This is a genomic window from Mesorhizobium sp. RCAM 05099 (assembly GCF_059683685.1).
In genome coordinates, this window is the sequence record NZ_CM185035.1 from 953,687 (window position 1) to 1,010,831 (window position 57,145).

The window sequence follows — 57,145 nt, forward strand, 5'->3', positions numbered from 1 at the left end:
ATTGTCGGGTCAAGCTTACATCGCGACGCGTGAAGGAATCCAGCGGGATGCAGGTGTCGCTGGGGAAGGCGCGGCTCGCCGAGCAGGCCAATCCTCAGCGCTTCTCGCAGTCTGGTGATCCCTGCCTAGGCTTGTTCTTGTTGTGGTTCGATGACGGCTGCGCTACTGCAAGGCGCCACGCGGAGAGTATCTTGATCGGTTTTCACATCCTCTCCAACCTCCGAAAAATCGCTTCTAGCCCGGTATCCGCCTGATGCAGGCATCCGCGATGAGCGTTCCGGCCGAGGACCCCAAGCGGCGCGTCCTGAAGGATGTGTTCGGCTTCGATGATTTTCGTCCCGGCCAGGCCGACGTGATGGACGCATTGCTGGCCGGGCGTCATGTGCTGGCCGTGATGCCGACGGGTGCGGGCAAATCGCTCTGCTACCAGGTTCCGGCGCTGGTTCTGGGCGGGCTCACCATTGTCGTCTCGCCGCTGGTGGCGCTGATGCAGGATCAGGTTGCCGCGCTGCGCCTAGCCGGGGTGGCGGCCGATACGATCAATTCCTCGATTGAGCGCGATGCCAATATCGCCGCCTGGCGCCGCGTGGCTTCGGGCCAGACGCGCCTGCTCTATCTCGCGCCGGAGCGGCTGATGACCGAGCGGATGCTGGAGGCGCTCGCCAGGCTCGACGTCCGCCTGATCGCCGTCGACGAGGCGCATTGCATCTCGCAATGGGGCCCGGCGTTCCGGCGCGAATATGAAGACCTGTCGCGGCTGCGCGACATTTTTCCTGAGGTGCCGATCATCGCGCTGACGGCGACAGCGGACGAAAGCACGCGCACCGACATCGAGGCACGGCTGTTCGCCGAGCGCGTCGAAACCCTGGTGCTTGGCTTCGACCGGCCGAACATCAAGCTTGCCATCGAAGCCAAGCAGGACGGCAAGCGGCAGTTGCTGAACTTCGTCGGGCGCCATCAAGGCCGCAGCGGCATCGTCTATTGCCTGTCGCGCAAGAAGACGGAGGAGACGGCGGCGTTCCTCGAGAAGAACGGCGTCACCGCGCTCGCCTATCATGCCGGCATGAGCAAGGACGCACGTGACGCGAATCAAAACGCTTTCATGACCTTGTCCGGCGTTGTCATGGTGGCGACCATCGCCTTCGGCATGGGCATCGACAAGCCTGATGTCGCCTTTGTTTTCCACACCGATATGCCGGGCAGCCTCGAAGCCTACTATCAGGAAATCGGCCGTGCCGGTCGCGACGGGCGGGAGGCCGAGGCGCATATGCTGTTCGGTCTTGGCGATATCCGCATGCGGCGGCTGTTCATCGACGACGAGGAGGCGTCGGTAGAGCACAAAAGGCGCTCGCATCGACGGCTCGACACGCTGATCGGCTATTGCGAGACGGCGCAATGCCGCCGCCAGGTGCTGCTTGGCTATTTCGGCGAGGAAGCGCAGCCTTGCGGCAATTGCGACAACTGCCTCGACCAGGCGCCGCGCGCCGATGGCGGACCGGAGGCGCGGATCATCCTGGCGGCGATCGCGCAGAGCGGTGAACGTTTCGGTGCGGGCCATGTCATCGACATCCTGCTCGGCCATGAAACCGAGAAGGTGCTGGCGAGGAGCCACCAGAGGCTGGCCGGCTTCGGAAGCGGTGTGGCGCACAAGAAGGATTTCTGGCTGTCGTTGATCCGGCAACTGGTCGCGGGCGGGTTCCTGGCACCGGACCCGGCCGGCCATGGCGGCCTCGCCATCTCCGACGGCGGCCATGCGCTCGACCGTGGCGAGGTCCCATTCCACTATCGCGTCGAGGTGCGCAGCCGAGCCTTGCGCGGCAAGATGCGTTCCGCCCAGGGTTCCGCCGTGGATACCGAAGGCCTGGATGCTTCGCTGCTGACCACGCTCAAGGCGTTGCGCCTGCGTCTCGCCAAGGAACGCCAGGTGCCGGCCTATGTGGTGTTCTCCGATCGAACCTTGATCGACATGGCCGAGCGCTGTCCGCGCGATCTCGACGCCTTCGCCGAAGTGAATGGTGTCGGCGCCGCCAAGCTCAAGGAGTTCGGCCAGGTTTTCCTGAGTGCAATCGCCGCGCACCAGTCCGACGGATCGGTCTGAAAGGCGACCGCGCAGCGGGGGCGAAAACGCGGTCTCGTCAGCGGCGCCTGTCGGTCAGGAGGCGCCTACACTTATTTTTGCCATGCGTTCATGTAAATTGAGATTCAAAATTAAAAGACTGTTTTGTGCGCCCGGTATGTCATAGTTAATAGACGGCACTTTGTTTAAGTGCAGAAATAGATTTGCCATCAGAAATTTAGCACTCGCTGATGGTTGAGGGCGATTATCATTCTCATGCCCAAAGAGAGCTGTGCAATGACAAATAGCTTGACCTCTATATTTTCTGTGAATCCCACCAAGAGCCATGACGGCATGATTTCGGTCCTGGGGACGCTTCCCCAATTGGCTGGAGCCCTGGCGAACGACGGGCCGTCCGGCGGCCCGACGTTTTTGGCTGCGCTGGCTGCCTCGGTCGAGGGAAGCGTTGGCTGTTACGGCACAGGGGACGCCCGCCGAGCCTTCCTTGTGCCGGCGGTCGACGCGGATTTTCTTCCCGACAGCAACATGAAGAGTTGAGGGCAAAATGCCCCTCACACTGCGCACGACACTCTGTGAGACGAGAGATGCGCTGCACGTGCTGCGCAGGGCCTTGTTCATCAGCGGCCATACCAAATCAATGGAGGGTATAGACTCACTCATTGGCGTCGCCGAAGACAAAGCCGTCCAGGCGATAAGCGCCATTGACCGGGCGGAGATTCGAAGGCCTGTCCTTGTGGCGGTCGCAAATTCGGCGGCGCCGGCAGCTATTGTTCTGCCGATCGCCCAGCCCAAAAAGCTTGGCGAGCTTCGCGACCAGGGGATGGGCCTCAGCGTATATTGCGGCAATCTCCGTTGCGGTCATCTCCGTGCGCTCGAGCTCGATGGTCTGATCGAGATCTACGGCACGCACTACGATTTCATCACCGAAAGGCGACTGGCATCGAAGTTGGTCTGCAAACGGTGCCAAAATGCCGGAGGAAGGCTCGTCGTCGTCTCCGACAAAAGGCCACGCTAATGATCGCCAGGTCGACCCGGCGCTCGAATTGGATCGCCCGGAAACCAACCTTGTCGTCAACCAGCTCGATTTCCACCAGCATTCCGGATTGACCATCGATGGCTGTCAGCCGAGCCATGGTTGCACCGCAGATTCTCCATAATCATTCCCACGCCATGGCAGGCCTCGACTTTCCCCCTCGATCGCCTGACCGCCAGAGCCGGGCTAAAGTCCTGTGCAAGGCAAGACTGAAGCCCAATGTCGCACGCGTTGCATAATCTCTATGATCGCCGCCGTCAGGATGGATCGTGCGATTGGTTGAGGACTTCATACGTCGCTGGAACAGGCTTTCGCTGGCCTTGCAGTTCCTTGTCGCCGGCGGCGTCGGGCTGCTGGCGGTGATGCTGGTGGTCGGACTGTGGGTGACCTCGCAGATACGGCAAGGCGTCATCCGCAACTCCGCCGCCACCACGGCGCTCTATGTCGACAGCGTGATCGCGCCGCTGCTGCCGGACATGCGCAAGAGCCGCGAGCTCAGCGACAGCGTCAAACAGGCGCTTGACGAAACGCTCGACCAGGGCGCGCTCGGCAAGCGGCTGGCCTCGTTCAAGCTGTGGCGGCGCGACGGCACGGTTCTCTACGCCAAGGACAAGACGTTGATCGGCAAGGTTTTCGAGCCGAACGCCAACCTCGATCACGCTTTCAACGGTAATGTCGTGGCTGAGTTCAACAAACTCGACGACGCCGAAAGCAGAAGGGAAAAGGGCATCGGCGTGCCGCTGCTGGAAATCTACAATCCGGTGCGCGAACCCTGGTCTGGCGATGTCGTCGCCGTCTCCGAATTCTACGAAGTGGCCGAGGATTTCCAGTTGACGCTGAACGCCGCCTTGTGGTCGAGCTGGCTGGTGGTGGCTGGCGCCACGGCGGCGGCGCTCGCACTTCTTTCGGGCATCGTCTTTCGCGGCAGCCGCACCATCGAGACGCAGCGAACCGCGCTTGAAGCAAAGGTTGCAGAATTGCAGGCGCTGCTGTCGCAGAACTCGACGCTGCGCCAGCGCGTCCAGCGTGCCTCGCGCCGCGCCACCGCCATCAACGAGCGATATCTCAGGCGCATTGGCGCCGACCTGCATGACGGGCCGGCCCAGTTGGTTGCGCTGGCCGCGCTCCGGATGGACAGCCCGCTGCTACTGGATCCCGACGCCTCGGCCGAACAGCGCCAAGCCGAGGTGGCCGGCATCCACAAGACGCTCGGTGAGGCGATGCGCGAGATCCGCGGCATCTGCAACGGGCTGGTGTTGCCACAGATCGAAACGGCCGCGGTGGCCGACATCCTGCGGCTGGCGGTGGCCGAGCACGAAAGGCGCACGGCGAGTTCTGTCTCGCTGGCGCTGCCCGCACAATTGCCGGAACCTGGCGCTTCCGAGAAGATCAGCATCTATCGTTTCGTCCAGGAAGGTTTGAACAACGCCTGGCGCCATGGGCAAGGCAAGGACCAGGCGGTCAAGGCGGGGACGAAAGCCGGCAAGCTTTTCGTTACAGTGTCGGACGGTGGCCCCGGGTTCGATCCGGCAAGAAGCGAGGGCCTGGGCCTGGCCGGCCTGAGGGAGCGGATAGAGAGCATCGGCGGCCGTTTCGAAACCGCGTCCGGCCCGAAAGGCACGCGCCTGTTGATCACATTGTCCGTCGAGGAGCAGCCGTGACCGGTATCATCCACATTGCCATTGTCGACGATCACCCCCTGTTTCGCGAGGGTGTTGCGCGCAGCCTTGCCGAGATCGGCGGCTTCGAAGTGGTTGGCGAAGGCGCGAACGCCGAGGACGCCGAGCGATTGGTCGAGGCCAAGCACCCCGACATACTGCTGCTGGACATCAGCATGCCGGGCGGCGGACTTGCCGCCGCTGCAAGCATCCTGGCCCGGCATTCCGGCCAGAAAATCGTCATGCTGACGGTATCGGAGACCAATGCTGACGTTGCCCAGGCGCTCAATGCCGGGGTGCGCGGCTATGTGCTGAAAGGCGTCGGTTCCAAGATGCTGGCCGAAATCCTGCGTGACGTGTCTGCCGGCGAAAGCTATGTCTCGCCAACGCTGTCGGCGAGACTGCTGTCGGACCTGCTGCAGCCAGCCACCCGCAGGGTTGATCCGCTGTGCCTGCTCACCGACCGTGAGGCCGAGATTCTACGGCTGGTGGCGGAGGGCTTGAGTAACAAGGAGGTTGCCGGGCGGCTTGCGCTGCAGGAAAAGACCGTCAAGCATCACATGACGCGGGTCCTGTCGAAGCTCAATGTGCGCAACCGCACCGAGGCCGCGCTGCTGATGCACGAGGCGAAGGACCGCACCGGCTGAGGGCGAGGCTGATCCCTGGCCGGTATCCGTATCGACGCAAAAACTCACCCCCGCCCGAAGGCGAGGGTGAGGTGAGAAGCGAGTGTTGCCTTACTAAACTCCCCCGCTCTCTCACAACCGTTGGGCCTCACAACCGTTTCAGGCGGGCCAAATCGGCGGCAGTCGCCGCGCGCTCGACGATTGTGCGGCCAAGCGCATCCTTCATCACGAAGCGGCCGTTTTCGATCTTTTCCCGGAGGCCATCGGGGTGGACAACCTGGATGATGCTGCCGTGAATACTGACCTTGTCGCCTGTCTCGGGATTGACGTGGCTGTTGCTGGGACCTGTACCACCGCCGCTGCCGCTGCTACCACTGTTGCTACCGCTACCCCCGCTGCCGCTGTTGCCGCCGCCGCCGCTACCGCTGTTGCCGCCGCTACCACCACTGCCGCTACCGCTGCCACCTTCACTCTCGCCGCCATCATCCTCGGCGCGGACATCGGCAGGAACGATCCCGGCGGTGCCGTCAAACGTCAAGTGATAGGGTGCGACTGTAAGAACGAGCGCCGTCGAGGCCCGCAGAACGAACCAGCAAATTCGGGTCAACGACGGCACTCTCATGTCTACAGTCCAGCCATGCTAGGGCGTGGTCACCGGCGGTGGGATGTCGTCGTCGCTGGCATCGGTACCATTGTCGTCGCCAGCGTCGTGGCCTGCCCCGTCATCGGCGCCATCATGGCCTTCGCCGTCGTCGCCGCCATCATGGCCTTCGCCGGAGTGGCCACCATCGCCGCCGCCACCACCTCCACCTTCGCCACCACCACCTTCACTCTCGGCGTAGGCGCTGGCGGAGACTACCTTCGCGACACCGGCGCCGTCAAAGGTGAGATGGTAGGGCGCGATGGTCAGCGCGAGCGCCGCGGAAGCCCGCAGGGCGAGCCAGCACAGTCGGGTTAGGGGTAGTTTGCGCATCTTGATCCTCCTTATGCCGGTCTGTAGGAGGTCCTGCTTGAAAAAAACGGACCCGAACCGGCGTTGTTGACAGGCGGAGCATCCGCCGGAACTGAGCCCGACGAAAGCGGCCCAAGACCCATGCATTGCCTGATAGGACTTTTTCGCCACCGGCATCCGACTTAAGTCCGCCGTCCTAGCCGGCTCCGCGGGTGGGCAGGTCAGTTCGGCGTCAGGCAGCCCGCAGTCAATCCGAGTCCAGCCACCAGGCTCGACGCCTTTCATGCAAGCCGCATCGGCCGGCTGGCATCAGTCGGGCTTCTTGGTTGGAGGTCCAGTGAAGATGCCGCGGAGCTTGGGAAAATACAGGACTACAACCGAGGCCGCCAAGATCAGCAGGAGGAAAACCACGAACTGCATGATCGTGTAGCCGATCTGATCGCGCGGCATGAACCAACCGGCCACGACACCAGCGCCAGCCAGGAGAATGCGAATGAGCCAACTCATAGTGATGGAATCCAATGGTTGAACGCTGCCAGCATATCGGGTTCTGCCCGCCGGACCTTGCCTTGGATCAAGCGCCTATGATGGCAGCGGCCCGGTGTAAGGAAAAACGAGCAGTCGCGTGACGAATGACTGGCGGTAATGCTCACGGGCGAAGATCCTACTGTGTCGTCGCAATGGAGCGCCTGAAAAGGAGCAGGCTCGCTCCGAGAAACGTTATCCCCATTATCAGCACGGTCGCGAACTCCTTCCATACAATTGTGAAATCCGCCCCCCGGGAGACGATCGCCTGCATGAAGCTGACGTAGTGTCGGGAAGGCAGAAACCAGGTTACGTACTGAAGCCATTGAGGTTGGCTCGCGACCGGTGACATGCCCCCCGACAACATCATCATCGGCATGACGACCATCATCATCAGCAGCGCGAACTGAGCCATGGTGCGCGCCAGCGTACCGAGAAAGATGCCGATGGCAGCGGCGGCAAATACGTAGATGGTCGTGCCAAGCATCAGCAACCCGCGCGAGCCAGCTATTGGAACGTCGAGCGCTCCCTCCACGACCAGCAGCAATGAGCAGGCGAATGCGACGATGATCACGAGGCCGTTCGCCCAGACCTTGGCCAGCGCGATCTCAAATGCCGTGAGGGGCATCACCAGGAGATGCTCGATGGTGCCGTGCTCCCGCTCGCGCAACAGCGCCGCTCCGGTGAGGATGATGACCAGCATCGATAGCTCATCTCCCAGGCTTACAATCGACTTGAACCAAGATTGGGTTCCGTCAGGATTGAAGGCGCGACGGATAGCGAGATCGGAGGAGCGCCCCGTTGTCGCTTCGAAATCCTTCCGGTAGCGGTCGACCTCATTCGTCACCATGTTCTGGATATAGCCGGCACCGAGCGAAGCCTGTTGCGAGGCTGTGGCGTCCACATTCACCTGGATTTCAGTGTCACGTCCCTTTCTCGTGTCTTTCTCGAATCCCGGGGGGATGACGACGATGAAGGTGTAGAGCCCCTCGTCCATCGCCCTGTCGATGTCGGCGGCACTGATGGTTTTGACGGTCTGGAAGTACGGCGGATAGAACAACCCGGCGATCGAGCGAGAGAGCCGCGATTGGTCCTCGTCGACAATGCCGATGGCGGCGTTGTTGACAGTCTCTCCGGCGCCGGTCGACTGCAAGTAGATGCTGAAGCCAAACGACCAGATGATGAAGAGGATCATCGTCAGGTCCTTTGCAAGCGCCCGGAGCTCCTTGGTGCCGAGCCAGAAGATGTTGGAGAAGCTCGATATCATCACTTCTCCTGTTTTTTCAGCAGCATCACCGACAGCATAAGAAAGGCCGGGGGGAACAGCGCGAGTGCCACGAGGTCCGTCATCATGTCGCCAAGCCCGAGCCCCTTGGTGAAGGCGCCGACGCTCATGTGCGTGTAGTAGGTCGTCGGCCACAGCCGGCCCATCAGGCGCGCGCCGCCTTCGAGCGTCGAGACGGGCTGCATCATCCCCGAGAATTGCATGGTTGGCAGCATCGACAAGACCGCGCCAGCGAAGACCGCTGTCACTTGGCTCCTGGTGAGGGTCGAGATGAAGAGCCCATAGCCAGTGGCGGCCGCGGTGTAGAGCAGAGCGCCAAGGGCCAGAACCATGCCGTTGCCCTTGAGTGGAACCCCAAACAAGAACAGCACGGTCGCCGTCAGGATGACGAAATTGATCATTCCGACGCCGAGATAAGGCACCTGCTTGCCGATCAGGAATTCCAGCCGGGTGGTTGGCGTCGCATAGAAATTGGTGATCGTGCCGATCTCCTTTTCCCGGGCGACGCTCACCGCCATCAGAATCGCCAGGAACATCATCATCAGCATGGCCGGAAGCGATGGCCCGATGGAATAGATGCTCTCGGCTGTCGGATTGTAGCGGTAGCGGACCTGGAGGGTCGTGGTGGGATCGGATGTGGATGGGGTGCTCGCCTCACGGCTTCTCTGCTCGGAAAAGAGATCGTGCGCCTGCTGCACATATCCCTCGATGGTCGCCGCCCTCGTGGTGTTCGCGCCATCGATCCAAGCCGAGACCTGCCAGTCGGAGCCGCGTTTCACCATGCGGCCGAAGTTCGGCGGGATCTCGATAGCGAGCTCGATCTCGTTGGACTTCAGGCGGTCTTCCATCGCCTGCACGTTCTGGATCGGCGACCGCTCCGTAAAGTAGTTGGAGCTTGAGAAACCGCCGAGATAGGCCCGGCTTTCGGGTGTGTTGTCATGGTCGAAAGCCGCGTAGGTCAGATTGGTCACGTCGTTCGACAAGCCGAAGCCGAAGATCAGCATGATGATGAAGGAGCCGAGGAAGGCGAAGGCGAGCCGGACGGGATCGCGCATGAGCGACAGCATCTCGCACTGCGTGTAGGCGAACAGGCGCCGCAGCGGCAGGAAGCGCGGGCGAGCAGGCGAAGTGGCCCGCGCTTCCTGCCGGACCAGCGACGGAGCTTCCTGCGCGGCCGGCGCGGATCGAGACCCCTCGGCCTCCTCGATATAGGCGATGAAGGCCTCTTCGAGATCGGCGCCGTTCTTGGAGGCGATCACGTTCTCCGGCGCGTCGCACACGAGCACGCGACCCGCATGCATCAACGAGATGCGGTCGCAACGCATCGCTTCATTCATGAAATGCGTGGAGACGAAGATGGTCACGTTTCGGCTTCGCGACAGGTCGACCAGCAGCCGCCAGAATTCGTCTCGCGCCTGCGGATCGACGCCGGAGGTCGGCTCACCAAGTATGAGGAGCTCGGGATCGTGCACGATCGCGACCGCGAGCGAGAGGCGCTGGCGCACACCAAGCGGAAGGGAATTGGCGTCGGCATCCGCGTAGTCGGTCAGCCCAATCCCCTTAATGAGCTTTTCGCTGCGGTCGGCAGCATCGGCTTTGCTCAGATGGAACAGGCGGGCGTGCAGAAGAAGATTCTGGCGGACCGTCAGCTCGCCGTAGAGAGAAAAGGACTGCGTCATGAAGCCCACGCGCCGACGTATCGACAGATCCTTCGCGTCGACCGGGCTGCCGCACACCTCCGCCTGGCCCTCACTCGGTGCAAGCAGCCCGGTCAGCATCTTCATCGTCGTGGTCTTGCCGCAACCGTTGGAGCCAAGGAAGCCGAAGATCTCGCCTTTCTCGATGGTGAAGGAGACACGATCGACCGCGGTGAACTTGCCGAAGCGGCAAGTCAGGCCCTTCGCCACGATCACCGGTTCTTCGGCGCTCGGCTTGCGCGGCGGAATGACAAAGCGCTCCTGTTTGCTCTTTTGCCCTGGCTGCAAGGCGACAAAGACCGATTCAAGATCTTGTTCGCCGGTGGCTTCCCGGAGCTCGTCGGCGGTGCCGAAGGCGAGTATTTTCCCGTGATCCATTGCGACCAGCCAATCGCAATGGCTGGCTTCGTCCATGTAGGCGGTCGAGACAACGACACTCATCGCCGGCCGCTCGCGGCGCAGGTCGGCGATGAGCGTCCAGAATTGTCGCCGCGAGAGTGGATCAACCCCCGTCGTCGGCTCATCGAGAATAAGGAGGTCGGGATCATGGATGAGCGCGCAGCACAGTCCCAGCTTCTGCTTCATGCCGCCCGAGAGCTTCCCCACGGGGCGGTCGAGAAAGGGCAGCAGTCCCGTTGCGCCCGCGAGCTGGCGAATGCGCATCTCCCGCTCAGCCGCGGCAAGACCAAACAGCGTGCCAAAGAAAGCAAGGTTCTCCGCAACGCTTATCTCCTGGTAGAGGTTCTTGCCGAGCCCCTGCGGCATGTAGGCGATGCGCGTGCAAACCGCCCGGCGATGTCTGGCATTGGCCATGCTGCCGTCCAGAACCTGGACCGTCCCGATCTGCAGCTTCCGCGCGCCGGCAATCAAACCAAGCAGGGTCGACTTGCCAGCGCCATCGGGGCCAATGAGGCCCGTCATCCGGCCACTCGGCAGGTCGAACGACACGTTGTCCAGCGCCAGGACCTTGCCGTAGGCATGGGTCACGCCGGAGATCCGGGCAATCTGGCCAGCCGGTGCCGCCATCGTCATTCTCCGGCGTCGACGGGATCGCCGGGGAAACGTTTCTGCAGGGACTCCGGCCAGTCGGGCGGGTTCGGGTCGAGTCGTACATAGCCGGTGCCCCTCGCCCCGGTCTTTACCTGCTCGATGTGATCGTCAACGAGGCTCGGCGGAATGCGCAGCTTGACCCGGAACATCAACTTGTCCCGCTCGCTGCGCGTCTCGATCTGCTTCGGGGTGAACTGGGCTTCGGGCGAGACGAAGCTCACCTTGGCGGGCACGGCGAAGTCGGCGCCGTCGAACTGGATGCGAGCTTGCGAGCCAACGGGAACCCGCATGGCCTGCTCGGAGGTCAGATAGATCTCCATGTATATCTCCGAGAGATTGACGATCGTCAGAACCTTGCCGCCGGCGCTGACGACTTCGCCGGGATTTGCAAGGCGATAGAGGACGCGGCCCTTGACTGGTGTTGCGAGGGTCGCGTCGGCGATCTGGGCATCGGTCTGGTCCACCAAAGCTTTCGCCGCATCGATCGAGCGCTCCCTGGCGGTCACATTCTTTTCCGCGGCCTCAACGATGGCGCGCGCGGAATCGCGTTCGCTCTGGTACTGATCGCGTGTTTGCTGGCTGAGAGCGCCTGTATCGACGAGTGTGAGGGCCCGGCGGAGGTTGGCCTCCTTGAGCATTAATTCGGCCTGCCGCTGAGCCACCGTCGCCTTCGCCTCGAGCATCGAAGCTTCCTCGGAGGTCTGATCGGCGACATACTTGGCACGCTCGGCCAGAAGTTCCGTGGTATCGATCCGGGCGAGGATCTGCCCGGCGGAAACGAGGTCGCCCTCTTCGACGAGCACGTCCCGTACGCGACCGGCGGATTTCGCCGAGATGTCGACCTCATCGGACTCGATCCGACCGTTGCCCGATACCAGCCCATCCGGCAGCTTTCCTTGCTGGCTCTGCCACCAGTACCAGGCGCCACCAGCGCCGGCCGCCAAGATCAGGACAAAGATCAGAACACTCGTCGTCGATGGGCGGCGGATCTTCACTCGTGCTGCTCCTACAAGGCGGAAATCGGAGTGAGCTCTTGATCCAGCTCAAATCCTGATTTTTCCGGAACCGAATCGAAAACGACTTTCTGAGAAAGACCGCCGCCATGGCGGTTCTCCAAGGTCACGGTCCCGCCGTACCGTTCGATAATTTCCTTCGCGATGGCCAGACCAAGGCCGGCACCTGGAATTGATTGCCAGCGGCCTGGGTCGACGCGAAAGAACGGCTCGAACGCCTTGTTCAGCAGCTCGTGCGGGATGCCCGGTCCGCGATCGGCAATGCTGAGGACGACGCGACCGTCCGCGGCGGCAAGCGAAACGCAGCAACCCTTGCCATGGGTGGCCGCGTTGACGATGAGATTGCGCAGGGCTCGGCGCAGGCCAAGCGCGCCTGCCCTCACCGAGACCTTGTCCAAATTGCCGGTCGTCACCGCGTGACCAAGCGAAACCATCTCGGTCTCGATGTCACGCACCAGCCTTTCAAGATCGACAGATTCGACGGCATCCCCCGCAACCTCCTCGCGCACCAGCCGGATGGCGCTGTCGGCGATACGGTCAAGTTCCTCGAGATCGTGCAGCCATTTCTCGCGTTCCTCCTCCGCCAGGAATTCGACACGCAACCGCATGCGCGTCATCGGCGTTCGCAGATCGTGGCCCGCGGCTGCGACCAGCCGCATGCGGCTTTCCATAGCCGCCTTGAGCCTGGTCGAAAGCTGGTTCAGTGCGCGTGCGGTGGCTCGCACCTCGCCGGAGCCTTCCTCCGGCAGCGGCGCAAGAACTCCATCCAGTCCGATGCGCGCGGTGGCGGCTTCCAGCATGACCAGTGGCTTCGTCAAAACCGTCGCGAAGTATAGCGACACCGCTGTGGCACCAAGCACAATCAAGGTGATCCAGCCAGCCAGCACCAACCAGCGGTCGGCCGGCGGCGAGAAATCCGGGATATCGACGGCCATCCAGCGGCCGTCCGGCAGTTGCACCGAGGCGACCATGCCTTGCTTACCTGCGACGCGGACCACGACGGCTGGAAAATCCGCACCGCTGTGTTGAAGTGCTCGGGCAAGAAAATATGTTGCGCGTTCGTCTTCCTGCCCGCTTGCCGGCCGAGTCCCAAGCTCGATCCGCAGATCGTCGGCGCTGGCGACATGGCTCGGGAGCGACTGCGCCAGAAGCCTGATCTGTCGTGCAACCGGCTCGATGGTCGATTCCGGCGTTGGAGGCCCAACCACACTGACGACCGCAAACGTCGCCAACGCGACCACCCCGACGATCGCCGCCACCAGAAGCAGCGCAATCCGCGCTCTGAGAGAACTCATGCCCGCTCGTCCAAGGTCTCGACGCGCACGGTCATCTGGTAGCCGCCATTGCGCACAGTCTTGAAAAGGGGCGCCGCCGCATCTTCGCCAAGCTTGCGCCTAAGCCGGCTCATCAGCACATCGACGGAGCGATCAAGAGGTTCCCGCTCGCGGCCTTGCGTGAGATCCAGAAGCTGGTCGCGCGACAGAACCCGACCCGGCCGGTCGACAAAAACCTGAAGCAGATCAAACTCCGCACCGGTCAGGTCGATTGTCTCGTCTCTCACATTGGCGACACGGCGGATGCCTGGCTCCATCGTATAACTGGCGAAGCGGTAGACCCGGGTAATGGCAGGAGCCTGGTCGTGCGACGAGCGCCGCAGCACCGCGCGGATGCGTGCCGTCAACTCGCGCGGGTTGAATGGCTTGCCGAGATAATCATCGGCGCCGAGCTCAAGTCCGACGATGCGGTCCACATCCTCCTTCAGTGCCGTCAGCAGTATGACAGGGACATGCGGTTTGCTGTCACGCAGGGCGCGGCATATATCGAGGCCCGAGCCATCGGGCAGCATGACATCGAGCACGATCAGATCGAACTGCCCTGTGATCAGCTGTTGCTCGCATTCGCGCCGGTCCGCCGCGACTGAGACACGGAAACCCTGGCCGTCGAGATAGCGACCGAGAAGCGTCCTGATCTCGCGATCGTCGTCGACGACGAGAATCTGTGGTTGTGGCTGCATTGCCTAGTCTGCCCGATGCCGTTTTGCCTGTTCTTTGCCGGGTTATAGGGCGAGCTGTGGGAGTGCGGGACGGAAAATTGCAACGGAATGTTTCCAGACAGGGCACAGAAACATTCTGTAACAAATCTCCCTTTTTCAGCAACCTTCGGAAATAGACCGAAGCAAATGGGAAAAAAACGCTCCCTATCCTGCTGCTACGTTGCATGTTGGAAAGGAATACATCATGCGGAGCAGGTTTTTCGCGCTTGATCTCTTTTCCGTGGCGGGGATTCATCCCGCGCTGGCGCGGCAGTTTGAACTCGCGGCCGCATCCGGCGACGGTCCGCCGGCCGTCGGGGCCGAACAGATTGACGCGTGGCGCGACCATACCGGCGCGCTGAAGGCGGTGCTGGCGCTGCCGCGGCCTGACCATGGTCCTGGGGGCTCCGGGGAGCGCGAGCCCGACGCTGGCGCGGCCGGCGCTGAAAGCAACGCCGATGCCCGCGATCCTTTCGCCTTTCAGGAAAGGCTGGTCGACGATCTCACCAGACGTGCTGCTTCCGCGGGCAGGCTGAAGGACGCAATCGCCGCGCTGCGCACCAAGCTGACGCCCGAACAGCTCGAAATCCTTGCTTCGGCGGAACGACCCCAGGGACCACCTCCCGGCGGCCCCTTGGACAATCCGCCGGGCGATGCAGCCGGCCCCAGAGGCCTGCCCAGTCCTGGCAGGCAGCTCCCACCCCCCCAACCCCGGATAGGTGAGCAACTCTGAGCGGCTGCGCCGGCCGGATCTGCTGCGTATCGCTAAATGATCCGGCCGGTTCCTTTCCCGAAACGGCGGCCCATCCGAACGGATGGGCCGTTCGAAACCAGGAAAATCGAAAGCACAAGAATGTGGGAAGCCCTGATGATGGTGCGGTTGATCGCATCCATCGCTCCGACTTTTTCGAACGGCAGCGGAGCCAGCGTAGCGCCGGTGACCCTGCCGGCGGAGACGCTCAAAGGCATGATCCGGCTGAGCTTTGCCGCGTACCGCCTGTCACTGCCGCTTTCCGACCACCGAAACGAAACCAGAAATCATGATCAGAAAATTGCGTAAGGGATACCTTGTCCTGGCGGGCGTGTTGATTGCAGTCGCGGCGCTCAAGGCCTATGGCCGCGGTGCGGCCGACCCCGCGGCACAAACGGTTGCGCCCGCGCAGGCCGCCGCGTTGACAGTCTCGGTCGAGAACGTGCGTCCCGAGCTCATCGCTTCCTCGATCAATGCCACGGGCACGGTTGCGGCCTGGCAGGAAGGGGCGATCGGCGCGCAAGCCAGTGGTTTGCAATTGACCGCGGTGCTGGTTTCCGAAGGCGATCAGGTGAAATCAGGCGAAGTCGTCGCGCGGCTGGACGCCTCGCTGTTGAAAGCGGAACTGGCCGAGCAGAAGGCTGCGGTCACGCAGGCCCAGGCGACATTGGACGCGGCCATATCGGCGGCCGCCCGTGCCGACAAGCTGCTGGCGAGCAAAGCGGTCAGCGCCGAGACGGCAGAGGATAAGGCGACGGCGGTCAAGACCGACCGGGCGCAACTGGAGCAGGCTGAAGCCGTCGCACAGAAATTGCAGGCGGAACTCGATCAAACGACGATTCGCGCGCCCTTCGACGGCATCGTCTCCAGCAAGCCGGCGGTCGCCGGCTCGATCGTTCAAACCGGCACCGAGCTCATGAAGATCATGCGTGACGGCAGGCTGGAGGTCGGTGTTCTCATTCCGGAAAAGGACCTGCCGGCAATTGCGGTTGGCCAGTCGGCCACCATCGTCGACGCGGCGGGGCGCACGACAAAAGGGGCGGTTTCTTCCATCGCCGAGACGGTCGACTCGACGACGCGGCTTGCCACCGTCCGTGTCTCCCTGGGCGAAGGCTCGGGCCTGAAACCGGGCATGTTCGCGCGTGTATCGATCGCAACCGCGGCTTCGCCGCAACTGAGCGTCGCCGAGGCCGCCCTGGTCTGGCATGACGGCAAACCTGCCGTCTTCGTCGTGGGCGACGGTGGGAAGGTCAGTGCGCGCGCTGTCTCGACCGGCATGCGCCAGAGCGGCCGGGTGGTGGTCGAAGCCGGCCTGTCGGAAGGCGACAGCATCGTGGTTGCCGGCGCCGGTTTCCTCAACGACGGCAATCTGGTGCGCATCGCCACCAGGAGGCGGATGCCGGCGATGCCGCGACCGCCAGGAATGTTCCCCGATGAACGCCATTTCCTCCTGGTCGATCCGCAACCCGGTTCCGACCATCGTGCTGTTCCTGTCGCTGACGATCGCCGGCCTGTACGGCTTCATGCAGCTGCGCACCAACAACATGCCCGACATCGACCAGCCCACGGTCACCGTCACGGTGACGCAGTCGGGCGCCGCTCCAAGCGAGATGGAGGTTCAAGTCGCGCAGGTGATCGAGAATGCCGTGGCGAGCCTCGAAGGCGTCGACGACGTCTCGACTTCGATCAGCGAAGGCTCTTCGGTCACCACCGTCGAGTTCACACTCGACACAAACTCCGAGACGGCCGCCAACGACGTCCGCAATGCCGTTTCGGGCGTACAATCCAGCCTGCCGGCCGCCGCCCAGACACCGGTCGTGGCCAAGGTCAACGCGACAGGCAATTCGGTGCTGACCTATGTGGTCGAGGCGCCGACCATGTCTCCCGACCGACTGAGCTGGTACATCGACAACGACGTAGCCAAGGCCATGCTCGGCGTCGACGGCGTCTCCAAGATCACCCGTTCGGGCGGCGTCGACCGGGTCATCCGGGTCGAGCTCGATCCCGATCGGCTTGCCGCGCTCGGCATCAGCGCCGGCGATGTCAGCCAGACGCTCGCATCCAACAATGTCAACCGGCCGGGCGGCCGCACTGCCATAGGCGGCCAGGAGCAGTCGGTGCGTACGCTCTCCAGCGCCGCGACCGTCGAGGCGCTGGCCAATACACGCATCGCGCTGACCGGAGCAGGCGACGTCAAACTCTCCGATCTCGGCACGGTGGTCGACAGCTGGGAAAAGCCGCGCCAGGCGGCCTATCTCGACGGCAGAGAGGTCGTCGCTTTCAACATCTACAGGTCCGTCGGGTCGAGCGAGATCGACGTGGTCAAGGCCGCGCGCGCCGCGATCACCGGAATCGGCTCCAGGACCACCGATGCAAAATTCACCGAGGTCACGTCCTCGTCAGGTTTCGTCCAGGAAAGCTACGATGCCGCGTTTGAAGCGCTCTGGCTCGGCGCGCTGCTCGCCATCGGCGTGGTCTGGCTGTTCCTGCGCGACATCAGGGCGACGCTGGTATCGGCGGTCGCCATGCCATTGTCGCTGATCCCGACCTTCGCGGTGATGGCGGCCTTCAACATCTCGCTCAACAACATCACTCTGCTCGCTCTGTCGCTGGTGGTCGGCATTCTGGTCGACGACGCCATCGTCGAGATCGAGAACATCGTGCGCCATATGCGCCAGACCGGCAGCAGCGCCTATCAGGCGGCGATCGAGGCTGCCGACGAAATCGGCCTTGCGGTGGTTGCGACCACCGCGACCATCGTCGCCGTGTTCCTTCCGGTGGCTTTCATGCCCGGCATTCCCGGAAAATTCTTCTTCTCCTTTGCCGTCGCCGTCTGCGTGTCGGTGCTGTTCTCGCTGCTGGTCGCGCGCATGCTGACGCCGCTGATGGGCGCCTATCTGGTGCGCGCCGGCGCTCACAGCGAGGACGACATGCCGGCCTGGGTGCCGACTTATCTCTGGCTGCTGCGCGGCGCGCTCAAACACCGCTGGATCACACTTGTCGCCGGCATCGCCTTCTTCGCTGGCTCAATGATGCTGGCGACGAAACTGCCGACCGAATTCATGGCCGCCGCCGATCGCGGCCGTTCGGTGATCTCGGTCGAGCTGCAGCCGGGATCGACCATCGAGCAGACGGCGGCTGTCGTGCAAGGCATCACCAGCCGTCTCGAGAAAGAGCCGGCGGTCGACAGCGTCTTCGCGACCATCGGCACAGCGGCCACATCGGGCGGCGGACCGAACCGGGGATCGACATCGGCCGAGGTGCGCACCGCCACCGTAACCGTCAATCTGAAGCCGCGCGCCGAACGCACCGCCAGCCAGCAGGCGTTCGAGGCCGAAGCCTCGCCGAAGCTCAACGACATCCCCGGGGCCCGCATCCAGTTCGGCGCCGATGGCTTTTCGGGAGCCAAGGTGTCGGTCACGCTGGTCGGCGATGATGGCGAGGCGCTGCAGAAGACGAGTGACGCGTTGATGGACGAGATGAAATCGATCCCGGGTCTCAGCAATCCAACCTCGACGGCGGCGACCACCAAGCCGGAGCTGATCGTGCGCCCGGACAGCGCAAAGGCTGCTCAGCTCGGCATCACGCCGACCGAGATCGCCGATACGGTGAAGATCGCCACCCTTGGCGATACCGACACCAGCCTGCCGAAATTCAATCTCGGCGATCGCCAGGTGTCGATTGTCGTGACACTGCCTGATGGAGCTATCGACGATCCGTCGAAACTGGCTGTCCTGCCGCTGACCGGTACGAAGGGCGTAGCGCCGCTCGGCGCGGTCGCCGACATCAGCTTCAGCGCCGGGCCCAACAGCATCGCACGGGTGGATCGCAGCCGCAGCGCCACCATCGAAGCGAATCTTTCCGGCATCACGCTCGGCGAAGCGACCACGGCAATCCGCGCTCTGCCGGTCATGCAGAACTTGCCGGACGGCGTGCACGAACTGGCGCGTGGCGACGCCGCTCGCATGCAGGAATTGTTTGCCGGCTTTGCCACCGCGATCGCCGCCGGCATCCTCCTGATGTACCTGACGCTGGTCCTGCTGTTTCGCAGTTTCGTGCAGCCGGTGACCATTCTGGTCGCGCTGCCGCTGTCGGTGGGCGGCGCGCTCGGCCTGCTTTTGATCACCGGCAAGGCGCTTGGCCTGACACCCCTGATCGGCCTGCTGATGCTGATGGGTATCGCGGCGAAGAACTCGATCCTGCTCGTCGAATATGCGCTGGTGGCACAGAAGGAACGTGGCCTGGGCCGCTTCGAGGCGCTGATCGACGCTGCCCGGAAGCGTGCCAGGCCCATCGTCATGACATCCATCGCCATGGGCGCCGGGATGCTGCCGATCGCGCTTGGCATCGGCGCCGATGCCGAGACGCGGGCGCCAATGGCGATCGCCGTGATCGGCGGGCTGCTGTCCTCGACCATGCTCAGCCTGGTCTACGTGCCGGTGGTCTACACTTTCATGGACGACATCCAGCGCTTCCTCGCCCGCCACCTGGGCAAGCTGCTGGTGGAACCACCCGATGCCGGCAGCCAGGCGGCGAGCGCAACTCAAGGAAAAGATCGACCAGACAATGCCTATCCAGCCTGACCGGTCCCCGCAGTCGGGCCCGGGGCGTCGCTGTGCGCCCCGGGCCGCAATGCTCGCCTCGCCCTTCTGGCGGCTTGCATCGGCGTCATGGGCGGCATGATCGCGGCGACGGTGATCGGCGTGTTCCTGGTGCCGCTGCTGTTCGTGACGGTGCGCCGCATCTTCAGGGGCGGGGCGGCCAGGCAGGATGCCGCGACCGACACCGGGCCCGAGGCGACGATCCATGACAATTGAGGGTAAGGGTATGACGGGTGATGATATCGCCAGCAGGGGGGCCTCGGCGCAGATCAGCAGCGCACCGGCAAGACGCGCTGTCGGGGCGCGGCTGATCGTCGTGACGCTGACGGCAACGGCGCTCGCCGGCTGCGTCGTCGGCCCGGACTACCAGAAGCCCTTGCTGGCGATGCCGGCAAGCTGGAGCGGTCACAGCAAGGCAACGCCGGCCAAGCCGGCGCAATTGTCGAAATGGTGGCAGCGGCTGCGCGATCCCGAGCTGAACACGCTCGTCGACGAGGCGGTTGCCGGGAATCTCGACGTCGCCACGGCGAAGGCCAAGATCCGCGAGGCGCGCGCCAGCTATCGCCAGAGCAGCGCGGCGCTGTTCCCGTCACTCGACGGCTCCGGCTCGGCCACCCGCAACAAGTCGGCCGCGACCACGTCGGGCTCGAGCGCCGTCTACAGCGAATATCAGGCCGGCTTCGACGCCAGCTGGGAACTCGACCTGTTCGGCGCCAACCACAGGAGCGTCGAGGCCGCCCGCTATGGGCTGGACGCGTCCGAGGAGGAGCTCCGCTCGACCCTTTTGACCCTGGTGGGCGATGTCGCCTCGTATTATGCCCAGGCGCGCGGCTATCAGGCCCGCGTCGCGCTTGCCCGGCGCTCGGCCGCATCGCAAAGGCAGACCGCCGAACTCACCCGCACCATGGCGCAGGCCGGCACCGCGACGGCGGCCGATGTGGCGAAAGCCATGGGCCAGGCAAGCAGCACCGAAGCCGATATCCCGACGCTGGAGGCAAGCTATGCCGAGGCCGTGCATCGTCTTTCCGTGCTCACCGGCCGTCCGCCGGCGGCGCTGAGCGAGCGGCTGAAGCGCGGCGCCCCGATCCCGGCGCCGCGGCTGCCGATGCCGACCGGCATTCCCGCCGACATCCTGTTGTCGCGCCCCGACGTGCGCATGGCGGAACGGCAATACGCGCAATACACCGCCAAGATCGGCCAGGCGGAGGCGGCGCGCTATCCCTCGGTCAGCCTGACGGGGGACATCAGCACTTCCGCCTACAAGCTTGGCGACCTCGGCAAGAATTCGTCGATCGGCTGGTCGTTCGGGCCGACGCTCAGCGTGCCGGTGTTCAATGCCGGGCAGTTGAAGGCCGCCGTCGAGGTCGCCGAGGCCCAGCGCGATCAGTATTTCATCGCCTACCGGTCATCGGTGCTGAGCGCGCTCGAGGATGTCGAGAATGCGCTCGTGCTTCTGTCGCAGGAGCGTATCCGGATCGGCAAGCTTGCCTCGTCGGCGAAATCCTACGGCGAGGCGGCACGCATCGAAGGCACGCTGTTCAAGGCCGGCGAGACGAGCCTTCTCGACGTGCTCGACGCCCAGCGCTCGCTCTACTCGGCCGAGGACACGCTGCTGCAAAGCCGCGTCCTGCTGGCGACCAACTACATCGCCCTCAACAAGGCGCTCGGCGGCGGCTGGGACGGCGTCGTCGACACCACGACGCCCGAGATCATCGACGTCAAGACCGGGCCACGGCTGGCGTCGAAAGCCGTGGCGCAGTGAACAAAATGAACCGTCAATCAGAGGAGAGAGAAATGGCCGACAACGGCTCGAAAGACGCAATTATGAAACTCACGGCTGACGTGGTTTCCGCATATGTTTCGAACAACCTTGTTCCTGCAAGCGAACTTCCATCCTTGATCAACCAGATCTACCAGTCCTTCGATCTGCTGCGATCCGATCATTCAACCCAGGCTGAAATCGAGCCGTTGAAGCCAGCGGTTCCAATCCGGAAATCCATCACGCCGGATTTCATCATCTCGCTGGAGAGCGGCAAGAAGTTCAAATCCCTGAAGCGCCACCTGCGCGTGAGCTACGGCCTGTCGCCGGACGAGTATCGCGCAAGATGGGGCCTGCCCTCCGACTATCCGATGGTCGCTCCAAACTACGCTGCATCGCGCTCACTCCTGGCAAAGAAATTCGGCTTGGGACTAAAGCCGCAGGAAGCGAAAAGACCCGCGGCCAGGAAAACGAGAGAGCGCAAAACGAGCGTGGCGGAGAGGTTGTGACGATCAGGAAGGGAAATTCCGTCCTCTGTCAGTCGCCGCTTTGAACCGACGATCCGAGGGGGGCATGATGTTCCGGTGGGCGCGGTCTCGACAGATCCCAGATAACGGTGCGCGCAAACGCGTGGATCGATCGGGACGACGGTCTGGTCACAACAACGAACCAACTGCTGGCGAACGCGACGCAAGTCCGCACGACATGGCCAGTGAGACGATTGTACCCAAACCCGTTGGGCGTTCGTCGCACAACCGGCGTCGGATCATCGGCATTCAGATCGTTCTACAGGTTTTGTTATCCGTTGTGTTGATTGGCTGCGTGTCGAGTCAACGCATCCCCTACCAGGCCGAAGACGCAGGAACTGCCGAAATCAACGGCTTTCACCAGATACGCACGAACCTGGACGCGCAATCCGACACGCTGGCCGAGCCGCCCCCGCGAAAATCTTCTTCGTTGAAGATCGAGATGAACTATCTCGTCATTTCCGGTGGTGGATCAGGCGGAGCGTTCAGCGCTGGCGTGCTGAAAGCCTGGTCCAATACCGGCAGGCGACCGCAATTCGACATCGTAAGCGGCGTCAGCACCGGGGCTCTCATCGCACCCTATGCCTTTCTTGGATCTTCCTACGATGATGTTCTTGTCGATCTCTACACCAGCGGTGTCGCCAAGGACCTTGTCGATGCGAAGTGGCTGCCAAGGGGGCTCCTGGGAACGAGTCTTCTGAAACAGCAGCCGCTTCGCCGGCTGATTGAAACCCATGTAACCGGGGATATCCTGAAGGCTGTCGCCGCCGAGCACCGAAAGGGCCGCCGGCTGCTCGTGTTGACCTCCAATCTGGATTCCCAACGTGCGGTCGTCTGGGATATGGGCGCGATCGCGGACAGCGGCGAGCCCAATTCGCTGAGGCTGTTCCAGGATGTCCTGATGGCTTCGGCCAGCATTCCGGGGGTCTACCCCGCCGTTCTGATAAAAGCCCATTCCGGCAAGCGCAGCTTTGAGGAAATGCACTCCGACGGTGGCTCAGGATCCCAGATCCTGACTGTCCCGGAAAGCCTCATGACGTCGGCAAAGCTGACGAAAGCGCGACCAGGAATTCGGCTCAACATGTATGTGCTCGTCAACAATGCCTTGATGCCGGAGTTTTCCACCGTGACAAACAGCACGCTCTCGGTCATGGCGCGCGCCTATGCGATTCAAATCAAATCGCAAACGCGAAGCGCGCTGCTGGCAAGCTACATGTATGCACAGCGCACCGGCATCCATTTCCATGTGGCCTCGATCGACAGACAACTCAGCTACTCAGTGCTTGACCCTTTCAACACCGAGTACATGCGCGCGGTCTTCAACATCGGGTATTCGGAAATGATTGCGGGCACCTTGTGGAAGGACAAACCGGTGTTCTCGCCCGCCGATTAGAAAATGCCACGGCCGTCGCGGCATCCAACGCGCGCCCTCCATTGCTGGGGCATTGCCGCGTCCCGGTTGCCGCGCGGTTCCTGATCGTGGGCGGATCTGTGGCTGGCCTCCGCACAAGCATCCTTGGACAGAACCGGAAACACATCGTCACAAAAAACGGGTCGGCAGCAACATTCGGATACGTATGGAAATAGCCGGGAAAATTTCATAAGCGAATCTAGGCATGGAATCACTTCGTCGCCTGTTCAGAAAGTTCTGAATATCACGAAGCGGGGGCTCATGCGCTATCCGGACAGCAAAGCCAGAACTGCGAAAGACATTTTTCCTTTTCGGTCGGCACGCATGGCGCTTTCGTTAATGGCTCCACTTGGCCTCGGATATCTGTTTTCGGTGCTTGGCCTGCCAAATGCTGAAGCAGCGGACCGTAAACCTCTGGAAAAGCAGGCACCGAGCGGCGCTGAACGCATAAAGCTTGGTCTCAACAAGGCTCTGGTCCTAGACATTCCGACGGACGCCAGCGACATTCTGGTCGGCAATCCTTCCGTTGCGGATGCTGTCATGCGTACACCGCGGCGTGTGTACCTCTTTGGCAAGCAGGTTGGTGACACGAACATCTTCGTGTTCGACGCCAATCAGCAACAAGTCGCCAATATCAATCTGGTCGTCGAACGGGATGTGACAGGGCTGGAGGCCTATTTAAAGCGCTTCATTCCCAGCTCGAAGATCACCGTCGAACTTCTGAACGACAATGTTGTTCTGAGCGGAACTGTCGAGACACCCTTGGACGCCTCCCGTGCGGTCAGTCTCGCAACGATATTTGTCAGCGGCGGCGAAGCGACGACCGGGCAATACTCACAGACCGCGGTCGGCGGGTCCGCGGACGGTGGAGCGACCATCAACAATCCGGACAGCGAACGGCGGGAAAGCAAGATCGTGAACCTGCTCTCTATATCCGGCGAGGATCAAGTTACCCTGAAGGTGACGGTGGCGGAAGTCAGCCGCGCGGTGGTGAAGCAACTCGGCGTAAATCTGAGCGCTTCAGGCACAAGCAACGGTATCAGCTGGGGTGCAATTAGCGATAACCCCTATGGTCTTGGAAAGTCACTGTCCAGCTCGGGCCTCAGCATCAGCACCTCGGCATTGGACGCCTCGGTCAACGCGATGGAACAGGCTGGCGTCATGAAGACGCTCGCTGAACCCACATTGACCGCGGTTTCAGGTGAGAAGGCGACCTTTCGGGTCGGCGGGGAGTACAACATTGTCAGCAATGCATCAACCAGCGATGGGAAGACTGACTACACTGTTGAAAAGGTCGAGTATGGCATTGGACTCGAATTTCAGCCTGTCGTGCTTTCCGCCGGCCGCATCAGCCTCAAGATCCGAACGCAGGTGTCCGAGCCGACGCTCGAGGGATCTGTTTCGACCTCCGGCAGCAGTACCGTGGATGATAGCGGCAACAAAACCTACACCCCAGGCTCAAACATTCTGTCCATTCGCAAACGCCTGGCCGACACGACGGTCGAACTGCCGTCCGGTGGGGCCATGATGATTGCAGGCCTGGTGCGCGATGACGTTCGCCAGGCGGTGAGCGGATACCCCGGACTTTCAAAGATTCCGGTGCTTGGAACGCTGTTTCGCAGCCGGGACTTTGTGCGCAATGAAACAGAACTCGTGATTATCGTGACGCCGTACCTGGTGCGTCCAGTGCCTGCCAAAGACCTGTCCAAGCCAGACGACAATTTCAGCGCCGCAGGTGACACCGCTGCGATGTTCATGGGCGAGGTGAACAGGCTATATGGTGGGGGCGATGCCAAGGTTCCTGATCAAAAATACCATGGAACGATCGGGTTCATCTACAAATGAAGGCCGGAACGGCGTTAGTTGCCAAGACACCGCGCGCGTGGCCTTGGACGCGTTTGTGGACTGGCATCGTCCCTGGGCGTCACATGCTGCGCTCATGGTCGGGCCGAACCAAGGGTCAGAAACACCGGGGGCACCAGCAGATAAGGCTCCACAATAGTGTCAGACCAGCAGTGTCAGCTTGTCCAGGCCCGGCCCCGGCCAATCGTGGCCTCCCAGCAGGATTGCCAAAGTGATGTCGTGCCTTTGGCTGCCAAGATGCTTCTTGGCCTGTTGCGTGCTGCTTGCTGCTTCATGCCTGACCGTCTCCGCGCGGCAAAGCCGCACTGATGACGGCGAGATACGCGACGGGGGTTGGTTTCTCGCTCAGGCGCCCAACAACCAACGCGAGCCAGCAGTCCGTCAGGACGTACCGGCACCGCCGCAGGGCACGCCGGTACTCCCAAATGGAGCCACTTCCATTTCCGAGGTCTATGGCGCCTGGACTGTTCAGTGCAGGATTATCAGGAACGAAAAGATTTGCACATTCAACCAGGTCCTGACGAACCAGGCTACTGAACAGGTTGGATTTGCAATAGACCTGCTCCCGTCGGAGGGCGGGGTGTTGGGCCATGTTCTGTTGCCCCTGGGGATACGGCTCGCGGATGGGCTCGTGTTGCAGGTGGACACGCATGATCCTGCCTCGAAGCTTCAGTTCACCCATTGCGTCGCCACAGGATGCATTGCCGCCGTGCAATTCAACGACGCCAACATCAAGGCGCTGGAAGCAGGAACAAGGCTCGCCGCGCGGGTTACGGTCGAAACCAGCGGCCAGCCGCTCACCTTTCAAATTTCACTTGCCGGCTTTGGGGCGGCATTGGCGCGTACGTCGCAATTGCAGCAATAGGTATCCCTTCGACATTTCCTCGGCATGGCAGCCCCGCTGCTGCTTCATGCATCATGAAGCTCGCCGGAGGCTGCCCCGCTCCGCACAGTCGGCAATCGCGGGAAAGTCACGGGAGGTTCCTCGCTTCCCGGCAGATCGGCAAGGTTATCCGCAGTCGATCAGAACCAGGAAAGCGAAGCTTACTCTTACAATGTTGGAACGGAGTGTGGATTTTACAGCGAAAAGCACTATTTGTGATCGGCGGCATGGGGAAATCAAACTCGTTAGAACCGTCCGATACAATAAGAGGAAAACTGTATGAGCACTGCTCCCGAACAACTCAGCCAATCGGATACCGTGTCGATAGCTGCCGATATCGTCGCCGCCTACGTGTCGAACAATCCCCTGCCGGTCGGCGAATTGCCGAAACTGATCGGCGATATCCATGCCGCCCTGCAAGGGCTCGGCACGCCGGTGACGGAACCTGCGGCCAAGCAGGAACCGGCGGTACCGGTCAGGAAGTCGGTGACGCCAGACTTCATCATCTGCCTGGAGGATGGAAAGAAGTTCAAATCCCTGAAGCGCCATCTCGGAGTTCACTACAATCTGAGCCCCGAGGAATACCGCCAGAAATGGAACCTGCCCGCAGATTATCCGATGGTCGCGCCGAACTACGCGGCTACTCGCTCCGCCTTGGCGAAATCAATAGGGCTCGGTCGCAAGGCGGCGCCGCCCGCAGCAGCAGAAAAGCCAAAACGGGTTGCTCGCGCGGCAGCAGCGACGACAAGCGCGGCGTCGATCAAGTCGCCGGCGAACAAAGCGCGCAAGGCACCCGCCAAAGCGTAGCGCGCCGCATCCGGCAGAGATGCCAGGCAGTGCCGAATCTGAACATGGCGAAGCCCCGGCTTTTGCGGCGGGGCTTCGTGTCAGACCGGATTGTTCGGGGGCGTGATGGGATCGCGCAAGGCGAAGACGGTCACGGTCCTGTGGGCATGGCTTGAACGAACCGACGGGAACGGCCACGGGGTGACCATGCCCGCCACGTCAGCCGCCCAAAAGACGCTTCGCTGCTCGACCGAAGACTGTCGGTCCGCACCTCGACCATGAGGGCGCTGGCAAACCGAGCGCTTGCCAAGGACGGCGGCCACCAGGCTGGCAAACACCCTGGCGATTTCCTGTCAAAAATGGATTGATAGATGTGTTGAGACCGAAGGAGAGGGCGCCCCGTCCCCCCTCGTCCTCCTCCGTATTTTGCCTGGTGATCCCGCGGCGGTAACGCTTCACGTATGGTGAGCCACTGCCACGACTGGCCGTCCCCATAGGCTACTGGTGCCCGGGCCAAGACGGCAAGGAAACCCTTCGTTACAAAATTGGTTTCCGCAGAAACATTCAGAAAAACGCCGAAATACGCTGGAAACTTATCGCCGATATCCTGCGTTATTAATAGTTCAGCTTTTCTATGGTATACGAAAATGACAATAATATATAAGCGTATTGTTTCGAAAATAAAACATATCGCCTATTGGGTATGCCACCCGTTGCTATGGATGGCGTTGCAGATTCCGAGTAATTCAATTCGTTCTGACCTGGTCATTTCGCGCGGCGCGCCATGACTACCGCAACAGACGGCTCGATGCTCATGGCCTTTCCGGACAGCTTCGGACGCGTCGGCAAATCAAATCAATAGCGGTGCGGTTTCGTGCAGGACTGCAAACTGATCGTGCTCAATAATGTTGAGACCGGACGCGAAGACGAATGCAACGACTGGTGCTCCGACGAGCGTCTCGACGACGCGCTGCAGGTTCCGGGAATTGTCAGCGCTCAACGTCTGCGTTGCACCGAGCTCCAAGGAGATTTGGGTTCGCATCGCCGGGCCTACATGGTGGTCTATGAGTGCGAGGCCGAAGACATCAGGCAGGTTATCGACAGGTTGAAGGCGCGATCGGGCGCCGAGGGCAACAGCGCCGCGCGCGAAGCCCTCCACATCAGTTACTTCGAGCCCTCGACAGACTTGAAGCGGAAGACTGCGCTTCATCAAGGTTCTGCAGTCAGGGGAGCCCAGCTTTCCGCGGAGAAGAATCCGCCTTTGACGCCGGCGAATGCAGCCCGGAACTCCGAAGCTGATCCGACGCAACAGCGAAGGGTCGACCTTGGGTCGATGCGGGTAGAAGACTGGGCGGGTCCGGTTGCCGGGCCAACCTACCTCGAGGCAAACCTGCAGATTCCAAGATCGACGTTGCATCGCTGGCAGCGACGCAACCAGGTCATTGCATTGCGCAAGGGTCTTGGCAGGCATGTATTCCCGCTGGCCCAGTTCGTTGATGGCAGGCCGGTCTCAGGAATATCTGACGTGCTTGCGCTGGCAAAGCATCCAAGGCTCGCGTGGTCGTGGCTCATACGCCCGTCGCCTCATCTCGACGGTCGCATCCCCGTCGAATTGCTCAGAGAAGACATGGTCGCGGAAGTCCTGCAAGCCGCCCGCCTTTCTTGCTAGGCGAGGCCGTGCGCGTAGCCGAGCACGCGGCCTTCACGGGCGCGAAATCCCTCTCAAGAGATGGCTCGATGATCCGCGCCGGCGGGGACAGGACCAGCAACTCCTCCTGACGGTCCAACGGACGCGCGATTCCAAGACGAGGTCGAGACAGGCGGCCTTGCCCGTGCGCTTCAGCGCCGTCGGCGAACCGACGTTCCATCCAGGGCCGGTGCATACTGATGCCATCCCCTTATTGGCGGCGAGGCGGCGCGAAGCCGACAACGACGAGCAGTCTGGCCATCGGCGGGGTGATCCGCGCCACTCCTCGCGCATGAGGTCACGTCGGATGGCGGTTATTTCTTCCCAGTGGTGGGGCCATTCGCCCACAGTTCTGCTTTCTCGGCGCCCGCACCTTGAAGCATGCCAGCCTCTCATAAGATCCCGGCCCAGCCAGGTCTCAACATCACCCCCGCCAGCCCTCGGAAAATTGTCTGAGAAGGAAGCTGGATTTCCTGGCGACATCCATGAAAACCCGACGGCAATTCATTTGAAAGATCGTATCTTCTGTGCCGTGTGTCTCGCATGTGCCATTCGTACAAGTAGTTTCATACGTATTGAATGTATCACGTGTCGCAAATTGTTGTATAATCGGTGACATTTAGGCAACATGTACGCGTTAGATTTGTAAGTCACGCTCCATTGTCGAAAAGTATACATTGAAGAATCGTCCCCCATGCGCAATTCCTTGTGAAGAGGCGGTGCGTCGCGCCGCTTCTAGGAGTGGGGATTGAGGCGGAAGATTTTTGCCGGCCCCTTAAACTTTTGACTGGAGATCAAAAATGAACATCAAGAGCCTTCTTCTCGGCTCCGCTGCGGCCCTGATCGCAGTTTCCGGTGCGCGCGCCGCCGACGCTGTCGTCGTCGCCGAGCCGGAACCCGCTCAATACGTCAAGATCTGTGACGTCTACGGCGCTGGCTACTTCTACATCCCCGGCACCGAAACCTGCCTGCGCATCGGCGGCTATATCCGCTACGACATCGGCGTGGGCGATCGCGAAGGCGTGCAGAACGTCACCGATCACCAGGACGGCAGCAGCAACGACACCTACTGGAAGCAGGCTCGGTTCACGCTGAAGACCTGGACCGGCCAGGAAACCGAACTCGGCACCTTGAAGACCTACACCGAGACCCGCTTCAATTTCGGCAACAGCAGCGGCGACTATTCCGACCAGACCTCGGACAACGCCGATCACTGGCAGGCTCGGAATTCAAGCGTTACCCTGAACTTCGCCTGGATTCAGCTCGGTGGTCTGCGCGTCGGCAAGGACGAATCGGCCTTTGATACCTTCATCGGCTACGCTGGCAACGTCATCGACGACACGATCGTCGGCTATGGCTCGTTCGACACCAATGCCATCCAGTACTATTTCGACGCGGGAAATGGCCTGTCATTCGTGGCCTCGCTGGAAGAAGGCTCGGGTGATTATACGATCGACAGCTATGTCCCTCATGTCGTCGGCGGTGTGAAGTATACGCAGGGCTGGGGCGCCATCACCGGCGTGCTTGCCTATGACAGCAACTACGAGGAAGTGGCCGGCAAGGTTCGCTTGGATGTGAACGCCACCAATGAACTGGCGCTGTTCGTTATGGGCGGTTATGGCACCGACAAGAACAACGACACCAACTTCTACAAGCTGTGGGACGGCAACTGGGCGATCTGGGGTGGCGGCACCTACAAGATCAACGAGAAAACCTCGTTCAACGTTCAGGCTTCGTATGATGAAGGCAAGACCTTGGGTCTGGTTGCCAACGTCGCCTACGACATCGTTCCGGGCCTCACAGTTACGGCCGAAGTCGACTACTACAACAAGGCAGACAGCATCTACCACGCCAGCGACGATGGCCTCGGCGGTATCCTTCGCTTCCAGCGTTCCTTCTAGGTTCAATCACTTTGTTCGGCACGGTCCGCAGCGCAAGCTGCGGACCATTTTCCTGTGACTTACTCAGCGGTGACATTGAGCGGCCTCGCCCTCCACGGCCACAACGCTGCCGCCGGCGAGCGCATGGTTCGCCATGGCCGATTCAAGGGGACGTTGGTTCGTCAACGTCCGCCGATCCGGCATCGGCGCCTTCCCGCGCGGCGAAGGCGACCGTCGTCGGACCCGCCGCGTCCGCCAGATGTTATGGCCGACATCGCGGCGAAGCTATCCTGCGGAACTTCGTGAAGCCAGAATCTGATGCGCTCAGATGTCGGCCGGGTTCTATTTCATCGCGATTGGCGAAGGCCACAGGCTGGTGCAGGGTCCCCAGGGACACGGGGAATGGCGGAGAGGGAGGGATTCGAACCCCCGATGGGCTTGCACCCATGCCGCATTTCGAGTGCGGTGCATTCGACCACTCTGCCACCTCTCCGCGGTCATGGTCGGCCGTTGCCGGCGCGGCGCACTAGATAACGGCTGAACGGGCAGGTTACAAGGCCAAATCGGCCAGTTATTTGGCTTGCCTGACAGGCAGCGGATTCACGCCGGTGTTTGCCGGTCACGGGCACCGCACAGGCGGCCCTGGCGGTCATCGCCGCACGCTTTTCTCCAGGGCGCCACGGGCCTTGCCGTTGTTCTCGCCGGAAAGATCGCCCCCGAGGGCAACACTTTGTGGGGGGCGTGCTGACACGGCCGGCCCGTGCCGCCAATGACAGTCTCGGCAACGGCGCGGCCGTTTGCCTTGACTCGCACTCAACCTTCGGTTAGGGACAGCGCGCAATCGGCGTGGAGGGTTCTTCCGCGCCGCTTGTTTTTTGAACCCGCAGACTGACAAAAAGACGGCCGAACCGCCAGAGGCGGTTCATTGAGGCCGACCGAACAGCGAAAGGCAAAAAATGTTCGCAGTCATTAAAACGGGTGGCAAGCAGTATCGCGTTGCCGCCAACGATCTCCTGAAGATCGAAAAAGTCGAAGCCAAGGTCGGCGATATCGTCGAGATCGGCCACGTGCTCGCGCATGGCGAGGGTGAAAATGTCACGTTCGGCGCGCCGTTCGTCGATGGCGCTCTCGTCACCGCCGAAGTCGTCGAGCAGGGCAAGAACCGCACGGTCATCGCTTTCAAGAAGCGCCGCCGTCAGAATTCGCGCCGCAAGATCGGCCATCGCCAGCTTCTGACCACCGTGCGGATCGCCGAGATCCTGCTGGGTGGCGCGAAGCCCGCGAAGAAGGCCGCCGTGAAGGCGGAAGCCAAGGCTGAGGTTGCTCCCGAGGCGAAGGCCGAAGCCGCGCCGAAGGAAGCCAAGTCCAAGAAGGACGCTTCTCCGAAGGACGAAGCGAAGGCCGAGACCACCGCGACGCCGCTGTTCAAGGCGCCGAAGGGCGAGCCGGACGACCTGACCGTGATCAAGGGCATCGGCCCGGTCGCCGCCAAGGATCTCGCCGAGCAGGGCATCATCACCTTCGCCCAGCTTGCCAAGCTGACTGAGAAGGATGTCGCCAAGATCGACGAGCACATGCCGTTCAGCGCCGACCAGATCAAGGACTGGCGCGAACAGGCCAAGGAACTGGCGAAGAAGTAGTTTTTCCGGCGAAACATCAGCCGGATCGGACTTGAAACGGAACGCGAACGCGTTCATAAGGCCTTTTAGGCGCCTTGCGGCGCAACGGAGTTAGTTAGATGGCACACAAGAAAGCTGGCGGCTCGTCGCGCAACGGTCGCGACTCGCATTCCAAGCGTCTGGGCGTGAAGAAGTTCGGCGGCGAAGCCGTCATCCCGGGCAACATCATCATTCGTCAACGCGGCACCACGTGGCATCCCGGCGTCAATGTCGGCATCGGCACGGACCATACCCTTTTTGCGCTCGAAGCTGGCGCCGTGATGTTCAACAAGAAAGCCAACGGCCGAACCTACGTATCGGTCAACCCGATTACCAAAGCCGCGGAGTAGCCGGTTCCGCACCAGAACACCGGCGCCCATCTCGGGAACCGGTGTCTGGCAAAGCCAGGAAAAGGATCAGGGGAGATGGGTTTCCATCTCCCCTTTTTCTTGTGCCTGGAGGACTTTCAAATGGTTGCCGAAGCGGAAGACTCAGAAGACGAAAGTTACGCGATAGACTGCCCGGTCCTGGTTACCGAGCGGCTGGTAATGCGGGCGCCGCACGAAGGCGATATCGCGCAACTGGTCGAACTTGCCGACAATCGTCATGTCGCCGAAATGCTGGCCCGGATGCCGCACCCCTATGGCGAGGCCGAGGCGCGCGCCTTCCTCGCCATGACCAAGTCGCGCCGGGCCGGCATTGCCTATGCGTTGACGCTGGCCGGCACCGACACCTTCGTCGGCTGCGCCGGTCTCAACACCACCGATCGCGGGCTGGAACTCGGTTACTGGATCGGCGAGCCCCACTGGAAGCGCGGCTATGCGACGGAAGCGGCGCACGCGCTGGTCGACCTCGCCTTCCAGAGAACCTCGATCCAGGTGCTGCACGCCTCGACGCGGGTCATCAATCCGGCCTCGCGCCGGGTGATCCACAAATGCGGCTTCCAGTATGCCGGCCAGGGCATGTTGAACTCGATCGTCGCCGGCCAGGTGCCGGTCGAGCGCTACCGGCTCGACAGGAAGACCTGGACCAGCCTGCGCAACTGGGTCCACTTTTGATGTGTGCCGATATTCAGGTGAGGCCGACCTGACCTGAAACACATCGGGGTGCGGCTCGAACAAGTGATAAGTCAGTTGCGGGCCAAACTGGGTTCAATCCATTTCGACCCACACCGGCAGGTGGTCCGAACCGACCGCCTCGCGGTCGACCCACAGGCGCTTCAGCGATTTGGCAAGCGAAGCGCTGGTGAAGACGTAGTCGATGCGCTTGTGGCGGCTGGCATTGGCGGGTTGTTTGGGATCGACCCAGGAGACGAGATCGTCGCCAGCGACGTTGAGGCGCAAGGCGGCATCGACGGCAAAGTCGGCGGTCAGCGGCATGCCGAATTCGTGATCCGGCCGGCCGGCGAGTTCGACATATTCGGGCGATCCGGCCAGCATGTTGAAATCGCCCATGCCGACAAAGGCTTCGGGATGGGGCAATTCCGGCAGGCCGATCTCGGCGACGCCGGACAAGGCGCCGCCTTCAAGCGCATAGTTCAGCAGGCGCTGGCGCAGGAACTGGATCTGGCTGGCGCGTTCGACCGGGCTGCGGTGATCGAGATGGATGGAATAGAAGCGGATGAAACCAAGCGGTGTCTCGATCAGTGCCTCCAGCGCGCCACGCTGGAAATTCATGACCTCGAAGCTGCGGCTGCGCGGCAAAAGCAGATTGCGCGACAGATGAATGGGCGTCTTCGACAGCACCATGTTGCCGAGCTGGAAAGTGCTGGTGACGGCGCGGCCGTTCTCGATACGCGAGCCGATATTGGCCTCGAAATTGCTGCCATAGACGGCGAAATAGTCGGGCAGCGCTTCGCCGATCTCGGCGACCATATCGCGCCCGCCATTCCTGGGATTGTTGCGGGTCACCTCCTGCAGCGCGATCACGTCGGCGCCGCGCACGGCGTCGGTGACGCGCCCGACATCATAGCGGCCGTCGAGGCCGATGCCGTACTGGATGTTGTAGGTTACAAGCTTCATTCCGACATCACTCCGGCCGATCTCGCGCGGCCCCTGTCGCAAAACGTCCTCGCCCTTGGCCGCGCCTTGGTTTAGAGCAAGGCCCAAGGTTTAGAGCAATGCCGCAAGGCCAATAAAGAAACTGCAATCCGATGAAATTTCTCGATCAAGCCAAGGTCTATGTCCGCTCCGGTGACGGGGGCGCCGGTTCGGTGTCGTTCCGGCGCGAGAAGTTCATCGAATTCGGCGGGCCCGATGGTGGCGACGGCGGCCGCGGCGGCGATGTCTGGCTGGAGGCGGTCGACGGGCTGAACACGCTGATCGACTATCGCTACCAGCAGCATTTCAAGGCCAAGACCGGCGTCCATGGCATGGGCCGCAACATGACTGGCGCCAAGGGCGCCGACGTCACGCTGAAAGTGCCGGCTGGAACCCAGGTCTTCGAGGAAGACAACGAGACGCTGATCTGCGATCTGACCGTGGTCGGCCAGCGCTTTCTGCTCGCCAAGGGCGGCAATGGCGGCTTCGGCAACCAGCATTTCAAGACCTCGACCAACCAGGCGCCGCGCCGCGCCAATCCCGGCCTGCCGGGGGTAGAGCTCAACATCTGGCTGCGGCTGAAGCTGATCGCCGATGCCGGGCTAGTCGGGCTGCCCAATGCCGGCAAGTCGACTTTCCTGGCCGCCGTCACCGCGGCCAAGCCGAAGATCGCCGACTATCCGTTCACGACGCTGCATCCCGGTCTTGGCGTCGCCCGCATCGACGGGCGCGAATTCGTCATCGCCGACATTCCGGGCCTCATCGAAGGCGCGCATCAGGGCGTCGGCATCGGCGACCGCTTCCTCGGCCATGTCGAGCGCACGCGCGTGCTGCTGCATCTGGTTTCGGCGCAGGAGGAAAACCTGGGCAAGGCCTACAAGACCGTGCGCGCCGAGCTCGATGCCTATGGCAATGGCCTGACCGACAAGGTCGAGATCGTGGCGCTCAGCCAGGTCGACACGCTCGACGCCGATGCGCGCAAGAAGAAGGTCGCCTCGCTGAAGCGCGCCGCGGGCCGGGCGCCGATGCTGTTGTCCGCCGTCACCGGCGAAGGTGTCGAAGCCGTGTTGCGGGCGCTGATGGCGGTGATTGCCGAGGCGCGCGCGGAAGCTGCTCCCGTGGTCGAGACGCGCTGGGAAAAGTAGGCCATGCAGTCACTGAAGAAATACCGGCGCATCACCGTCAAGATCGGCTCGGCGCTGCTCGTCGATCGCATGACGGGCCTGAAGCGTGACTGGCTGGCCTCGCTCGCCGACGATATTGCGGTGCTCGCCCAGGGCGGCGCCGAGATCCTCGTCGTGTCGTCCGGCGCCATCGCGCTCGGCCGCACCATTCTCGGCCTTGGCAAGCGCGCCCTGAAACTCGAGGAGAGCCAGGCAGCAGCCGCCGTCGGGCAGATCGCGCTGGCCGGCGCCTGGTCGGAGGCGCTCGGCAAGGGCAGCCTGAAATCGGGCCAGATCCTGCTGACCCTTGGCGACACCGAGGAACGCCGCCGCTACCTCAACGCGCGGGCGACGATCTCGACGCTGCTCAAGATGAAGGCGGTGCCGGTCATCAACGAGAACGACACCGTGGCGACCTCTGAAATCCGCTATGGCGACAATGACCGACTGGCCGCGCGCGTGGCGACGATGATGGGCGCCGACCTGTTGGTGCTGCTTTCCGACATTGACGGGCTCTACACCGCGCCGCCGGCGCGCGACCCGCAGGCCAAATTCATTCCCGTCGTCGATCGCATCACGCCGGACATCGAGGCGATGGCGGGAGCTGCCGCTTCCGAGCTGTCGCGCGGCGGCATGCGGACCAAACTCGATGCGGGCAAGATCGCCACCGCCGCCGGCACGGCGATGATCATCACGTCGGGCACAAGGCTGTCGCCGCTGATGGCGATCGAGCGCGGCGAACGCGCCACCTTCTTCCGGCCGAGCGCCAATCCGGTCAAGGGCTACAAGACCTGGATCGCCGGCCAGCTCGAACCGGCCGGCCGGCTCACGGTCGATGCCGGCGCCATCGGCGCGCTGCTGTCGGGCAAGTCGCTGCTGCCGGCCGGCGTCAAACTGGTCAGTGGCAATTTCTCGCGTGGCGACACGGTAGCGATCCTGTCGCCCGAAGGCCGTGAGATCGCGCGCGGGCTGGTTGCCTATGATGCCGCCGATGCCGTAAGGATCGCTGGTCTGAAAACGGCCGAGATCGAAACCGTGCTCGGTTACGAAGCGCGTTCGGCGATGATCCACCGCGACGACCTCGTGGTGAGCCATGCCGCTGACCAAGCACGGGCTGCCGACCAGGTACGGATCGGTGACCAAGTATCGAGCGGAGGGTGAGCCATGCTGAAGCTGCATGAAAAATCCCGGGACGACACCGTGGCGCTGATGGCCGATATCGGCCGCCGGGCCCGCGCCGCCGCCCGACCGCTGGCCATCGCCACGACCTCCGCAAAGAACGCCGCGCTCGCCGCCATGGCCGAGACGATCCTGCGTCGTGAACGAGACATCCTCGACGCCAACGCCATCGATGTCTCGAATGGCGAGGAATCAGGGCTTTCCGCTTCGTTCATGGACCGGCTGAAGCTCAACCCGGCGCGCATCCGCGCCATGGCTGAAGGTATCCGTGAGATTGCGGCATTGCGCGACCCGGTCGGCGACATCATCGCTGAATGGGACCGGCCGAATGGCCTCCATATCGAGCGCGTGCGCACGCCGCTCGGCGTCGTCGGTGTCATCTATGAGAGCCGGCCGAACGTGACGGCGGATGCCGGCGCGCTCTGCCTCAAAGCCGGCAATCCGGTGATCCTGCGCGGTGGTTCGGATTCGCTCAACTCGTCAGCCGCCATCCATGCCTGCCTGGTCGAGGGGCTGAGGGCCGCCGGACTGCCGGAAGACGCCATCCAGCTGGTGCCGACCACCGACCGCGCCGCTGTCGGCGAGATGCTGAAGGGCCTCGGCGGCGCGCTCGACGTCATTATTCCGCGCGGCGGAAAAAGCCTTGTAGGGCGGGTGCAGAACGAGGCGCGCGTGCCGGTCTTCGCCCATCTCGAAGGCATCTGCCATCTCTACATCGACCGTTCCGCCAGGCTCGACATGGCAGTTGAGATCGCCGTCAACGCCAAGATGCGGCGCACCGGCGTGTGCGGTGCCGCCGAGACGCTGCTGGTCGACCGTGCTGTCGCGTCCACCCATCTGGTGCCGATCCTCGACGCTTTGCGCGCGGCCGGCTGCGAAATCCATGCCGATGCCGAAGTGCTGAAGCTGTTCTTCGATGCCAAGCCGGCGACCGACGCCGACTGGGTGACCGAATATCTCGACGCCGTCATCGCGGTGAAGCTGGTCGACGGTATCGGTGGTGCGATCGAGCACATCGAGAATTTCTCCTCGCATCACACCGAGGCTATCGTCGCCGAGGACGCGCAGGCGGTGGAGCGGTTTTTCAACGAGATCGATTCGGCGATCCTGCTGCACAATGCCTCGACGCAGTTCGCCGATGGCGGCGAGTTCGGCATGGGCGCCGAGATCGGCATCGCCACCGGCAAGATGCATGCGCGCGGGCCGGTCGGCGTCGAGCAGTTGACCTCCTTCAAATATCGCGTGCGCGGGTCGGGACAGGTGAGGCCTTGACGTCTTTCGCCCAAGGGGCCTGAAGTTTGCGCCCAGGCATCCCCCTCTGTCCTGCCGTGGGCGGCCCTTCGCTGTTGCTCCGGGCGTTCGTCGTTCGGAAAGCCAAGCCATTGGCTTTCCGTCCGCTGTGCGGACCACGCCTCACCCCCGTCAAGGGGGCAGATTGGCTGGCATTTCTGGTTTCGCCAATCCTCAACGCGGCAGGATTTACGCCTTCGCGGAAACTGCTGATCTCCCCCCTTGCGGGGGAGATGTCCGGCAGGACAAAGGGGGGTGCCTAGCGCCATGCTATCCCCTTCTCCATCGGCCACCTCCTCTGCCTATCTGAAAATGCCGCACGCCGAAAAAGGCCTGGCCGTCGGCCTGTTCGGCGGTTCGTTCAATCCGCCGCATGCCGGCCATGCGCTGGTCGCCGAAATCGCGCTGCGGCGGCTGGCGCTCGACCAGTTGTGGTGGATGGTGACGCCCGGCAATCCGCTGAAGAGCACGCGGGAACTGGCGCCACTGGCCGAGCGGCTGCAATTGTCCGAGCGGATCGCCAAGAACCCCAAGGTCAAGGTCACCGCCTTCGAGGCGGCCCATCATGTCCGCTACACCGCCGATGCGCTGGCGCTGGTCAAGGCGCGTAATCCCGGCGTCGATTTCGTCTGGATCATGGGCGCCGACAGCTTGCGCGACTTCCATCGCTGGCAGCGCTGGCGCGAGATCGTCATGACCTTCCCGATCGCGGTCATCGACCGCCCGGGCGCGACGCTGTCGTTCCTGTCCTCGGTGGTCGCCAAGACCTTCGACTATGCCCGCATCGACGAGGGGGACGCGCCTCGCCTCGCCCGCATGAAGGCGCCGGCCTGGACCTTCATCCATGGGCCGCGCTCGTCGCTGTCGTCGAGCGCGATCCGCAAGCTGGCGAAAGGCTGAGTATCCTGGCCCGTCGGAAACGGCGAAAGGGAGATTTCCACCCGTCCGGCCATGTCGCTTTTATCGCTCCCTTTGCCTGTTGCATGGGCAATCCTGAGCAGACATGCCGATTCTCGAAAAAAACCGCACCGACGCCGCGCAGGGCGAAGAGCCGCCGCTGATCGCGATCGCCAGCGTCATCGTGTCGATGGCGCTGATCGCTGTCGGCAATGGGCTGATGTTTGCCTATATCCCGGTCCGCCTCGGCGTCGAAGGCTTCGATCCGACATGGGCCGGGCTGATCATCACCGGCCTTTCAGCCGGTGGTCTCGCCGGCTGTATCCTGACCGGACCGCTGGTGCGAAGGGTTGGCCATGCGCGCGCGTTCATGGTGCTGTCGGCGCTGATCGCACTGGCCAATGCCGCCGTCGGCGCCGGTCCACACCCGATCGTGTGGATTGCCGCCCGCGCGCTTTACGGCTTTGCCATCTGCGGCCTGTTCATCGTTGCCCAAAGCTGGCTGAACGATGCCGTTGCCAACGCCATACGCGGCAGGGTGATGGCTTTCTTCTACGTTGCCTATGTCGCCGGGCTTGGCGTCGGGTACGCGACGCTGGCGCTGGTCGATATCAGGACGGCGGATGCGCCCTTGATCGGCATCGTGTTCACCGCTTTGTCGATCCTCCCCGTCGGGATGACGCGGCTGGCCCAGCCGCCGGCGCCGCAAGCGGCCTCGGTGGCGCTCGGCCGGGCCTGGCGGATTTCGCCGGTCGGCGTTGCCGGCATGCTGGCGGTCGGTGGCCTGTCGATGTCGATTGCCGGCTTTGCGCCGATCCACGCCACGGCCAAGGGCTACAGCCAGGCCGATGTGGCGCTGCTGCTTTCGGCAATGCCGGTCGGCACGCTGATCCTGCAGATACCGCTTGGCTGGATTTCCGACCGTACCGACCGCCGCTATGTGCTGGTCGCGGCATCCGCGCTTGCCGCCGCGGCGGGCATGTTCGCGCTCGGTTTCGACGGTGGCGCGCTGGCGGCGCTGGTGGTGATCTACATCATCTGGGACGGCGCGTCGGAATCGATCTATTCGCTGGCCAGCGCGCATGCCGCCGACCGCGCCGGCAAGGACGACATGGTGGCGCTGTCCAGCTCGCTGTTGTTTGCATGGTCGCTTTCAGGCTTCATCGTGCCGGGCATCGTGACGGCGCTGTCGGCGGTCTTCGGCACGCAGGCTTTCATCTATGTGGCGATCGTCATCGCCTGCGCCTTCTGCCTGTTCGTGCTGTTGCGCGTGTTCACGACGCTGCCGGTTCCCGCCACGGAGACCGGCAGCTTCGCGCCGATGACGGCGCAGGCGCCGCTGCCGGTGGAACTCGCCTTTGCGCCGGACGAACAGGACCGCCACAGAAGTAGCTGATTATTGCCGGCGGGCTTCCGGCGCCGGTGCCTCCGGTGGCGGCAGGGGGATCGAAATGCCTTCGCTGTCGAATTCCTGCTTGGCGCGCTTGGTGAGATCGGTCTGGGTGGCGAAGAAATCCGCCGACGGCGTCCAGTAGCGCAGCGTAATCGACACCGTGCTTTCGCCAAGGGTCGCCACGAAGGCGATCGGCGCCGGATCGCGCTTGACCCGGCGCTCGGCAGCGGCAATGGCGAGCAGTGTCTTCTGGGCGCGGTCGATGTCGTTCCAGGAGCCGATGCTGAGCGTGATGTCGCTGCGGCGCACGCCGTTGCGGGTGAAATTGCGTACCGGCTGGTTCCACAGGGTCGAATTGGGCGCGAGAACATAGATGCCGTCGGCGGTCCGCAGCTTCGTCGCGAACAGCCCGATCTCCTCGATCGTGCCGGCAATCGACCCGACCTCGACCGATTCGCCGATGCGGAATGGCCGCAGCGCCAGAAGCATGATGCCGGCGGCGATGTTCTGCAGCGTGCCCTGCAACGCCAGGCCGATGGCGAGGCCAATGGCGCCGATCGCGGCGATGATCGACGCGGTCTGCACCCCGAACTGGCCGAGCACCATGATCGTGACGAGGATCAGGATGGCATAGCGGACGATCTTGGAGAAGAAATGCCGCAGCGTCGCGTCGAAGCCGTGGATATGGCCGAGGCCAGCGAATATGGAACGCTCGGCAAGGCCAGCGATGATGTAGCCGACAATCAGCAGGATGACGGCGCCGATGGCCGAGAAGGAATAGGAAACGATCAGCGTGCTTAGCTGGGCGAGGCCGGCCTGGACGGTGAGGAAGGCATTTTGCGGGTCGATTGGCATGGCGGGATTCCGGTTTGTCGGTCAGCCGATAACCCTTGCAGGACGCCTGGGTTCCGATCTTTTGCGTGTCGCGTGGAACAATCGGGCCCGCAATGAGTTCGCCCGCAATTAGGGCTCCGTCTTGAAACTGCAACGGAACTCTGCCTATCTAAGCGGTGTCACCTGCTTTAGGGGTGATTTGGTTGTTCTTGCTGCGAAAGGAAATACACTGAGAACAGCACTGCGGAAGAAGGCCTATATCGTGCCTTCGCCGGCCGGGATCAGCGTAAACGACGCCGTGTCCCGCGCCATCAAGACAGTCCTTGCCAGTCTGGAAGACTCCAAGGCCGAAAACATCGTCTCAATCGACATCCAGGGGAAATCGAGCCTCGGCGACTACATGGTCGTCGCCTCGGGCCGATCGCACCGTCATGTCTCGGCTGTCGCCGATCACCTGCTCAAGGCGCTCAAGGATGCCGGTCTCGGCACGGCGCGCGTCGAGGGGTTGGCCGGCGCCGACTGGGTCCTGATCGATTCGGGCGACATCATCGTCCATGTCTTCCGCCCCGAAGTCCGCGAATTCTACAATCTCGAAAAGATGTGGCAGGCGCCGGATCTCGAGGAAGAAACCCTCCACTAAGCCGCCTTTGTTTTGATGCATGCCATTGCCCCAAAACCGGTTTCCACCCTTGGGTGACATGCATTAGCGGCTTGTAGGGGCGAGGATGAAGATATCAGTTCATGCCGTGGGCCGAATGAAAGCCGGCCCCGAGAAGCAGCTCGCCGACCGCTATTTCGAGCGCTTCGCCAAAAGCGGCCCGGCGGTGGGGCTCGAATTTGCCGGCGTGGCCGAGATCGCCGAGGGGCGCGCGCAAACCGCCAATGAGCGGCGGCGCGAGGAAGGCCAGAGGCTGCAGACGCAGTTGCAGCCTGGCATGGCGCTGATCCTGCTCGACGAACGCGGCAAGAGCTTTTCCTCCGAAGAATTCGCCGGACGCATCGGACTGCTGCGCGATGGCGGCCGCAAGGCGCTGGTCATCGCCATTGGCGGCGCCGATGGCCACGATCAGTCACTGCGCGACCAGGCCGATCTGGTGGTCTCGTTCGGCGCACTGACCTGGCCACACCAGCTGGTGCGCGTGATGCTCGGCGAGCAGCTCTACAGGGTCGCCACGATCCTGTCCGGCCATCCCTATCACCGTTCATAAATCGGGGAATTGGCGCGACCTGCCCGGATTTCCGCCCCATTGCCGCGCAAGATTGCGCCAACAAGCGAGCCCTCCAAACATGGTTGATGGTTCGTTAACGAAGCCGCAGATAGAGTCGACACCGAATGTCTGAAGGCTGGAAATCGAGAACGGGCTCATGGCGCGCGCGCTGCGGCATCGCGGCGGCGGCGCTTGTCCTGTCGTTCCATGCTGCGCGGGCCGAGAACACGCTCGACATGGCTCCCGATCCGGACCAGAGCCGGGCCGAATACGAACGGGTTTCGAAAGAGATCACGCTGTCGTCGGAGCGGCTGGCCAAGCTCTCCGCCGACATCGCGACGATCAAGAAGGACCACGCCTCGATCACCGCCGCGCTGATCCAGTCGGCAATGACCGAGCAGAAGCTTGGCCAGGACATCGAGGATATCGGCGCCAGGCTGGAAGGACTGAAGAGCCAGGAACAGAAGATCCGCGCCTCGCTGGTGGCGCGACGCGACGTCCTGGCCGAGGTGCTGGGCGCGCTGCAGCGCATGGGGCTCAACCCGCCGCCGGCGATCCTGGTCAAGCCGGAGGACGCGCTGTCGTCGGTGCGCAGCGCCATCCTGCTCGGCGCCGTGGTGCCGGAGCTGCGCCAGCAGACGGATATCCTGCTGGCCGATCTCAAGGAGCAGTCGCGGGTAACGGCCTCGATCGAGGCCGAACGAGCGCGGCTGACGGCGGCGGTCGGCGACCAGGCGGCGGAAAAGAAGCGGCTGGGCATGCTGCTGGAAGCCAAGCAGAAGCTCGAAGCCGACACGCAAACGGAAATGGCGGCTGAAAAGCAGCGATCCGAGGCGCTCGCCGCCGGGGCCGGCAGCCTGAAGGAGCTGATCGCCTCGCTCGAAGCGCAGGCCGACAAGACCCGCAAGGCGGCGGATGCGGCCAAGGCGGCCGAGCAGAAGACCGCGGACGCCGACAAGACATCGGCGCCGGCGGAGCTGGCATCTCTGCCTGTTCCGGAAAGCAATCAACTTGCCGCGGCGGCACCCTTTTCAGCACTTCAGGGACAGATCGCGCTGCCAGTGACCGGCCGCATCAAACGGCGATTCGGCAGCGATGACGGTAACGGCGCAGTGATGCTTGGCGACATGGTTGCGACACAATCGGGAGCCATCGTCACCGCACCGGCGGATGGAAATGTGCTTTATGCGGGGCCGTTTCGCTCTTATGGTCAACTCTTGATCCTGAACGCCGGCGACGGCTATCATGTCGTTTTGGCGGGGATGAGCAGAATCAGCGTCGCGACTGGCCAATCAGTGCTCGCAGGAGAGCCGGTCGGTGCGATGGGAGAAGCCCGGGTGGCGAGCACCTCGGTTTCGAAGAATGGAAATGCCACGCCGGAACTCTATGTCGAGTTCCGCAAGGATGGAAAACCCGTCGATCCGGCCCCATGGTGGGCGGACCGTTTTTCTGGAAGGACGTGAATAATGCGGAAATTGTCGCTTCTGTTTGCCGGTGCGCTGATGGGCGCGTCCGCCATGAGCCTTGTTTATGGCACGCCCGGCTCGGCGGCGAACGCTGCAGGGTCGGAGACCTACAAGCAACTGGCGATCTTCGGCGACATCTTCGAGCGCGTGCGGGCACAGTATGTGACACCGCCCGACGACAAGTCGCTGGTAGAGAACGCCATCAACGGCATGCTTGCCTCGCTTGACCCGCACTCCTCCTACATGAACGCCGAACAGGCGCAGGACATGCGCGTCCAGACCAAGGGCGAGTTTGGCGGCCTCGGCATCGAAGTCACCATGGAGAACGACCTGGTCAAGGTGATCACGCCGATCGACGATACGCCGGCCGCCAAGGCAGGCGTGCTCGCCGGCGACTATATCGCCAAGATCGATGGCGAAGAGGTTCGCGGCCTGACCCTCAATGACGCGGTCGAGAAGATGCGGGGCCTGGTCAACACGCCGATCAAGCTCACCATCCTGCGCCAGGGCGCCGACAAGCCGATCGAACTGACGGTCGTGCGCGACATCATCAAGGTCAAGGCGGTCAAGTTCCGGGTCGAGAACGATATCGGCTACATGAAGATCACCTCGTTCACCGAAAAGACCTATGACGACCTCGAGAACGCCATCGACACCATCAAGAAGCAGGTGCCGAACGACAAGCTCAAGGGCTATGTGCTCGACCTGCGCCTCAATCCGGGTGGTCTGCTCGACCAGGCGGTGAGCGTGTCCGATGCCTTCCTCAATCGTGGCGAGATCGTCTCGACGCGCGGCCGCGATCCGAAGGACGTCACCCGCTTCGACGCCAAGCCAAAGCAGGTTGACGACATCAACGGCAAGCCGATGATCGTTCTCGTCAATGGCGGCTCGGCCAGTGCGTCGGAAATCGTCGCCGGCGCGTTGCAGGATCTGCGCCGCGTCACGGTGGTCGGCACGCAGTCCTTTGGCAAGGGTTCGGTGCAGACCATCATCCCGCTCGGCGAGAATGGTGCGCTGCGGCTGACGACGGCGCTCTATTACACGCCGTCCGGCAAATCGATCCAGGGCAAGGGCATCACGCCCGACATCAAGGTCGACCAGCCGCTGCCGCCGGAACTGCAGGGCAGGGACCTGACGCGCGGCGAATCCGACCTCAAGGGCCATATCAAGGGCGCCGACGAGAGCTCGACCGGCTCGGGCTCGGCGGCCTATGTGCCGCCGGATCCGAAGGACGACCTGCAGCTCATCTATGCCGAGCAGCTGCTGCGCGGCCAGAAGACCGACCCGGCCTTCCCGCCCAATCCGGAAAAGGCCGTGCTCAACCAGTAACGGTCCAGAGCGGCGCACGCGCCGCTCTATCTTTTTGTTTGAGCATCGGATTTTCCCAAAACCTTTTGGATCCGAGGCTCCCGGGCCGGGGCAATCAGCTCTGGCCGCATGAACGAAGCGATGCGATGCTGCCGGGACCGGAAGGTCCCGGCAGTTTGATTCGGGGAACAGGGCGCCTGGTGGTACGGCGCCAGGGCGTGCCGACATTGATGAATGCGCACATGTCTTTTTCGAAAGGTTCCCTTTTCGGGATCATGCGCCCGGGGATATGGCTTGGCTGACATAGGCAAGGACATCGAACGCCCGCTCGGACAGACCGTCCGGTCGCCGCGCGCCGCCGGCAAGGTGAGCTCAGGCGCGGTCATGGCGTCCGTCGTCGTGCTCGCGGTGGTCGGCGTGTCCGGTGCGATCGCGCTCCGGGAAAAGCCGTTTCGAAAGCCGCAAGAGGTTGCCGTTTCGACACCGAAAGTGACCGCGGCCGCCGAACCCGCCGCAGCGCCGGCCGCGTTGGCCCCGGTCGCCGCGCCAAAGGCGGAGACGCCGACAAAGACGGGCGGGCCGCAGATCATTCATGTGCAGACGGAAGAGGGCGATGGCCCGCCCAAGGCGTCCATCGTCATCCACGATCCGTCGACCATCGGCCAGAATCTGAAGATCGCACATATTCCAGACAAGGCGCTGATCGAAGCCAGCGACAGCGGGCCGTTGCCCGTGCGCGCCGCCGATGGCCGGCGGCCGTTCGACGTCTATGCGCGGCCCTGGTCCGGCGCGCGCGGCGCACGCGTGGCGATCGTCATCGGCGGGCTCGCGGTTTCGCAGACCGGCACCCAGGCGGCCATCGCCAGGCTGCCGGCGGAGGTGACGCTGGCCTTCGCGCCGCAAGGCAACAGCATCGGCCGCTGGATGCAGGCGGCGCGGCAGAGCGGCCACGAGATCGTCATGCAGGTGCCGCTCGAACCGTTCGATTATCCGAACGTCAACCCGGGCCGCAACACGCTGACGGTGGCGGCAAGCGCGGACGAGAATCTGAAGAACCTGCACTGGGCGCTGTCGCGAACGACAAACTATACCGGCGTCATGAACTACATGGGCGCGCGCTTTTCCGCCGACCCGGCGGCGATGGAGCCGTTCATGGCCGAGCTCGGCAAACGCGGGCTCGCCTATATCGATGATGGTTCGTCGGCGCGCAGCCTCGCACCGGACCTGGCGCTGAAGGACGGCGTGCCCTTCGTCTCCGGCGACACGGCGATCGATGCCGTCCAGGATCGTGGCGCCATCCTGAAGAAACTCGACGGGCTGGAAGCCACCGCGCGTGCCAAAGGCTTTGCCGTCGGCATCGGCTCGGCCTTCGACCTGACGGTCGACACGGTGTCGTCCTGGGTGGTCGAAGCCAAGAAACGCGGCATCGAGATCGTGCCGATTTCGGCGGTGGCGATCGATCCGCAAAAAGGCTAGCCACGGCCCGGTCGCAAGACGGTTGGAAAGACTGACTGATGCCAAAGAAGAAAAAGATTGATCGCGAAACGTTGCCCTACCGTCCCTGTGTCGGGCTGATGATCCTCAATGCCGATGGCTTGGTCTGGGTCGGGCATCGCATTGCCGAACCGGACAGCGAGTTTGCCGGCACGACGCAGCTCTGGCAGATGCCGCAGGGCGGCATCGACAAGGGCGAGGAGCCGTTGCAGGCGGCGGAGCGCGAGCTCTATGAAGAGACCGGCATGCGCAGCGTCTCCCTGCTGGCCGAGGCGCCGGGCTGGATCAACTACGATTTGCCGGATGAGCTCGTCGGCGTTGCCTACAAGGGGCGGTATCGCGGCCAGACGCAGAAATGGTTCGCCTTCCGCTTCCACGGCGATGTCCGCGAGATCCAGATCAATCCACCGCCGGGCAACCACACCGCCGAATTCGACAAATGGTCATGGCGGCCGATGCGCGATCTTCCCGACCTGATCGTGCCGTTCAAGCGTCATGTCTATGAAGAGGTGGTGGCGGCGTTCCGGCATCTGGTGCGATAGCCGGACGATCGGCGGTTGAAACGGCCGCAGTTGCCGCGCTGACCCGACGGTCCTATTGATGTCTATCCGCCGCTAAAGCGCGCCACGCCGATACGGATTCACACGTCGCGCTTTAATCTCTGTTTGCATGCATGTCGTTGTCCCAAAACCAAAGCCACTTTTGGGCGACATGCATTAGAAGGGTCGCCATGAACGACGCCCCCAACAAGTCGCCGTCCGAGGACGTCACCGCCACAAGCAAAGCGGCGGCTGGGGCCGTCCTCACCATCGACCTTGGCGCGATCCGTGAAAACTACCGGCGGCTGAAAGCGCTGCTGGGCGGCGTGCGCTGCGCCGGCGTGGTCAAGGCCGACGGGTACGGGCTTGGGGCGAGCCAGGTGGCGGCGGCGCTGCTGCGCGAAGGTTGCGAGATCTTCTTCGTCGCGCTTCTGGGCGAGGGTATCGCCTTGCGCCGTTCGCTAGGGCCGGGTCCTGCCATTTTCGTGTTGAACGGCGTTCCGCCCGGTGCCGAGCCGGATGCCGCGGCGGCCGACCTTTCCGCCGTCGTCAACAGTCTCGCGCAACTGGCCGCCTGGCGCGAGACCGCCAGCCGTGCCGGCCGGAAGCTGCCGGCGGCAATCCAGGTCGACAGCGGCATGTCGCGGCTTGGCATGCCGCCACGGGATGTCGAGCGCATCGCTCTCGATCCGCGCGCCTTTGACGGCATCGACATCCGCTTCGTGATGAGCCATCTGGCCTGCGCCGACGAGCCGGAGCATCCGGCCAATGAGCGGCAGCGACTGGCGTTCGAGCGGCTGCGCACGATGCTGCCGTCGGCGCCGGCCTCGCTCACCAATTCGTCCGGCATCTTTCTTGGGCAGCGCTTTCACTACGATCTCGCCCGGCCTGGCGCGGCGCTCTACGGCATCAATCCGACGCCGGCCAGGCCGAACCCGATGCTGCCGGTGGTGCGGCTGGAGGCCAAGGTCGTCCAGACACGGATGCTGGAGGCCGGCGTTGGTGTCGGCTATGGCCACACGTACAAGACAACGGCGCCTCTCGCCGCTGCGACAATCTCGCTTGGCTATGCCGATGGCTGGCATCGACGCGCGGCGTCCGCGGCCTGGTTCGAAGGCGTGCGGTTGCCCTTCCTCGGGCGGGTGTCGATGGATTCGATCATTCTCGACATATCCGCCTTGCCGTCCGGCAAGCTGCGCGATGGCGACCTCGTCGAGCTGCTCGGCTCCTCGCAAAGCGTCGATGACGCGGCCGGCCATGCCGGTACCATCGGCTATGAAATCCTGACCAGCCTCGGCCCGCGCTTTCATCGGGACTATGTCGGCGGTTGAGCGCTTTGGCCGCGCTTGACAAGCGGACGCCTGTCGGCAAGGTTCGGGGCATGAGCAACCTCGCCCATATCAGAACCTTGTTCAGGGTCTGCCCGATCGCGGGATCGTAGCCCCGGCACGGTCGCCTTTTGGCGTCCGTCCGAACCGGGGCATCTCTACCTGACATCACCATCCTCAAGCCAGACGGCCTCGCGGCTGTCGGCTTTTTATCAAGCCGCCATCGGAAGGGCGGCAAGCGCGCATCTGTTCGATGCGCCAATTCACGAGGTTTGCCATGCAACATGCAACAGGACTACCCGCACAGAGCCAGCTGCTGGTCAGCGATGCCGACCACGACAGGCTGACGGGCCCGGCGAGGGCGTATCTCGATCGCGCGCCCGAGACGGCCGAAGATCTGCTTTCGGAAATGGATCGGGCCGTCGTCACGGACGCCGCGGCCATGCCGGCCGACGTCGTGCGAATGGGCTCCACGGTGACAATCAGCGGCGAAGGCGGAAACACGCAGCGCATCACGCTGGTCTATCCGGGTGAGGCCGACATTGCCGAAAGCAGGATCTCGGTGCTGACGCCGATGGGGACGGCGCTCATCGGTGCGACCGTCGGACAGGTGGTGTGCTGGAGCAGCCGTGGCGGCCGGGAACTGTCGGTGACCGTCGAATCTGTCGACGTGCCCGCCTCCGGCCAGCAGCGGTCATGAGCGTGGAGGGGGCTATGACAAGCACGAATTGCCGTCTGACGAGGAAGGACTTCGCCGTCCTCGAAGTCATGCTGGAGCGCCGGCGGGCATTCGCGGATCCGATTGTGCACATGCTCGAGCAGAAACTTTCAACCGCCGATGTCGTCCCTACCGATTCAGTCGGATCCGATATCGTTACGCTGAACAGCAGAGTGGTGTTTTGTATAGATGCCGGACCTGCCGAGACGCGAACCCTGGTGCAAAATGAGGTTCGCGGACCGGTCGGCTCCAGCCTGTCGGTCGCAACGCGGCGCGGGCTCTGCATGCTCGGCATGGCTGTGGGCCAGATTATATCGATCGGACATCCCGACGGCAGGCGGGAGTCGATCCTTATCAAGGCCGTGCTTTACCAGCCGGAGGCCGCGCGGCGGGCAGTCCAGGAGAAATCCCGCGCCGAGATGAGGCGACCGCATGGGCTCAGCCTCGTCTATAGCGCCGCGGCCGACAGGCGGCCTCTTGGCGAGAGAGCCGGAATGCGGCAGACAGAGGACGACGACCCCGGTCCCTCGGCGGCGTGAATGGGCAACGGCGCATGGTCTCGAAAATCGGCATCGATTTTCGCAAGGGATCATGCGCAAATCGAAAATGCGGCCGCGTCCATTGGCGTCCTGAAGGACGTGGCGCGGCAAGGAGTGAATGATGAAAATCATGGTGCTGGGCAGTGGCGTGATCGGGGTGACCACGGCGTATTATCTCGCCGAGGCCGGCCACGAGGTGACGGTGATCGACCGCCAGAAAGGCCCGGCGCTGGAAACCAGCTTCGCCAATGCCGGCGAGATTTCGCCCGGCTATGCCTCGCCCTGGGCCGGGCCGGGCATTCCGCTGAAGGCGATCAAATGGCTGCTGATGAAGCATGGCCCGCTGGTGGTGCGGCCGGCATTCGACCCGCATATGTGGACTTGGCTGATCAAGATGCTGCGCAACTGCACGGCCGAGCGCTATGCGATCAACAAGTCGCGCATGGTGCCGCTGGCCGAGTACAGCCGCGACACTCTGAAGGCGCTGCGCGAAGCGACCGGCATCGCCTATGACGAGCGCACCCAGGGCACGCTGCAGCTGTTCCGCACGCAAAAGCAGCTCGATGGCACCGCCGGCGATGTCGAGGTGCTGAAGAAATATGGCGTGCCCTACGAGATCCTCGACCAGGACGGCTGCATCGGGGCGGAGCCGGCGCTGGCCGGGGTGCGCGAGAAAATCGTCGGCGGTCTCAGGCTGCCGGGCGACGAGACCGGCGACTGCAAGATGTTCACCGACAGGCTGACCGAGCTTTGCGTGGCGCGTGGCGTCAAGTTCGAATACGACGTGACCATCTGGCGCGTCATCCGCAGCCGTAACCGCATCGCCAATCTCTCTACCAGCAAGGGCTGGAAAGCCGCAGACGCCTATGTGATGGCGTTGGGCAGTTACTCGGCGGCGTTCATGCGCCGGGTGAAGCGGCCGATCCCGGTCTATCCGGTAAAAGGCTATTCGATCACCGTGCCGATCCAGGACGCCGCCGCGGCACCGGTGTCGACGGTGATGGACGAGACCTACAAGGTGGCGATCACCCGGCTCGGCGACCGCATCCGCGTCGGCGGCACGGCAGAGATTTCCGGCTTCGACCTCAGGCTGCACGAATCGCGGCGGCGCACGCTGGAATACTCGGTCGGCGATCTCTTTCCGGGCGCCGGCGCCATGCGGGAGGCGACGTTCTGGTGCGGGCTGCGGCCAATGACGCCCGACGGCCCGCCGCTGATCGGCCGCACCGAGCTTTCCAACCTCTATCTCAACACTGGCCATGGCACGCTCGGCTGGACCATGGCCTGCGGCTCAGGCAAGGTTTTGGCCGACATCATCTCCAGCCGGGTACCGGACATCGATGTCCGCGCCCTGGCGCAGGAGCGTTATCTGCGCTAGCGGGCGCGAGAGGTCAGAACGCCTGCTTGACCCAGTCCTCGTCGAACAGCAGGCGATAGGCCCACGGTATCGTCACCTTGGTGGCGACCGGGTTTGAGTGGGCGAGATAGTCGTCATAGATCGGCTTCATCCTGGCGTAGAAGGCCGGGTCCAGGACCATCATGCCGTTCTCCGAGTCGTGGAAGAAGCTGCGGTTGTTGAGATTGACCGACGAGATGGCGACCAGCCGTTCGTCGATCATCATGATCTTGGAATGCAGCACGACATCGGGCGCCTTGAACTCGCGGATGTTGATGCGGTCGCCATATTCCTCGACGAACAGCTTGTTGAGCGCGGTGAGGAATTTGCCGCCGATATCGCCCTTGAGATCGATGCGGCCGATAATGTCGATCCTGACGCCACGGGCCAGGGCCCGGTCGAAGGCGAGGCCAAGTTTCGGCGTCAGGTTGAGGTAGGGATTGACGATCTGGATATGATGCTGAGCGGCGTCGACCAGTTCGACGAAGTAATCCTCCAGCGCATGGCCATCCTCGTAGGGCACGGAAATGAAGTGCCGCGCCGTGCCCGGCGGGCGGCGGCCATCGGAACGGACCGGAATGGAGAAGGGGCGCGCGATGTTGGTGTCGGCGTCGCGCAACCACAATGTCGAGAGATGCGCCGCGAGCGTCTCGACCGTGGCCGGGTCGGCGAACTCGATGTCGAAGTCGCTCCAGTTCGAATAGTAGTTCAGCGAAAACCCGTCGGTCTTGCCGTAGTGCTGCAGGTCCGGATAGCGCGACAGATCGACCGGCTGGTGGAACAGGAAGCCGTCATGGATGTTGCGGCCGCCGATGATGACGCGCGAGCGGCCAGGGTCCCGCGCCAGCGTGGCCAGCATCTTGACATGGTGGGTCTTGTGCAATTGCGACAGCTGCTCGTCGATCGGCGCGCCCTGGTCCGCCCGCCAGCGATATTCCTGCAACTCGACATTGGGGAATTCGGCCGCCAGCCGGTGCAACAGGGCATCGTCCTTGTCGCGCTCCAGCACGTCGGTGACCATGATGCGCACCTTGGTGCCAAGGGCGGCATGGTGGCGGATCAGCCGTTCCATGATGCGGCCGGAAAAGTCCGCCTTGAACTCCAGCGACGACAGATAGATCAGCTTGAGCCTTGGTGCCTTCGAGAAGTCGAGAGGCAGGCCCGGATCGCCCTTGTCGATGGCGCTGTCGGACAGCGGGGCGCCCATCAGGGCCTCGACCTTGGCATTGAAGCCGTCACGCGACTTGCGCAGCAGGCGCGGCTTGCCGATCGGCAAGGCGCAGGTCTGCGACAGCCAGCGGCTGGCATAGAAGGCACGGCCAAGAGGGTCGAGACCTGCGGCGTCGGGCGTCGGGCAGCGTTGGTAGCGACTGTCGAAGCCGGCGAGCACCGGGTCGGCGACCTCTTCGCGCAGGATGGTGAGCGGGGCGCTGGTCGGGCCTAGGTTGGAGCGGACGCCGAGGCTGCAGCGGTTCAGGGTCTCGCTCGGGAACAGGCTGACCGTGTCGTCCTCGCCTGACAAGCGAAAGCGGAATGCCGTGCCCATGGCGATGGTATGTGAACCGCCGCCGGCGCGGATTGCCAACGCGCCGTCGCATGTGCCTTCGATGTCGGCCGGCTGTGTGCCAGCCTGGCGCAGCACGATCTCGACGCTGCGCGCCTGCAGCCCTGAAAACTCGAAAATCTTTGGCGCCGAAGGCCGCGCCGCTGCGTCGATGTAGAGGGTCTGCCGCGACACCCGCCAGCGCCCGTCGAAATGGCCCCCGCCGCTGTCGCTGCCGGCCGGCGGCAGATGCATTTCGGCAACCGGTCCGGCCAGTTGCCGCAGCGTCCGGTAGGTCGCCTGGAAGTTGCCGTCGCGGATGTCATGATAATCGTGACCGAAAGGACCGGTGCCATTGGCGCGATCCATGGCACCAATCTGGTTGTGGGCGAGCAGCGCCAGGAACCGCTTCTCGTAGTCGCTGGCGCCGGCGACCCCGAAGAATTGCGCGGCGGCGACCCGCGGCCCGGATGTGCCAGCCGACAGCGAAGGACGCGCGCAGGCTTGTTGGCCTTGCAGGACGTCGCAGGCATCGCGGCCAGCGCTGGTGCAGCCGGCAAGCACCGTGAGCGCCAGGCCAGACAGGACGAGGGCGATGGATGCTCGGCCGTTCACCCAGTCGCTCCGGCCTTCAGGGCGTTCAATTGCGCCGGGTCGCGCGGCGGCATGAAGCCTTGCGGGAAGACCTTGCAGACGGGAATGGCAAAGGTGGCGATCAGGAGATCCGCCTCGCCGCGCATTTTGCGCGGCGCCGTCTTGTCGTCGCGGATCGCTTTCGCCGAGGCGACAAGGGTGCCGTCGCAGTCGCAATGGTTGTGACGGGCGATGTAGCAGGCGTCATGGGTCCGGCAAGCCGCATCAAGGCGGTCGACCGGCCGGGCCGACAGATCGCCGGTGCGGGTGCCGGGGCCGCAATAATTACCGATGACGAGAGGCGAGGGCCGGGCCATCGCAGCACGGATCGGCTTGGGCAGTTCGGCTTCCGGCACCTTCGTCCACGGATTGGCGCAAGCCGAGAAGAAGAGCAGCGGCAGGATGGCAAGATCGGCTCGCATGTCTATCCGGCAGCTTTCTGAATGTCCCCACCCCATGGCGCGAAATTCCACCGGGCGACCGGCAGAATTGCGCGCCCGGTGTCACAGTCATCGATTTTGTGGCGAGGAAAAGGCGGTATGTCTAAACGAACAAGTTTCGCTCGCGCTCGACCGCCTTGGTAATGAAGCTGGCGACGATCTGGACGCGGCGCAGCGGCCTGACCGATTCGTGGTAGACCAGCCAGTAGGCACGGCGGATGGGCGCCACGACGTCGACGGACAGCAGTTCCGGCATCGAGCGGGCGATGAAGGTGTGCAGGATGCCGATGCCGGCGCCTGAGCGCACCGCTTCGGCCTGGCCGAGCGCCGAGGAGATGGCAAAGCTGGTGCGCCAGGCGGCGCTGAACTCGGCGGCATAGTCGAGCGAGGGGCTGACGATGAGGTCCGGCACATAGCCGATGAGGGTATGCTGGCCAAGCTCGGCGGCTGTCTTGGGCAAGCCGTGCACTTGCGCATAGGCGCGCGAGGCAAACAGTCCGAGCGAGTAGTCGACCAGCTTTCCCGCCACCAGCCGGCCCTCGGTCGGCCGCTCGACCGTGATGGCGATGTCGGCCTCGCGGCGCGACAAGGAGAAGGAGCGCGGCACCGGCACGAGTTGGATCGTCAGTTCGCGGTGCAGCGCGGTCAGCGCGCCGAGACGCTTGGCCAGGAAGGCGACGCCAAACCCGTCCGGGGCACCGATGCGCACCGTGCCGGAGACATCGTCGCCTTCGCCCGCGATGGTTGAGCGTGCGGCGATCATGTCGCCTTCCATGCGCTCGGCAATGTCGAGGAAGCGCTCGCCGGCGGGCGTCAGTTCACTGCCGGTGGTCAGCCGGCGAAACAGCTTGGTCCTCAGCGCATCCTCGAGCGCGGCGATGCGGCGCGAGACGGTGGCGTGGTTGAGCTCCAGCCGCCTGGCGGCGCCAAGGATCTGGCCGGCGCGCGCCACCGCGAGGAAAATGCGGACGTCATCCCAGTTCATGGGGGTAGTCCCGGGGGAGTGAAGGAACTCAATCTCTCAATCCGTGCTGCAGAATTTACACCCCATCATTTGCGAGAATTGATGCTCCTCCGTCAACTGCTATCTATTTTCCGCACAACGGTTGCGTTCTGGCTCGCGTTGCCATTGGCCCCGCAAAGGCGGACAATGCGCCATCACAAACAAGGGAGAGAAATCATGATCGAATACGGTCATTTCATCGGCGGCAAGCATGTCGCCGGCACCAGCGGCCGCAAGCAGGATGTCATGCAGCCGATGGACGGCTCGGTGCGTGGCACGGTGGCGCTGGCTTCGCAAGCGGAACTGCGCGCGGCGGTCGAGAACGCCAAGGCGGCACAGCCCAAATGGGCGGCCACCAACCCGCAGCGCCGCGTGCGCGTGCTGATGAAGTTCCTCGAACTGGTCGCCCGCGACTATGACGAACTGGCCGATATACTGGCCCGCGAGCACGGCAAGACCATCGCCGACGCCAAGGGCGACATCCAGCGCGGCCTCGAAGTGGTCGAGGTCTGCATTGGCGCCCCGCACATGATGAAGGGTGAATTCACCGACGGCGCCGGCCCCGGCATCGACGTCTATTCGATGCGCCAGCCGCTCGGCGTTGTCGCCGGCATCACGCCGTTCAACTTCCCGGCGATGATCCCGTTGTGGAAGATCGCGCCGGCCATCGCCTGCGGCAATGCCTTCATCCTGAAGCCGTCGGAGCGTGACCCGGGCGTGCCGATGCGCATCGCCGAACTGTTCCTCGAGGCCGGCCTGCCTGCCGGCATCCTCAACGTCGTCAACGGCGACAAGGACGTCGTCGACGCGATCCTCGACGATCCCGACATCAAGGCCATCGGCTTCGTCGGCTCGACGCCGATCGCGCATTACATCTATTCGCGCGGCACCGCCGCCGGCAAGCGCGTGCAGTGCTTCGGCGGCGCCAAGAACCACATGATCATCATGCCCGACGCCGACATGGACCAGACCGTCGACGCGCTGATCGGCGCTGGCTACGGCTCGGCCGGCGAGCGCTGCATGGCGATCTCGGTGGCCGTCCCGGTCGGCAACGACACCGCCAACCGGCTGATGGAAAAGCTGATCCCGCGCGTCGAGAGCCTGAAGGTCGGCCCGTCGACCGATTCGTCCGCCGATTTCGGCCCGCTGGTGACGGCGCAGGCGCTTGAACGGGTCAAGGGCTATGTCGACACCGGCGTCAAGGAAGGCGCCAAGCTAGTCGTCGACGGCCGCGGCTTCTCCATGCAGGGCTACGAGGACGGCTACTACATGGGCGGCTGCCTGTTCGACAACGTGACATCAGACATGCGCATCTACAAGGAAGAGATCTTCGGACCAGTGCTCTCGGTGGTGCGGGCGCCGACCTATGAGAGCGCGATCAAGCTCGCCAACGACCACGAGATGGGCAATGGCGTCGCCATCTTCACCCGCGACGGTGACGCCGCGCGCGACTTCGCCTCACGGGTCCAGGTCGGCATGGTCGGCGTCAACGTGCCGATCCCGGTGCCGATCGCCTACTACACCTTCGGCGGCTGGAAGGCATCGTCCTTCGGCGACCTCAACCAGCACGGCCCGGACGCGTTCCGCTTCTACACCAAGACCAAGACGGTGACGTCGCGCTGGCCGTCCGGCATCAAGGATGGTGCCGAGTTCGTCATCCCGACGATGAACTGAGGTCTGAGATCTACTTTCACCGAATCGAGGGCGCGGCTTTGTCGCGCCCTTTCCTTTGCATGGCACTACACGGTCGGAATCGTGCCACCGTCGATGACGTATTCGGCGCCGTGGATCGATGCCGCCCGGTTCGAGACAAGGAAAGCCACCAGTTCGGCGACCTCGTGCGGCCATGCCGGCCGGCCGATCGGGATGCCGCCCAGCGCATCCATGATGCCCTGGCGGGCGGTTTCCTCGTCCGAACCGGAATGGGCAGCCAGCCGCTTCACCATCGCCTCCGACGCGGTGGTGTGGATCCAGCCCGGCGCCACTGAGTTGACCCGAATGCCTCTCGGACCGAGTTCCTTGGACAGCGCCTTGCTGTAGGTTGAAAGGGCTGCCTTCGCCGCCGCGTAGGCGATGGTGGATTCATGCAGCGGCAGGCGGCGCTGGATCGACGATATGTGGACGATCGCGCCTGAGCCTTGCTCGATCATATGCGGCACAAGCATGCGGTCGAGCCGCACCGCGGCGAGCAGGTTGAGGCTGATCTCGTCCTGCCAGGTCTGTTCCGTCAGTCCGGCAAACCCTCCACCGGGGCTCTTCGAACCGCCGACGCTGTGCACGATGATGTCGATGCCGCCAAGCTGGTTCATGACACTGGCGGCCACTGTCTCGGTGCCTGCCAAGGTACTTACGTCGGCCCGCACGAACAGCGTCCTCGATGATGCTTCGGTCGCGGAGCGAGCGGTGGTGACAACCATCGCACCCGCCGCCGAAAGCCTGTGCACGATGGCTTCGCCGGCGCCCTTGGTGCCACCAGTGACCAGAACGCGCTTGCCGGCAAATTCCTGATCGTCGACCGTGAATTTCTGCAGGAGGGTCATGCGCCGATCTCCAAATGCTTGATCCGATCATCGGCCAGCGTGAAGTTGTAGTGGAGCGTCGCCGGGCTGCCGGGGAAATTGCCCGAGACGATGCCGGCGATCCGCCATGCATCGCCATTGGGGGTCGCGTCGGCGACCTCGACCGTCACACGGTATTTGCGTGTCGTTGCCTCCATCCAGTCGCGGATGGCGCCTGACCCCTGATGGGTTTCGCCTTCGTCCCGGACCGTGGCGTCCGGCGAGAAGGGGATGAGCATGGCGTCGATGTCGTGCCTGTTTTTGGCTGCGAAATAGTCCGCCAGCGGCTGCGGAAGTTTTACGGTCATGGTCCATTCTCCTGTTCGCATTCCGGCCGGTAACGCGAGGTCCGCGGCCCTTGTTCGACCCCTAAAATGCGGTATGCTGAAAAAATGACAAGAACCGACGAAAAAGTAAGGTACT

51 protein-coding genes, 1 tRNA gene and 1 pseudogene are annotated in these 57,145 nt (G+C 63.2%); 37 read left to right on the plus strand and 16 right to left on the minus strand.

Going from position 1 to position 57,145, the window contains the following annotated elements; genetic code table 11:
- Positions 1–253: 253 nt before the first annotated feature.
- The 5 genes from recQ to AC56QQ_RS04675 all read left to right on the plus strand — a co-directional run bounded on the left by recQ (position 254) and on the right by AC56QQ_RS04675 (position 5,415).
- Entirely contained in the window at positions 254–2,098 is a 1,845-nt protein-coding gene (gene recQ, locus AC56QQ_RS04655; RefSeq protein ID WP_497125747.1) for a DNA helicase RecQ, read from the plus strand.
- Between the two features lie 312 nt (positions 2,099–2,410).
- A complete protein-coding gene (locus tag AC56QQ_RS04660) occupies positions 2,411–2,614 on the plus strand; it encodes a hypothetical protein (protein WP_497125748.1) in 204 nt (67 codons plus the stop codon).
- A gap of 7 nt (positions 2,615–2,621) precedes the next feature.
- A complete protein-coding gene (locus AC56QQ_RS04665; protein WP_497125749.1) occupies positions 2,622–3,092 on the plus strand; it encodes a hypothetical protein in 471 nt (156 codons plus the stop codon).
- A gap of 287 nt (positions 3,093–3,379) precedes the next feature.
- Entirely contained in the window at positions 3,380–4,771 is a 1,392-nt protein-coding gene (locus AC56QQ_RS04670) for a sensor histidine kinase (RefSeq protein WP_489858327.1), read from the plus strand.
- The gene (locus tag AC56QQ_RS04675; RefSeq protein WP_497125750.1) at positions 4,768–5,415 is read left to right on the plus strand and encodes a response regulator; all 648 of its coding nucleotides are present in this window, start codon (positions 4,768–4,770) and stop codon (positions 5,413–5,415) included. The genes AC56QQ_RS04670 and AC56QQ_RS04675 overlap by 4 nt, the downstream gene beginning before the upstream one ends.
- 127 nt (positions 5,416–5,542) lie before the next feature.
- On the opposite strand, the gene AC56QQ_RS04680 is transcribed toward AC56QQ_RS04675, so the two are convergent.
- From AC56QQ_RS04680 to AC56QQ_RS04715, 8 genes are all read right to left on the minus strand, one after another.
- Positions 5,543–6,016, minus strand: a complete 474-nt coding sequence (locus tag AC56QQ_RS04680) for a hypothetical protein (RefSeq protein WP_497125751.1) — start codon at positions 6,014–6,016, stop codon at positions 5,543–5,545.
- An 18-nt stretch (positions 6,017–6,034) separates the two neighbouring features.
- Entirely contained in the window at positions 6,035–6,367 is a 333-nt protein-coding gene (locus AC56QQ_RS04685; RefSeq protein WP_497125752.1) for a hypothetical protein, read from the minus strand.
- A 288-nt stretch (positions 6,368–6,655) separates the two neighbouring features.
- Positions 6,656–6,853: a hypothetical protein gene (locus tag AC56QQ_RS04690; RefSeq protein WP_497125753.1), complete on the minus strand. Its 198-nt coding sequence runs from the start codon at positions 6,851–6,853 to the stop codon at positions 6,656–6,658.
- 157 nt (positions 6,854–7,010) lie between these two features.
- Complete coding sequence (locus AC56QQ_RS04695) at positions 7,011–8,138, minus strand: ABC transporter permease (RefSeq protein ID WP_497125754.1); 1,128 nt, start codon at positions 8,136–8,138, stop codon at positions 7,011–7,013.
- Positions 8,138–10,885: a ribosome-associated ATPase/putative transporter RbbA gene (rbbA, locus tag AC56QQ_RS04700; RefSeq protein WP_497125755.1), complete on the minus strand. Its 2,748-nt coding sequence runs from the start codon at positions 10,883–10,885 to the stop codon at positions 8,138–8,140. Before rbbA ends, AC56QQ_RS04695 begins: the two co-directional genes overlap by 1 nt.
- Positions 10,882–11,847, minus strand: a complete 966-nt coding sequence (locus AC56QQ_RS04705; RefSeq protein ID WP_497125756.1) for an HlyD family secretion protein — start codon at positions 11,845–11,847, stop codon at positions 10,882–10,884. Before AC56QQ_RS04705 ends, rbbA begins: the two co-directional genes overlap by 4 nt.
- A 62-nt stretch (positions 11,848–11,909) precedes the next feature.
- On the minus strand, positions 11,910–13,211 hold the full coding sequence (locus AC56QQ_RS04710; protein ID WP_497125757.1) for an ATP-binding protein: 1,302 nt from the start codon (positions 13,209–13,211) through the stop codon (positions 11,910–11,912).
- Positions 13,208–13,930, minus strand: a complete 723-nt coding sequence (locus tag AC56QQ_RS04715; RefSeq protein WP_497125758.1) for a response regulator — start codon at positions 13,928–13,930, stop codon at positions 13,208–13,210. Before AC56QQ_RS04715 ends, AC56QQ_RS04710 begins: the two co-directional genes overlap by 4 nt.
- Positions 13,931–14,153: 223 nt before the next feature.
- On the opposite strand from AC56QQ_RS04715, the gene AC56QQ_RS04720 reads away from it, so the two are divergent.
- From AC56QQ_RS04720 to AC56QQ_RS04780, 13 genes and pseudogenes are all read left to right on the plus strand, one after another.
- Complete coding sequence (locus AC56QQ_RS04720) at positions 14,154–14,681, plus strand: hypothetical protein (RefSeq protein ID WP_497125759.1); 528 nt, start codon at positions 14,154–14,156, stop codon at positions 14,679–14,681.
- A gap of 120 nt (positions 14,682–14,801) precedes the next feature.
- A complete protein-coding gene (locus AC56QQ_RS04725; protein WP_497125760.1) occupies positions 14,802–15,008 on the plus strand; it encodes a hypothetical protein in 207 nt (68 codons plus the stop codon).
- A pseudogene (locus AC56QQ_RS04730) lies at positions 14,989–16,020 on the plus strand (efflux RND transporter periplasmic adaptor subunit); the annotation flags it as partial. The gene AC56QQ_RS04725 and the pseudogene AC56QQ_RS04730, both read left to right, overlap by 20 nt.
- A 112-nt stretch (positions 16,021–16,132) precedes the next feature.
- Complete coding sequence (locus AC56QQ_RS04735; RefSeq protein WP_497125761.1) at positions 16,133–19,282, plus strand: efflux RND transporter permease subunit; 3,150 nt, start codon at positions 16,133–16,135, stop codon at positions 19,280–19,282.
- 87 nt (positions 19,283–19,369) lie between these two features.
- Positions 19,370–19,516: a hypothetical protein gene (locus AC56QQ_RS04740; RefSeq protein ID WP_497125762.1), complete on the plus strand. Its 147-nt coding sequence runs from the start codon at positions 19,370–19,372 to the stop codon at positions 19,514–19,516.
- A gap of 10 nt (positions 19,517–19,526) precedes the next feature.
- Positions 19,527–21,062 carry an efflux transporter outer membrane subunit gene (locus AC56QQ_RS04745; protein WP_497125763.1) on the plus strand — a complete coding sequence of 512 codons (1,536 nt, stop codon included), beginning with the start codon at positions 19,527–19,529 and terminating at the stop codon, positions 21,060–21,062.
- Positions 21,063–21,094: 32 nt separating this feature from the next.
- Positions 21,095–21,568 carry a Ros/MucR family transcriptional regulator gene (locus tag AC56QQ_RS04750; RefSeq protein ID WP_497125764.1) on the plus strand — a complete coding sequence of 158 codons (474 nt, stop codon included), beginning with the start codon at positions 21,095–21,097 and terminating at the stop codon, positions 21,566–21,568.
- Between the two features lie 196 nt (positions 21,569–21,764).
- Positions 21,765–22,979, plus strand: coding sequence for a patatin-like phospholipase family protein (locus tag AC56QQ_RS04755; RefSeq protein WP_497125765.1), 1,215 nt, complete (start codon positions 21,765–21,767; stop codon positions 22,977–22,979).
- A gap of 279 nt (positions 22,980–23,258) precedes the next feature.
- Positions 23,259–24,842 (plus strand): type II and III secretion system protein family protein, encoded by a 1,584-nt coding sequence (locus tag AC56QQ_RS04760; protein WP_497125766.1) that lies wholly within the window; start codon positions 23,259–23,261, stop codon positions 24,840–24,842.
- A gap of 274 nt (positions 24,843–25,116) precedes the next feature.
- A complete protein-coding gene (locus tag AC56QQ_RS04765; RefSeq protein WP_497125767.1) occupies positions 25,117–25,725 on the plus strand; it encodes an invasion associated locus B family protein in 609 nt (202 codons plus the stop codon).
- Positions 25,726–26,022: 297 nt separating this feature from the next.
- Positions 26,023–26,550, plus strand: a complete 528-nt coding sequence (locus AC56QQ_RS04770; protein WP_489858309.1) for a Ros/MucR family transcriptional regulator — start codon at positions 26,023–26,025, stop codon at positions 26,548–26,550.
- Positions 26,551–27,403: 853 nt separating this feature from the next.
- A complete protein-coding gene (locus tag AC56QQ_RS04775; RefSeq protein ID WP_497125768.1) occupies positions 27,404–28,198 on the plus strand; it encodes an antitoxin Xre/MbcA/ParS-like domain-containing protein in 795 nt (264 codons plus the stop codon).
- 818 nt (positions 28,199–29,016) lie between these two features.
- Positions 29,017–30,117, plus strand: coding sequence for a porin (locus AC56QQ_RS04780; protein WP_489858307.1), 1,101 nt, complete (start codon positions 29,017–29,019; stop codon positions 30,115–30,117).
- A 382-nt stretch (positions 30,118–30,499) separates the two neighbouring features.
- Here AC56QQ_RS04780 and AC56QQ_RS04785 read toward each other — a convergent pair.
- Positions 30,500–30,589, minus strand: a tRNA-Ser gene (locus AC56QQ_RS04785).
- Between the two features lie 463 nt (positions 30,590–31,052).
- On the opposite strand from AC56QQ_RS04785, the gene AC56QQ_RS04790 reads away from it, so the two are divergent.
- The 3 genes from AC56QQ_RS04790 (at position 31,053) to AC56QQ_RS04800 (ending at position 32,812) form a co-directional block, all read left to right on the plus strand.
- A complete protein-coding gene (locus AC56QQ_RS04790) occupies positions 31,053–31,736 on the plus strand; it encodes a 50S ribosomal protein L21 (RefSeq protein ID WP_497125769.1) in 684 nt (227 codons plus the stop codon).
- A 98-nt stretch (positions 31,737–31,834) separates the two neighbouring features.
- On the plus strand, positions 31,835–32,104 hold the full coding sequence (rpmA, locus tag AC56QQ_RS04795; RefSeq protein WP_091578900.1) for a 50S ribosomal protein L27: 270 nt from the start codon (positions 31,835–31,837) through the stop codon (positions 32,102–32,104).
- 120 nt (positions 32,105–32,224) lie between these two features.
- On the plus strand, positions 32,225–32,812 hold the full coding sequence (locus tag AC56QQ_RS04800; RefSeq protein WP_497125770.1) for a GNAT family N-acetyltransferase: 588 nt from the start codon (positions 32,225–32,227) through the stop codon (positions 32,810–32,812).
- A 93-nt stretch (positions 32,813–32,905) separates the two neighbouring features.
- On the opposite strand, the gene AC56QQ_RS04805 is transcribed toward AC56QQ_RS04800, so the two are convergent.
- Positions 32,906–33,775 carry an endonuclease/exonuclease/phosphatase family protein gene (locus AC56QQ_RS04805; protein ID WP_497125771.1) on the minus strand — a complete coding sequence of 290 codons (870 nt, stop codon included), beginning with the start codon at positions 33,773–33,775 and terminating at the stop codon, positions 32,906–32,908.
- A 131-nt stretch (positions 33,776–33,906) separates the two neighbouring features.
- On the opposite strand from AC56QQ_RS04805, the gene obgE reads away from it, so the two are divergent.
- The 5 genes from obgE to AC56QQ_RS04830 all read left to right on the plus strand — a co-directional run bounded on the left by obgE (position 33,907) and on the right by AC56QQ_RS04830 (position 39,718).
- The gene (obgE, locus tag AC56QQ_RS04810; protein WP_256754418.1) at positions 33,907–34,938 is read left to right on the plus strand and encodes a GTPase ObgE; all 1,032 of its coding nucleotides are present in this window, start codon (positions 33,907–33,909) and stop codon (positions 34,936–34,938) included.
- A 3-nt stretch (positions 34,939–34,941) separates the two neighbouring features.
- Positions 34,942–36,117: a glutamate 5-kinase gene (gene proB, locus AC56QQ_RS04815; protein WP_497125772.1), complete on the plus strand. Its 1,176-nt coding sequence runs from the start codon at positions 34,942–34,944 to the stop codon at positions 36,115–36,117.
- Between the two features lie 3 nt (positions 36,118–36,120).
- Entirely contained in the window at positions 36,121–37,407 is a 1,287-nt protein-coding gene (locus AC56QQ_RS04820; RefSeq protein ID WP_497125773.1) for a glutamate-5-semialdehyde dehydrogenase, read from the plus strand.
- 330 nt (positions 37,408–37,737) lie between these two features.
- Positions 37,738–38,325: a nicotinate-nucleotide adenylyltransferase gene (locus AC56QQ_RS04825; RefSeq protein WP_497128885.1), complete on the plus strand. Its 588-nt coding sequence runs from the start codon at positions 37,738–37,740 to the stop codon at positions 38,323–38,325.
- Between the two features lie 103 nt (positions 38,326–38,428).
- On the plus strand, positions 38,429–39,718 hold the full coding sequence (locus AC56QQ_RS04830) for an MFS transporter (RefSeq protein ID WP_497125774.1): 1,290 nt from the start codon (positions 38,429–38,431) through the stop codon (positions 39,716–39,718).
- Here AC56QQ_RS04830 and AC56QQ_RS04835 read toward each other — a convergent pair whose 3' ends face one another.
- Positions 39,719–40,570 carry a mechanosensitive ion channel family protein gene (locus AC56QQ_RS04835; RefSeq protein ID WP_497125775.1) on the minus strand — a complete coding sequence of 284 codons (852 nt, stop codon included), beginning with the start codon at positions 40,568–40,570 and terminating at the stop codon, positions 39,719–39,721.
- 241 nt (positions 40,571–40,811) lie between these two features.
- Between AC56QQ_RS04835 and rsfS the strand changes: the two genes are divergently transcribed.
- The 10 genes from rsfS to AC56QQ_RS04885 all read left to right on the plus strand — a co-directional run bounded on the left by rsfS (position 40,812) and on the right by AC56QQ_RS04885 (position 50,527).
- A complete protein-coding gene (rsfS, locus tag AC56QQ_RS04840) occupies positions 40,812–41,189 on the plus strand; it encodes a ribosome silencing factor (RefSeq protein ID WP_091578959.1) in 378 nt (125 codons plus the stop codon).
- An 85-nt stretch (positions 41,190–41,274) separates the two neighbouring features.
- On the plus strand, positions 41,275–41,757 hold the full coding sequence (rlmH, locus tag AC56QQ_RS04845) for a 23S rRNA (pseudouridine(1915)-N(3))-methyltransferase RlmH (RefSeq protein ID WP_489858293.1): 483 nt from the start codon (positions 41,275–41,277) through the stop codon (positions 41,755–41,757).
- 125 nt (positions 41,758–41,882) lie between these two features.
- Positions 41,883–43,220, plus strand: a complete 1,338-nt coding sequence (locus AC56QQ_RS04850) for a murein hydrolase activator EnvC family protein (protein WP_497125776.1) — start codon at positions 41,883–41,885, stop codon at positions 43,218–43,220.
- Positions 43,221–44,552: a S41 family peptidase gene (locus tag AC56QQ_RS04855; RefSeq protein ID WP_167365099.1), complete on the plus strand. Its 1,332-nt coding sequence runs from the start codon at positions 43,221–43,223 to the stop codon at positions 44,550–44,552.
- 273 nt (positions 44,553–44,825) lie between these two features.
- The gene (locus AC56QQ_RS04860) at positions 44,826–46,007 is read left to right on the plus strand and encodes a divergent polysaccharide deacetylase family protein (protein ID WP_489858291.1); all 1,182 of its coding nucleotides are present in this window, start codon (positions 44,826–44,828) and stop codon (positions 46,005–46,007) included.
- A 38-nt stretch (positions 46,008–46,045) separates the two neighbouring features.
- Positions 46,046–46,567, plus strand: coding sequence for an RNA pyrophosphohydrolase (locus tag AC56QQ_RS04865; RefSeq protein ID WP_497125777.1), 522 nt, complete (start codon positions 46,046–46,048; stop codon positions 46,565–46,567).
- Between the two features lie 188 nt (positions 46,568–46,755).
- Positions 46,756–47,895, plus strand: coding sequence for an alanine racemase (gene alr, locus AC56QQ_RS04870; RefSeq protein WP_497125778.1), 1,140 nt, complete (start codon positions 46,756–46,758; stop codon positions 47,893–47,895).
- Between the two features lie 274 nt (positions 47,896–48,169).
- A complete protein-coding gene (gene rnk / locus AC56QQ_RS04875; protein WP_497125779.1) occupies positions 48,170–48,592 on the plus strand; it encodes a nucleoside diphosphate kinase regulator in 423 nt (140 codons plus the stop codon).
- 14 nt (positions 48,593–48,606) lie between these two features.
- A complete protein-coding gene (locus AC56QQ_RS04880) occupies positions 48,607–49,149 on the plus strand; it encodes a GreA/GreB family elongation factor (protein WP_497125780.1) in 543 nt (180 codons plus the stop codon).
- A 121-nt stretch (positions 49,150–49,270) separates the two neighbouring features.
- Positions 49,271–50,527 (plus strand): D-amino acid dehydrogenase, encoded by a 1,257-nt coding sequence (locus AC56QQ_RS04885; protein WP_497125781.1) that lies wholly within the window; start codon positions 49,271–49,273, stop codon positions 50,525–50,527.
- A 13-nt stretch (positions 50,528–50,540) separates the two neighbouring features.
- Here the strand turns inward: AC56QQ_RS04885 and AC56QQ_RS04890 are convergent, their stop codons facing one another.
- The 3 genes from AC56QQ_RS04890 to AC56QQ_RS04900 all read right to left on the minus strand — a co-directional run bounded on the left by AC56QQ_RS04890 (position 50,541) and on the right by AC56QQ_RS04900 (position 54,146).
- A complete protein-coding gene (locus AC56QQ_RS04890) occupies positions 50,541–52,703 on the minus strand; it encodes a phospholipase D-like domain-containing protein (RefSeq protein WP_497125782.1) in 2,163 nt (720 codons plus the stop codon).
- On the minus strand, positions 52,700–53,143 hold the full coding sequence (locus AC56QQ_RS04895; protein ID WP_489858285.1) for a phospholipase A2 family protein: 444 nt from the start codon (positions 53,141–53,143) through the stop codon (positions 52,700–52,702). Before AC56QQ_RS04895 ends, AC56QQ_RS04890 begins: the two co-directional genes overlap by 4 nt.
- Positions 53,144–53,264: 121 nt before the next feature.
- Complete coding sequence (locus tag AC56QQ_RS04900) at positions 53,265–54,146, minus strand: LysR family transcriptional regulator (RefSeq protein WP_497125783.1); 882 nt, start codon at positions 54,144–54,146, stop codon at positions 53,265–53,267.
- Between the two features lie 195 nt (positions 54,147–54,341).
- Here AC56QQ_RS04900 and AC56QQ_RS04905 point away from each other — a divergent pair, with 195 nt between their 5' ends.
- Positions 54,342–55,838, plus strand: a complete 1,497-nt coding sequence (locus tag AC56QQ_RS04905) for a CoA-acylating methylmalonate-semialdehyde dehydrogenase (protein ID WP_489858283.1) — start codon at positions 54,342–54,344, stop codon at positions 55,836–55,838.
- Between the two features lie 65 nt (positions 55,839–55,903).
- Here the strand turns inward: AC56QQ_RS04905 and AC56QQ_RS04910 are convergent, their stop codons facing one another.
- Together AC56QQ_RS04910 and AC56QQ_RS04915 are read right to left on the minus strand one after the other, a co-directional pair.
- Positions 55,904–56,704, minus strand: a complete 801-nt coding sequence (locus AC56QQ_RS04910) for an SDR family oxidoreductase (protein ID WP_497125784.1) — start codon at positions 56,702–56,704, stop codon at positions 55,904–55,906.
- Positions 56,701–57,030 carry a nuclear transport factor 2 family protein gene (locus AC56QQ_RS04915; RefSeq protein WP_497125785.1) on the minus strand — a complete coding sequence of 110 codons (330 nt, stop codon included), beginning with the start codon at positions 57,028–57,030 and terminating at the stop codon, positions 56,701–56,703. The genes AC56QQ_RS04910 and AC56QQ_RS04915 overlap by 4 nt, the downstream gene beginning before the upstream one ends.
- Between the last annotated feature and the right edge of the window lie 115 nt (positions 57,031–57,145).

What these genes read in the sequence shown, in the direction of transcription:
- AC56QQ_RS04780 (WP_489858307.1), top strand. Translation starts at nt 29,017, where the DNA reads ATGAACATCAAGAGCCTTCTTCTCGGCTCCGCTGCGGCCCTGATCGCA.
- AC56QQ_RS04805 (WP_497125771.1), bottom strand. Translation starts at nt 33,775, where the DNA reads ATGAAGCTTGTAACCTACAACATCCAGTACGGCATCGGCCTCGACGGC.
- AC56QQ_RS04835 (WP_497125775.1), bottom strand. Translation starts at nt 40,570, where the DNA reads ATGCCAATCGACCCGCAAAATGCCTTCCTCACCGTCCAGGCCGGCCTC.
- AC56QQ_RS04680 (WP_497125751.1), bottom strand. Translation starts at nt 6,016, where the DNA reads ATGAGAGTGCCGTCGTTGACCCGAATTTGCTGGTTCGTTCTGCGGGCC.
- AC56QQ_RS04850 (WP_497125776.1), top strand. Translation starts at nt 41,883, where the DNA reads ATGTCTGAAGGCTGGAAATCGAGAACGGGCTCATGGCGCGCGCGCTGC.
- AC56QQ_RS04720 (WP_497125759.1), top strand. Translation starts at nt 14,154, where the DNA reads ATGCGGAGCAGGTTTTTCGCGCTTGATCTCTTTTCCGTGGCGGGGATT.
- proB (WP_497125772.1), top strand. Translation starts at nt 34,942, where the DNA reads ATGCAGTCACTGAAGAAATACCGGCGCATCACCGTCAAGATCGGCTCG.
- AC56QQ_RS04910 (WP_497125784.1), bottom strand. Translation starts at nt 56,704, where the DNA reads ATGACCCTCCTGCAGAAATTCACGGTCGACGATCAGGAATTTGCCGGC.
- AC56QQ_RS04880 (WP_497125780.1), top strand. Translation starts at nt 48,607, where the DNA reads ATGACAAGCACGAATTGCCGTCTGACGAGGAAGGACTTCGCCGTCCTC.
- AC56QQ_RS04900 (WP_497125783.1), bottom strand. Translation starts at nt 54,146, where the DNA reads ATGAACTGGGATGACGTCCGCATTTTCCTCGCGGTGGCGCGCGCCGGC.
- alr (WP_497125778.1), top strand. Translation starts at nt 46,756, where the DNA reads ATGAACGACGCCCCCAACAAGTCGCCGTCCGAGGACGTCACCGCCACA.
- AC56QQ_RS04895 (WP_489858285.1), bottom strand. Translation starts at nt 53,143, where the DNA reads ATGCGAGCCGATCTTGCCATCCTGCCGCTGCTCTTCTTCTCGGCTTGC.
- rbbA (WP_497125755.1), bottom strand. Translation starts at nt 10,885, where the DNA reads ATGACGATGGCGGCACCGGCTGGCCAGATTGCCCGGATCTCCGGCGTG.
- AC56QQ_RS04710 (WP_497125757.1), bottom strand. Translation starts at nt 13,211, where the DNA reads ATGAGTTCTCTCAGAGCGCGGATTGCGCTGCTTCTGGTGGCGGCGATC.
- AC56QQ_RS04735 (WP_497125761.1), top strand. Translation starts at nt 16,133, where the DNA reads ATGAACGCCATTTCCTCCTGGTCGATCCGCAACCCGGTTCCGACCATC.
- AC56QQ_RS04665 (WP_497125749.1), top strand. Translation starts at nt 2,622, where the DNA reads ATGCCCCTCACACTGCGCACGACACTCTGTGAGACGAGAGATGCGCTG.
- recQ (WP_497125747.1), top strand. Translation starts at nt 254, where the DNA reads ATGCAGGCATCCGCGATGAGCGTTCCGGCCGAGGACCCCAAGCGGCGC.
- AC56QQ_RS04830 (WP_497125774.1), top strand. Translation starts at nt 38,429, where the DNA reads ATGCCGATTCTCGAAAAAAACCGCACCGACGCCGCGCAGGGCGAAGAG.
- AC56QQ_RS04725 (WP_497125760.1), top strand. Translation starts at nt 14,802, where the DNA reads ATGTGGGAAGCCCTGATGATGGTGCGGTTGATCGCATCCATCGCTCCG.
- obgE (WP_256754418.1), top strand. Translation starts at nt 33,907, where the DNA reads ATGAAATTTCTCGATCAAGCCAAGGTCTATGTCCGCTCCGGTGACGGG.
- rlmH (WP_489858293.1), top strand. Translation starts at nt 41,275, where the DNA reads ATGAAGATATCAGTTCATGCCGTGGGCCGAATGAAAGCCGGCCCCGAG.
- AC56QQ_RS04825 (WP_497128885.1), top strand. Translation starts at nt 37,738, where the DNA reads ATGCCGCACGCCGAAAAAGGCCTGGCCGTCGGCCTGTTCGGCGGTTCG.
- AC56QQ_RS04820 (WP_497125773.1), top strand. Translation starts at nt 36,121, where the DNA reads ATGCTGAAGCTGCATGAAAAATCCCGGGACGACACCGTGGCGCTGATG.
- AC56QQ_RS04685 (WP_497125752.1), bottom strand. Translation starts at nt 6,367, where the DNA reads ATGCGCAAACTACCCCTAACCCGACTGTGCTGGCTCGCCCTGCGGGCT.
- AC56QQ_RS04745 (WP_497125763.1), top strand. Translation starts at nt 19,527, where the DNA reads ATGACGGGTGATGATATCGCCAGCAGGGGGGCCTCGGCGCAGATCAGC.
- AC56QQ_RS04715 (WP_497125758.1), bottom strand. Translation starts at nt 13,930, where the DNA reads ATGCAGCCACAACCACAGATTCTCGTCGTCGACGACGATCGCGAGATC.
- AC56QQ_RS04800 (WP_497125770.1), top strand. Translation starts at nt 32,225, where the DNA reads ATGGTTGCCGAAGCGGAAGACTCAGAAGACGAAAGTTACGCGATAGAC.
- AC56QQ_RS04790 (WP_497125769.1), top strand. Translation starts at nt 31,053, where the DNA reads ATGTTCGCAGTCATTAAAACGGGTGGCAAGCAGTATCGCGTTGCCGCC.
- AC56QQ_RS04865 (WP_497125777.1), top strand. Translation starts at nt 46,046, where the DNA reads ATGCCAAAGAAGAAAAAGATTGATCGCGAAACGTTGCCCTACCGTCCC.
- AC56QQ_RS04660 (WP_497125748.1), top strand. Translation starts at nt 2,411, where the DNA reads ATGATTTCGGTCCTGGGGACGCTTCCCCAATTGGCTGGAGCCCTGGCG.
- AC56QQ_RS04770 (WP_489858309.1), top strand. Translation starts at nt 26,023, where the DNA reads ATGAGCACTGCTCCCGAACAACTCAGCCAATCGGATACCGTGTCGATA.
- AC56QQ_RS04755 (WP_497125765.1), top strand. Translation starts at nt 21,765, where the DNA reads ATGGCCAGTGAGACGATTGTACCCAAACCCGTTGGGCGTTCGTCGCAC.
- rnk (WP_497125779.1), top strand. Translation starts at nt 48,170, where the DNA reads ATGCAACATGCAACAGGACTACCCGCACAGAGCCAGCTGCTGGTCAGC.
- AC56QQ_RS04760 (WP_497125766.1), top strand. Translation starts at nt 23,259, where the DNA reads ATGCGCTATCCGGACAGCAAAGCCAGAACTGCGAAAGACATTTTTCCT.
- AC56QQ_RS04885 (WP_497125781.1), top strand. Translation starts at nt 49,271, where the DNA reads ATGAAAATCATGGTGCTGGGCAGTGGCGTGATCGGGGTGACCACGGCG.
- AC56QQ_RS04695 (WP_497125754.1), bottom strand. Translation starts at nt 8,138, where the DNA reads ATGATATCGAGCTTCTCCAACATCTTCTGGCTCGGCACCAAGGAGCTC.
- AC56QQ_RS04740 (WP_497125762.1), top strand. Translation starts at nt 19,370, where the DNA reads ATGGGCGGCATGATCGCGGCGACGGTGATCGGCGTGTTCCTGGTGCCG.
- rpmA (WP_091578900.1), top strand. Translation starts at nt 31,835, where the DNA reads ATGGCACACAAGAAAGCTGGCGGCTCGTCGCGCAACGGTCGCGACTCG.
- AC56QQ_RS04905 (WP_489858283.1), top strand. Translation starts at nt 54,342, where the DNA reads ATGATCGAATACGGTCATTTCATCGGCGGCAAGCATGTCGCCGGCACC.
- AC56QQ_RS04915 (WP_497125785.1), bottom strand. Translation starts at nt 57,030, where the DNA reads ATGACCGTAAAACTTCCGCAGCCGCTGGCGGACTATTTCGCAGCCAAA.
- AC56QQ_RS04690 (WP_497125753.1), bottom strand. Translation starts at nt 6,853, where the DNA reads ATGAGTTGGCTCATTCGCATTCTCCTGGCTGGCGCTGGTGTCGTGGCC.
- AC56QQ_RS04750 (WP_497125764.1), top strand. Translation starts at nt 21,095, where the DNA reads ATGGCCGACAACGGCTCGAAAGACGCAATTATGAAACTCACGGCTGAC.